Origin of the sequence: Paenibacillus maysiensis (assembly GCF_000520815.1) — a bacterium.
Classification (GTDB): Bacteria; Bacillota; Bacilli; order Paenibacillales; family Paenibacillaceae; genus Paenibacillus; species Paenibacillus maysiensis.
The window spans coordinates 1-57,671 of the sequence record NZ_ASRY01000265.1 but is presented as its reverse complement, the minus strand read 5'-3'; the positions used below and the strand labels follow the sequence as shown (position 1 = coordinate 57,671).

The 57,671-nt window shown below is 43.4% G+C and carries 42 protein-coding genes and 3 pseudogenes (1 of these 45 running past the window's edge); 35 read left to right on the top strand and 10 right to left on the bottom strand.

The annotated features are described in order from the left end of the window. The 5 genes from L696_RS0118080 to L696_RS0118065 all read left to right on the top strand — a co-directional run. Window positions 1-1,200 carry the end of a glycoside hydrolase family 2 TIM barrel-domain containing protein gene (locus L696_RS0118080; RefSeq protein WP_025684888.1) on the top strand. The gene continues 1,812 nt to the left of window position 1, outside the view, so 1,200 of the gene's 3,012 nt are visible here — the last part of the coding sequence; its start codon lies beyond the left edge, outside the window; the stop codon is at window positions 1,198-1,200. Window positions 1,201-1,332: 132 nt separating this feature from the next. After that, entirely contained in the window at window positions 1,333-3,405 is a 2,073-nt protein-coding gene (locus L696_RS0118075) for a beta-galactosidase (RefSeq protein ID WP_025684887.1), read from the top strand. A gap of 130 nt (window positions 3,406-3,535) precedes the next feature. Beyond that, window positions 3,536-3,760, top strand: coding sequence for a hypothetical protein (locus L696_RS0118070; RefSeq protein ID WP_025684886.1), 225 nt, complete (start codon window positions 3,536-3,538; stop codon window positions 3,758-3,760). 313 nt (window positions 3,761-4,073) lie between these two features. Next, window positions 4,074-4,289 (top strand): transposase, encoded by a 216-nt coding sequence (locus tag L696_RS29730; protein ID WP_081750762.1) that lies wholly within the window; start codon window positions 4,074-4,076, stop codon window positions 4,287-4,289. A gap of 42 nt (window positions 4,290-4,331) precedes the next feature. After that, window positions 4,332-4,643 (top strand): transposase, encoded by a 312-nt coding sequence (locus L696_RS0118065; protein WP_155985436.1) that lies wholly within the window; start codon window positions 4,332-4,334, stop codon window positions 4,641-4,643. 44 nt (window positions 4,644-4,687) lie between these two features. Here the strand turns inward: L696_RS0118065 and L696_RS0118060 are convergent, their stop codons facing one another. After that, on the bottom strand, window positions 4,688-5,479 hold the full coding sequence (locus L696_RS0118060) for a DUF7402 domain-containing protein (protein WP_025684885.1): 792 nt from the start codon (window positions 5,477-5,479) through the stop codon (window positions 4,688-4,690). Window positions 5,480-5,781: 302 nt separating this feature from the next. On the opposite strand from L696_RS0118060, the gene L696_RS0118055 reads away from it, so the two are divergent. Next, complete coding sequence (locus L696_RS0118055; RefSeq protein WP_342447947.1) at window positions 5,782-7,068, top strand: oligosaccharide MFS transporter; 1,287 nt, start codon at window positions 5,782-5,784, stop codon at window positions 7,066-7,068. Window positions 7,069-7,201: 133 nt separating this feature from the next. Here L696_RS0118055 and L696_RS0118050 read toward each other — a convergent pair whose 3' ends face one another. Next, window positions 7,202-8,071 (bottom strand): helix-turn-helix domain-containing protein, encoded by an 870-nt coding sequence (locus L696_RS0118050; protein ID WP_025684883.1) that lies wholly within the window; start codon window positions 8,069-8,071, stop codon window positions 7,202-7,204. Between the two features lie 375 nt (window positions 8,072-8,446). Between L696_RS0118050 and L696_RS0118045 the strand changes: the two genes are divergently transcribed. From L696_RS0118045 to L696_RS31530, 17 genes are all read left to right on the top strand, one after another. Continuing rightward, window positions 8,447-9,736: an oligosaccharide MFS transporter gene (locus tag L696_RS0118045; RefSeq protein WP_025684882.1), complete on the top strand. Its 1,290-nt coding sequence runs from the start codon at window positions 8,447-8,449 to the stop codon at window positions 9,734-9,736. Next, entirely contained in the window at window positions 9,733-10,650 is a 918-nt protein-coding gene (locus tag L696_RS0118040; RefSeq protein WP_025684881.1) for an alpha/beta hydrolase, read from the top strand. Before L696_RS0118045 ends, L696_RS0118040 begins: the two co-directional genes overlap by 4 nt. 140 nt (window positions 10,651-10,790) lie before the next feature. After that, entirely contained in the window at window positions 10,791-11,948 is a 1,158-nt protein-coding gene (locus L696_RS0118035; RefSeq protein WP_025684880.1) for a glycoside hydrolase family 88 protein, read from the top strand. 75 nt (window positions 11,949-12,023) lie between these two features. Beyond that, the gene (locus L696_RS30615) at window positions 12,024-12,269 is read left to right on the top strand and encodes a hypothetical protein (protein ID WP_155985435.1); all 246 of its coding nucleotides are present in this window, start codon (window positions 12,024-12,026) and stop codon (window positions 12,267-12,269) included. A 435-nt stretch (window positions 12,270-12,704) separates the two neighbouring features. Then, the gene (locus L696_RS0118030) at window positions 12,705-13,637 is read left to right on the top strand and encodes an ABC transporter permease (RefSeq protein ID WP_162833916.1); all 933 of its coding nucleotides are present in this window, start codon (window positions 12,705-12,707) and stop codon (window positions 13,635-13,637) included. A gap of 16 nt (window positions 13,638-13,653) precedes the next feature. Next, the gene (locus L696_RS0118025; protein WP_025684878.1) at window positions 13,654-14,535 is read left to right on the top strand and encodes a carbohydrate ABC transporter permease; all 882 of its coding nucleotides are present in this window, start codon (window positions 13,654-13,656) and stop codon (window positions 14,533-14,535) included. Between the two features lie 32 nt (window positions 14,536-14,567). Beyond that, the gene (locus tag L696_RS0118020; protein ID WP_025684877.1) at window positions 14,568-16,148 is read left to right on the top strand and encodes an ABC transporter substrate-binding protein; all 1,581 of its coding nucleotides are present in this window, start codon (window positions 14,568-14,570) and stop codon (window positions 16,146-16,148) included. Between the two features lie 270 nt (window positions 16,149-16,418). Further along, window positions 16,419-18,224, top strand: a complete 1,806-nt coding sequence (locus tag L696_RS0118015) for a cache domain-containing sensor histidine kinase (RefSeq protein ID WP_025684876.1) — start codon at window positions 16,419-16,421, stop codon at window positions 18,222-18,224. Beyond that, entirely contained in the window at window positions 18,193-19,788 is a 1,596-nt protein-coding gene (locus tag L696_RS0118010; protein WP_025684875.1) for a response regulator, read from the top strand. Before L696_RS0118015 ends, L696_RS0118010 begins: the two co-directional genes overlap by 32 nt. 92 nt (window positions 19,789-19,880) lie before the next feature. Continuing rightward, entirely contained in the window at window positions 19,881-21,203 is a 1,323-nt protein-coding gene (locus L696_RS0118005; protein ID WP_025684874.1) for an ABC transporter substrate-binding protein, read from the top strand. A 154-nt stretch (window positions 21,204-21,357) separates the two neighbouring features. Continuing rightward, window positions 21,358-25,572, top strand: coding sequence for an Ig domain-containing protein (locus L696_RS0118000; protein WP_155985434.1), 4,215 nt, complete (start codon window positions 21,358-21,360; stop codon window positions 25,570-25,572). Between the two features lie 267 nt (window positions 25,573-25,839). Next, window positions 25,840-29,259, top strand: coding sequence for a COG1470 family protein (locus L696_RS0117995; RefSeq protein WP_025684872.1), 3,420 nt, complete (start codon window positions 25,840-25,842; stop codon window positions 29,257-29,259). 45 nt (window positions 29,260-29,304) lie between these two features. Continuing rightward, complete coding sequence (locus tag L696_RS0117990) at window positions 29,305-30,897, top strand: glycoside hydrolase family 43 protein (RefSeq protein WP_025684871.1); 1,593 nt, start codon at window positions 29,305-29,307, stop codon at window positions 30,895-30,897. Between the two features lie 145 nt (window positions 30,898-31,042). Further along, on the top strand, window positions 31,043-31,237 hold the full coding sequence (locus L696_RS0117985) for a helix-turn-helix domain-containing protein (RefSeq protein WP_209440986.1): 195 nt from the start codon (window positions 31,043-31,045) through the stop codon (window positions 31,235-31,237). Window positions 31,238-31,417: 180 nt separating this feature from the next. Further along, window positions 31,418-32,479: a dienelactone hydrolase family protein gene (locus L696_RS0117975; RefSeq protein WP_025684869.1), complete on the top strand. Its 1,062-nt coding sequence runs from the start codon at window positions 31,418-31,420 to the stop codon at window positions 32,477-32,479. A gap of 37 nt (window positions 32,480-32,516) precedes the next feature. After that, a complete protein-coding gene (locus tag L696_RS0117970) occupies window positions 32,517-32,780 on the top strand; it encodes a hypothetical protein (RefSeq protein ID WP_025684868.1) in 264 nt (87 codons plus the stop codon). Then, a complete protein-coding gene (locus L696_RS31530; protein WP_025684867.1) occupies window positions 32,758-33,114 on the top strand; it encodes a hypothetical protein in 357 nt (118 codons plus the stop codon). Before L696_RS0117970 ends, L696_RS31530 begins: the two co-directional genes overlap by 23 nt. A 497-nt stretch (window positions 33,115-33,611) precedes the next feature. Here the strand turns inward: L696_RS31530 and L696_RS32065 are convergent. The 3 genes and pseudogenes from L696_RS32065 to L696_RS32060 all read right to left on the bottom strand — a co-directional run. Further along, window positions 33,612-33,677 (bottom strand): annotated as a pseudogene (locus L696_RS32065) (hypothetical protein); the annotation flags it as partial. Then, window positions 33,656-34,255 (bottom strand): helix-turn-helix domain-containing protein, encoded by a 600-nt coding sequence (locus L696_RS0117960; RefSeq protein WP_245233396.1) that lies wholly within the window; start codon window positions 34,253-34,255, stop codon window positions 33,656-33,658. The gene L696_RS0117960 and the pseudogene L696_RS32065, both read right to left, overlap by 22 nt. Next, complete coding sequence (locus L696_RS32060; protein WP_245233395.1) at window positions 34,256-34,483, bottom strand: hypothetical protein; 228 nt, start codon at window positions 34,481-34,483, stop codon at window positions 34,256-34,258. On the opposite strand from L696_RS32060, the gene L696_RS0117955 reads away from it, so the two are divergent. After that, entirely contained in the window at window positions 34,466-34,987 is a 522-nt protein-coding gene (locus tag L696_RS0117955; RefSeq protein WP_025684866.1) for a hypothetical protein, read from the top strand. The genes L696_RS32060 and L696_RS0117955 overlap by 18 nt on opposite strands. A gap of 266 nt (window positions 34,988-35,253) precedes the next feature. Here the strand turns inward: L696_RS0117955 and L696_RS0117950 are convergent, their stop codons facing one another. Then, window positions 35,254-35,940, bottom strand: coding sequence for a TetR/AcrR family transcriptional regulator (locus L696_RS0117950; protein ID WP_025684865.1), 687 nt, complete (start codon window positions 35,938-35,940; stop codon window positions 35,254-35,256). 474 nt (window positions 35,941-36,414) lie between these two features. Here L696_RS0117950 and L696_RS0117945 point away from each other — a divergent pair. Further along, window positions 36,415-37,158 (top strand): annotated as a pseudogene (locus L696_RS0117945) (SDR family NAD(P)-dependent oxidoreductase); the annotation flags it as partial. Window positions 37,159-37,568: 410 nt separating this feature from the next. After that, the gene (locus L696_RS0117935; protein ID WP_025684862.1) at window positions 37,569-38,855 is read left to right on the top strand and encodes a glycosyl hydrolase 53 family protein; all 1,287 of its coding nucleotides are present in this window, start codon (window positions 37,569-37,571) and stop codon (window positions 38,853-38,855) included. A 185-nt stretch (window positions 38,856-39,040) separates the two neighbouring features. On the opposite strand, the gene L696_RS0117930 is transcribed toward L696_RS0117935, so the two are convergent. Then, complete coding sequence (locus L696_RS0117930) at window positions 39,041-40,198, bottom strand: helix-turn-helix domain-containing protein (RefSeq protein WP_162472191.1); 1,158 nt, start codon at window positions 40,196-40,198, stop codon at window positions 39,041-39,043. A 272-nt stretch (window positions 40,199-40,470) separates the two neighbouring features. Between L696_RS0117930 and L696_RS0117925 the strand changes: the two genes are divergently transcribed. The 6 genes from L696_RS0117925 (at window position 40,471) to L696_RS0117900 (ending at window position 52,088) form a co-directional block, all read left to right on the top strand. Then, a complete protein-coding gene (locus L696_RS0117925; RefSeq protein WP_025684860.1) occupies window positions 40,471-42,741 on the top strand; it encodes a glycoside hydrolase family 3 C-terminal domain-containing protein in 2,271 nt (756 codons plus the stop codon). A gap of 32 nt (window positions 42,742-42,773) precedes the next feature. After that, window positions 42,774-45,503 carry a glycoside hydrolase family 78 protein gene (locus L696_RS0117920; RefSeq protein WP_025684859.1) on the top strand — a complete coding sequence of 910 codons (2,730 nt, stop codon included), beginning with the start codon at window positions 42,774-42,776 and terminating at the stop codon, window positions 45,501-45,503. 60 nt (window positions 45,504-45,563) lie between these two features. After that, window positions 45,564-46,982 carry an MFS transporter gene (locus tag L696_RS0117915; RefSeq protein ID WP_025684858.1) on the top strand — a complete coding sequence of 473 codons (1,419 nt, stop codon included), beginning with the start codon at window positions 45,564-45,566 and terminating at the stop codon, window positions 46,980-46,982. Between the two features lie 212 nt (window positions 46,983-47,194). Then, window positions 47,195-48,157: an AraC family transcriptional regulator gene (locus L696_RS0117910; RefSeq protein WP_049827438.1), complete on the top strand. Its 963-nt coding sequence runs from the start codon at window positions 47,195-47,197 to the stop codon at window positions 48,155-48,157. 225 nt (window positions 48,158-48,382) lie between these two features. After that, window positions 48,383-49,540, top strand: coding sequence for an MFS transporter (locus L696_RS0117905; RefSeq protein WP_025684856.1), 1,158 nt, complete (start codon window positions 48,383-48,385; stop codon window positions 49,538-49,540). Window positions 49,541-49,559: 19 nt separating this feature from the next. Further along, window positions 49,560-52,088 carry a family 78 glycoside hydrolase catalytic domain gene (locus L696_RS0117900; RefSeq protein WP_049827437.1) on the top strand — a complete coding sequence of 843 codons (2,529 nt, stop codon included), beginning with the start codon at window positions 49,560-49,562 and terminating at the stop codon, window positions 52,086-52,088. A gap of 103 nt (window positions 52,089-52,191) precedes the next feature. Here the strand turns inward: L696_RS0117900 and L696_RS0117895 are convergent, their stop codons facing one another. Beyond that, the gene (locus tag L696_RS0117895; RefSeq protein ID WP_025684855.1) at window positions 52,192-53,550 is read right to left on the bottom strand and encodes a glycosyl hydrolase 53 family protein; all 1,359 of its coding nucleotides are present in this window, start codon (window positions 53,548-53,550) and stop codon (window positions 52,192-52,194) included. A 222-nt stretch (window positions 53,551-53,772) separates the two neighbouring features. On the opposite strand from L696_RS0117895, the gene L696_RS0117890 reads away from it, so the two are divergent. Both L696_RS0117890 and L696_RS0117885 read left to right on the top strand, forming a co-directional pair. Next, window positions 53,773-54,522 (top strand): response regulator transcription factor, encoded by a 750-nt coding sequence (locus L696_RS0117890; RefSeq protein WP_280740284.1) that lies wholly within the window; start codon window positions 53,773-53,775, stop codon window positions 54,520-54,522. Then, window positions 54,500-55,555: a sensor histidine kinase gene (locus L696_RS0117885; RefSeq protein ID WP_049827436.1), complete on the top strand. Its 1,056-nt coding sequence runs from the start codon at window positions 54,500-54,502 to the stop codon at window positions 55,553-55,555. The genes L696_RS0117890 and L696_RS0117885 overlap by 23 nt, the downstream gene beginning before the upstream one ends. Window positions 55,556-55,694: 139 nt before the next feature. Here L696_RS0117885 and L696_RS32525 read toward each other — a convergent pair. Together L696_RS32525 and L696_RS0117875 are read right to left on the bottom strand one after the other, a co-directional pair. After that, window positions 55,695-55,853: pseudogene (locus L696_RS32525) on the bottom strand (ROK family protein); the annotation flags it as partial. Window positions 55,854-56,057: 204 nt separating this feature from the next. Further along, the gene (locus tag L696_RS0117875; protein ID WP_025684852.1) at window positions 56,058-57,362 is read right to left on the bottom strand and encodes a pectate lyase family protein; all 1,305 of its coding nucleotides are present in this window, start codon (window positions 57,360-57,362) and stop codon (window positions 56,058-56,060) included. 178 nt (window positions 57,363-57,540) lie between these two features. Here L696_RS0117875 and L696_RS32785 point away from each other — a divergent pair. Continuing rightward, window positions 57,541-57,671: S-layer homology domain-containing protein (locus L696_RS32785; protein ID WP_162472193.1), on the top strand; the 131-nt coding region annotated here is incomplete at its 3' end.

Genomic DNA, 57,671 nt, shown 5'->3' with positions numbered 1-57,671 from the left:
GCAAAGGCGCTTGCGGAAGGAAAGCTCGATGTCACGAATCTCTACGACTTCATCGACTTGTCCCACGTCATCTTTCATTGGAAGGTCGAGAAGGACGGTCAAGTCGCGGGGCAAGGCCTGCTCGAAGGGCTGTCGACGAAGCCGCACGCAACGGAAACGATATCGATCCCGGTATGCTGGCCTAAGGAATCGGAGAGCCGTTATTTCCTGACGATCTCATACCGATTGAACCGCGATACGTCATGGGGCGGCTTGGGGCACGAAATTGCGTTCGAGCAATTCGAGCTTCCCGTCATCCAGAAGAAAGTAGACGTCGTTTCCGTTGACCGGACCAGCATCTCGGCGCGAGAAGAGGATGGGATACTGACGATCGAAGGCTTCGATTTCGTTCATCGCTTCGATTTATGCAAGGGAGCATTCACGGCGATTTCTCGGCACGGCGTGCCGCTTATCCAAGGTCCGGTCGGCTTCACCGTATGGCGCGCACCGACCGATAACGACCGCTTTGTGAAAGCAGAGTGGCTTGAGGCCGGATTTGATCGGGTGGTCACAAAGGTGTATCGCGCGGATTGGAAGCAGGAGGACGGTTCGGTCACCATTCAAGTCTCCTTCTCATTGGGCGGCCATAGCGTACCGACCATTCTCTCAGGAAACGCTGAATGGACGGTGTTGGCGACAGGGGAAATTGCGCTGTGCGTAAAAGTGAACGTGAAGGAGGACCTGGTGTATTTGCCTCGCTTCGGGCTTCAGCTCACGATGCCTGCCGGCATGGAGGAAGTGGAATACTTCGGACTCGGCCCGCAAGAGAGCTATATGGACAAACGTCGAAGCGTAAAGAAAGGGTATTATCTGACGACAGTCGATGAGATGTTCGTTCCTTACATTAAACCGCAAGAAAACGGCTCGCGGTTCGGAACGGAGTGGGTCACGGTATCCAATGCACTAGGCATGGGCCTTCGTTTCGAAGGGAATGAGGTATTCTCGTTCAATACGGGGCATTATGGCATGGACGATCTTGCGGCTGCGGTGCACCTCCATGAGCTTGCCAAGCGCAAGGAAACGTTTGTCCATCTCGATTACAAGATGAGCGGGATTGGATCGAACTCTTGCGGTCCGGAGCTGCTCCAGCCATATCGCCTGGATGAAAAAGAAATTGAATTCGGTTTGCGCATCATTCCGGTGTTTAAAGCAGACGAATAACTATGCCAGCCTAGCAGCACAAATACGATAAGTTCAAACGGATTCGTTCGATTCCAGGATCTAGCTGCATTTTTGTAGGTAGATGCCCGATTTTGTCCATAATTCACCATTACACGAGGAGAGATAGACGCTATGAAGAACACGCAAGTATTTCCGCCCGTCAGCGACAAGCTCCCCGTCATGATGCACGGCGCCGATTACAATCCAGATCAATGGCTTCGTTATCCGGAGGTGCTCGAGGAAGATATCCGTCTGATGAAGCTTTCCGGCTGCAACGTTATGTCGATTGGCATATTCGCATGGGCCGCGCTCGAACCGACGGAAGGCACGTTTACCTTCGATTGGCTGGACCAGATGCTCGAGCGCTTCGAAGCGAACGGTATTTATGCTTGGCTGGCGACGCCGAGCGGCGCACGTCCGGCTTGGATGTCGGAGAAGTATCCTGAGGTTCGGCGGGTCGAAGCGAATCGCATCCGCAACCTGCACGGCATGCGTCACAATCACTGCTACACATCACCGGTTTACCGCGAGAAGACTTCCATCATCAACCGGAAGCTGGCGGAGCGTTACGGCGACCATCCGGCGGTCGTAGGCTGGCATATTTCCAACGAATTCGGCGGCGATTGTCATTGCGACTATTGCCAAGACGCCTTCCGGGAGTGGTTGAAAAATAAATACAGTACGCTTGAGGCGTTAAACCATGCGTGGTGGTCGACGTTCTGGGCGCATACGTACCTTGATTGGGGGCAGATTGAATCCCCTGCTCCGCACGGCGAATCCGCAGTACACGGCCAGAATCTCGACTGGCGCCGCTTCGTGACGGACCAAACGATCGATTTCTGCCGGTACGAGATCGAAGCGATACGGAAAGCAGGGTCAGCGTTGCCGGTCACGACAAACATGCATATGTTCGAGGGTTTGGACTACCGTAAATTCGGAGATTTGCTCGACATCATTTCCTGGGACGCTTACCCGACGTGGCATGAGCATCAAGACAACGCCAAACTGGGAGCATTCGTCGCGTTCTATCACGACCTGTTTCGTTCTATCAAGGGGCGGCCGTTCCTGCTGATGGAAAGCACGCCGAGCCTGACCAACTGGCAGCCGGTCAGCAAGCTAAAGCAGCCGGGTATGCACAAACTGTCTTCGTTGCAAGCCGTGTCGCACGGCTCGGATTCCGTCCAATACTTCCAATGGCGCAAAAGCCGCGGCTCCAGCGAGAAATTCCACGGCGCGGTCGTGGACCATGTCGGTCACGAGCATACGCGCGTCTTCCGCGATGTCACGGAGCTTAGCCAGACGCTGGCGAGATTGAGCGAGGTCGTTGGGACTTCGACGCCCGCGCAAGCGGCAATCCTGTTCGATTGGGATAACCGTTGGGCAATCAAGGATGCACAAGGGCCGCGCAACATGGGTCTCCATTACGAAGAGACCGCGTACGCTCAGCACCGCGCGCTGTGGTCTCACGGCGTGCCAACCGACGTCATCGGCTCCGAGGACGACTTCACGCCGTACAAGTTGATCGTCGCGCCCATGCTATATTTGTGCCGGGAGGAAACGGGGAAGAAGCTAGAACTTTTCGTCAAGAATGGGGGGACGCTGGTCGCGACGTACTGGTCCGGCATCGTTGACGAGCATGATCTTTGCCACCTCGGGGGTTTCCCGGGACCGCTACGCAACACGCTTGGCATTTGGGCGGAGGAGATCGAGGGCTTGTACGACCATGATCGCAACGGCGTCGTATTGGCGGCGGACAATCCGCTCGGGCTGGCAGGAACATTTGAATCGCATGAACTTTGCGAGCTGATCCATACGGAGGGTGCGGAAGTGCTTGGCGTCTACACGGACAGTTTTTATGCAGGCCGTCCCGCACTGACGGTGAACCGACTGGGCAAAGGCCGCGCCTATTACATGGCGACCCGCTTCAAGGACGATTTCCTGGACGCATTCTATGGCCGATTGACTGAAGAGGCCGGCCTGGAGCGGGTAATCGATACAAAGCTTCCTCATGGCGTTACGGCGCAGGCGCGGACGAACGGAACGGCCGACTTCGTGTTTATCCAGAATTTCGGAGGCATGCCGCAGCGCGTCGAATTGGACGGCCGGTCCTACACGGATATGGAAACCGGCGAAGCGGCGGGTGATGTCGTCGAGCTTGGTGCAAACGGCATTCGTTTGTTGAAACGGCAAGCGAAGTCCTGGTAATAAACAGTTCAAGAGAGAACAGCTATGTAAATCTCACTGGTACCCCATGCCATAGCCTCTTTGCCGTATACTTCATTTAAGGATGTTAGCACGGTGAACATCAAATACGCTAGCACAGGGGCAGGCACACTTGAAATTAGAGCCGCCAGTAGCTCGGGTCCTTTTAAGAGGCAGTTTATCAGCCACCATTCCAGTTGAGAATACAGGTAGCCTCACAACTTATAAGCTTACGGAAAAAAGTCAAAATGTTATTTCTTCTGAGGGGCTAGCCGGGGGACGCGTTAATGGAAACTATATGATATATATTGTATTTAAAGGATCGAATGAGGCTTCAAGAATGGGGCTTCAAGAATGAGGCTTCAAGAATGAAGCTTGAATATTTAAACATGAAGTAACGTGGTAAGTTATTCACGTTCACCTTAGTTAAGTAAATAGAATGAAAGCCCGCCAGATCAAATCACTGATCTGGCGGGCTTTCATTCTAATAAATTTACAACAGATTTTAATTTTTACTATGTATATAATGTAATTAAACTAAATCCTATAAGGAGTGATCGAAATGTAAATATCCAATGAGCAAAGTTTAAGATTAGCCATTAGGGCGTGTCTTCAAAGTGTTTAAGTAGGGATATATTGGTTAAAACCATCTAATGAGTACATGATATGAAATTCAAGATCAACAATGGCGGCAGATTCAAGATCTTTTTCCACCTGAACGAAAATCACAAGGACGACGTCCTGCAGTGGACAATCGAATTATGTTGAATGCTATGCTATGGGTGGCTCGTTCAGGTGCCCCTTGGCGTGTTTCTTTCCCCATTGGAAATCCGTCTACACCCGCTTTCGACGCTGGCAAAAAGCGGGGATTTGGGACGAAGTGTTAAAAGACGTTTCGCTGGATTCCGATGAGGAAAGTGTGATGATAGATGCCACGATGGTGCGAGTTCACTAGTATGGGGCACAGCAAGCAAGCGGACGCTCCCGTGGTGGATGCGTTAGGAAATCCATTTCGCTTCGAATTGACCGGAGGCGAGGCCTATGATTCCGTCCATGGATTCGAAATGCTTAAAGCCATGAAACTGACCATGAAGCAAGTCTTGGCCGACCGAGCTTACGATACGAATGCGATTCGAGCCTTTTTGGAAGATAAACAAGCCATCCCCGTGATTCCAGGTAAGAAAACCGTCGAGTGCCTCCGAAATATGATCGGGATATCTACAAAGAACGTCACTTGGTAGAACGTTTCATACTAATTCCAAGCTGATAATGCCTTTTCATGTACTCATACATCGTGTCCATAGGCTTCGAACTGTGTAAGCGCTGGGAATAGAGCCGGATCATCGGATTTAATCAGTTCGCTAAGCTTTACCCATTCCACTTTCTTCGGCTCAAGCTGTATAGTCTGCGCTTTACCTGACTTAATAAGCTGCGTCACTTGTTTGCTGCCATCAGAAAAATGTAACGAAACTTTCTCCCAGTAATTGTCGTGCGGAAAATCGGCCCGCAAATACAATACAATCTTGTCAATTTCAACATGGCGTCCAAAATGGATGGTGAATTCGGCATCTTCCTGCTGGTTAATCCCCCACGACTCGAAGGGCCAGCCTCCATGTGAAAATGTCACTGTATTGCCGTTAATTGCGTTTCTGGCAGCGAAAACCGCTTCACCACGGGTTTCGACATTGGCCGAAGCATGCGGGAACAATGAGGTATTTGTATGCTGATCATACTCATTCCTCGCAAGATTTTTATAGGACGCGATTTCTTCTACGCTTGCAACCCGCGCGGTCAACAAGTGCATTTCACCTGTAAATGACTTTGGGGAGTAGGAAGTTTTTTTTTCATCAAAAGGTATAATATACTGGTATTCTTGCCCAGATAAATAGACAAAGGCCTCATTCATCGCGTCATCCAACTGGATGTACAAATAAACATGGGGTTTAGAGCTTCTTAGAACAATCGAATCGCCCAATTGATACGGATGATTATAAACCAGATTTATCTCCTCAGCGTCCGTATTTTTTGCGAGTATAGTTCCATCTTCACTTTGTACTTCAATGGATAAATTAATCATATGTACACCTCAATTTTAAGGAATTTAAGTTCATAGACCTGTTCAATATTTATTAAACCGCTTACATCATAACATGAAAAAGGCCCAAAAAAGTTCTGTTTTGTATGACAAAAATAACGTTTTATTTCACATGTAGTGATGTTCGTCCAAAAGGGAAGAGCAGGTCCCAAAAAGGAAAACTTAATTATAAAAAAACTGTGATTTTATGCTTGATAACGTTTTCAAGTTTGCTATAATAAACATAGCCAAATGAGTTTGTCAGTGTTTTCTGTTGGAAACAGTTTATTCCGTTTTTATCCGTGATGTATATTTCTATTTTTATGCGGAGGAATAATCTAATGACACCCATTAACAAGCAACTATTTTGGAAATTAAGCTCTTTTCTATTTTTCTTTCAGGCTGCATGGGCAGCGGCTTATTCGTTGTTTTCATTATGGCTCGGGGAGACAATCGGCCTCAATGGGCCCTTAATAGGTACAGTCTTTTCCATTAATGCATTATTTGCCTTAGCTTTCAAGCCCGTTTTCGGGTACTTCCTGGACAGGCTCGGTTACCGCAAAAATGTTCTGTGGTTCATTTCTGGGGCAACGCTGCTGATTGCTCCCTTTTTCATCTATGTATATCGTCCTTTGTTAAGTGGGACGCCGATCGTTGGCATGCTGGTAGGCGGTCTTTTTATCGGTTTTGCTTTCTCCGCAGGGATTGCGGCGATCGAATCTTATATTGAAAAATGTGGACGTCAGTTTGGTTTTGAATATGGGAAAGTCAGAAGCTTTGGCTCATTAGGCTTTGCTTTCGCAGCTTTTTTTGCCGGGAAACTATTCAATATAGACCCGAATTTAAATTTTTGGACCGCTTCCATTTTTGCTCTCATCACGATTTTTATGCTTTTATGGATAAAAATACCTGATCAGATCAAGGAGCAGCTTGTCATTGATAAAGACCCGGTCAAAGTAAAAGATGTGTTTTCGTTACTAAAATTAAAGAAATTCTGGTTTTTTATTATATACGTATTCGGGGTTGCCAGCATATTTTTTGTCATGGACCAGCAGTTTCCGCGTTTTTTTGTGTCTTTGTTTCCGTCTGAGAAGCAGGGAAATGAATTTTTCGGATATCTCAATTCCGTGCAAATATTCGGTGAGGCCTTCTTTATGTTTACAATCCCATTTGTTGTGAATAAGATCGGTGCCAAACGGGGCTTGTTACTGGCAGGGGCAATTATGGGCATCCGCATCTTGGGCACGGGCTTTTCCACCACTATATCCGAAGTAGTTATATGGAAACTACTGCATAGCATTGAATTGCCTATTCTTCTGATTTCTGTCTTTAAATATATTGCCGAAACCTTCTCACAGCGCTTGTCCTCCAGCATGTATTTAATCGGTTATCAATCGATAAATTACATTGGAGTAGTTATTATAGGACCGATTGCGGGACACCTGTATGAAACACTCGGATTTCCTAAAACCTACATGCTGATGGGTACTATTGTGCTGATCTCTACGGCATTAGCCATACTGACGCTTAATAAAACACCTGGAAACAAACTTGAGGCAACAATCAATTCCCCTATAGTTGTTGAAAAGTAATCCACTTCGGGTTGAAAAAGACTTGAACTACAAGCTGCTTCCGGAATTCTACCGGGGCAGCTTGTTTTTTCTATTTTGTGGGTTTGTTTTTTGCTCCGTTTTCGTCATATCACGGCAACGATCATTTTAGTGGTCAATTTTTTTTTGTGTTTAATCTGTATTGCAGAGGTGTAACCTGGTAGGTTTTTTTGAAACAGGAGATAAAATGTGAGATATTTTGAAAACCGACTTTATTACCAATCGTTTCTACGGGAAACGATGTCGTTTCAAGCAAGTGGGCTGCTACTTTGACTCGTTTCGCGGTGAGATATTCTGTCAGATTGCTGCCTGTTTCTTTCTTAAACAGACGAGATACATATGACCTTGTCAAATGGAGTTCGTTTGCCAACTTATTTAGAATGTCGGATTCCATATAATGAGTCTCAATCCAATTCATTATAATTTCTGAATATTCCTCCTTGCGCCAGGTCAGCAAAGGCTTTGTGCCGGACGAGGGAATGAACTTTTCCATAGCGCTGAGGAATCGAAGCATAAAGATGGTAATTTCCTCTTGCGAAGATCCTCTGTCTGTGTGCGCTATACGCTCATAATCATCCACGAATGTGGTAAAAAAATCTAAATCATTTCCCAAATCAAAAGCACGTTCAATAACACTTGAGTAGCACAAACGGTCAAATAATTCCCGCCGATGTGGAAAGCTGCTTAGATACTGATCAATATACAAATGGTTTAGATGAATAACGGTTCTTTTATACGGACAATGTTCAGAAATTTTAGCATAAACTTTGTGAATTTCAAATGGTTGAAACACAAAGAGCATGCCTTTCTTAATCTGATGAGTCTGATTATTCATGACGACAGTACCGTTGCCATTATAAATGACTAAAATCTCGCAGCATTGATGCCAATGATAGAATCCGCTGTTGGGCTTGCTTGAAACATGACAATCCGACCAAACAATGGGTAGTCCCTGAAAAGGGACAGGTTCAAAACCAAGTGCCATGTTAACTCTCCTACATTAAGTCGATTTTTCAACAGTGTAGCATTTTTGTTAGCTTTATCACAAGTGAAATAAAACGTTATTTCTGTTATACATAACAAAACTTCTTCGACTTTTCTCATGCTATACTGAAAACGCTTTAACGGATACGAGAACGACCCACGGTCTAGTCTTAGTATGTCAAGACTATATCCTATCTATGTGTAACTCTGATATCGATGTCACATAGATAGAAGACTGTTTTCCAACAATCATTTGGCTATGATTAAAATCCGTTAGAAAGCAATCCACGCGGATTCTGAGGATGTTTTACCGTTTTATTTCAGGACGAGGAAAGCGAACAACACAAGTGTGAGCAGACAGGAAGGATGATCATTTATGAGCAGCATTGCCAGACGTAATTACTGGTCAATCAGTGGATTTGTATTTTTATATTTTGCAGTTCAGGCTACAGCAATTGCCTTGCTGTCAATATGGTTAAGTTCCTCTTTGAAATTGACAGGAACAGAAATTGGTGTTGTATTCTCTGCAAACGCAATTATAGCTATGATTGCACAGCCTATATACGGAATTATTTCTGATAAGTTCGGATTGAAGAAAAATATATTATGGATCATCGCCTTTTTGGCGGTAGCTACCGGTCCTTTCTTTATATTTGTTTACAAACCGCTGCTGCTATTCAGTCCACTGCTTGGGGCAATTATCGGTGGCTTGTATATCGGCGCAGCTTTTCAGGCAGGTGGGGGAGCGGTAGAATCCTATGCTGACCGTGTGGCAAGAACCTACGGTTTTGAATACGGAAGAGTCCGGATGTTCGGCTCTATCGGTTTCGCGGCCATGTCCTTTTTCTTAGGGCCTTTAATGAACATGAATCCTAATTATAATTTTGTCATCGGTTCTTTACTGGGGATTATTCTCCTGCTCCTGTTGCTGGTCATGAAGATTGATCCTCAAAAAGAAGCAGAGATGGCTCATGAGAAGGCAGAGCCTTTCAGAATAAATGATATATGGGCGCTTCTGAAGTCAGGTAAGTTCTGGGCCTTTGTCGTGTATGTGGTTTCGGTTCCGACATTTTATATGGTTTGTGAGCAGCAGTTTCCGATTCATTATGCTGCCTCTTTTACGAATGCAGCCACCGGCAATCAATTTTACGGTTATCTGAATTCCGTCCAGGTGTTCATTGAAGCGGGCATGCTGTTCGTGGCTCCGTTAATCGTGGTCAGAATAGGTATCAAAAGAGGTCTGCTGTTAGCTAACTCCCTAATGATTATTCGGTTGCTGTTGGCAGGCATCGTGGTCGCTCCAGTCGGCTTGTCTTTTGTCAAGCTCATTAGCGGCATTGAACTACCGATCCTGCTTGTTTCGATATTTAAATATATTAGTGCTCACTTTAGCTCGCGTGTCTCGTCGACTCTTTATCTAATCGGGTTTCAATTCTCGCTTGCACTGGGACAAACGATATATTCACCAGTCATCGGTAACCTTTATGACACTATAGGCTTTAATGAGGCTTACGTGCTCATGGGCGGAATTGCTTTAATATTCACAATCATCGCTGTATTCACACTGCGCAAGGACGATCAAGACCCGGAATCTACGCAGGAAGGGACGCTTGGTGAGCGTTCAGAAAAGGGAAATCTAACAAAACAAGGAGAGGATGCAATATGATGGTAGTGAGCGGATTTACAGCATTGAAAGATGTTGTTTATAAAACGGTGAACGGCATGGAACTGTCGCTTGATATTTTGATACCTGATAAGCCGGTAAGCATTCCGTGTCCTGCTGTGATGTATATTCATGGCGGGGGATGGAATGGTGGGGATAAGCAGAATTACGGAGGACAGGTGTGGAATGCCTCTCTGGCGCAGCAAGGATTTGTAGCGATTAATGTGAATTACCGCTTCTCCAGCCAGGCTATTTTTCCAGCCCAGATTATAGATTTAAAGGATGCAGTTCAGTGGATTCGGGCGCATGCTGAGCGATACGGTATACATCCCGGGCGGATCGGAGTATGGGGACATTCAGCTGGTGGACATCTGGCGGCACTGCTGGGTACATCGGGTGATCATTCTCCATGGGAAAAAGGAGAAATATCCACCGCGGTTCAAGCCGCTTGCTCGGTATCGGGTGGGATGGATCTTATTGCGCTCGCCGAGTACGGAAATGACGCAGAAGCCGCCCTGATCGGCGCTACTCTAGAGAACATTCACGAGCACAAGGAACTGGCCGATTTGGCTTGTCCCATGACTCATATTCATGAGCATATGCCGCCATTCCTGATTATTCATGGTGAAGAGGATGCAATTGTACCGATCATTGAATCCGAAAAACTGTATGCGAAACTGGATAATGCGACTTTCATCAAGATTAAAAACGGGGATCATTTCTTCATTAAAGGCAATCTTGAATTTCAGGATCTCGTGATCACGGTTGCACACTTTTTCCGCAAGCAACTGATTGGCACGGCGAGACATGACATTATTGAACAGGACATTGACCGCATAATTCCAACTAATGATCGGAAACGCCTCACCCCTGAATTTTATGCAGAATGGGGAAAACTCTTTGAGCAATATACCTAAGAGTTATTTATCCAATAACAGATTGACTTCACTAGCCCAATATCAAGGCATCAGAAAATTTCCGAAACATGCTGATGCACCTGTTGAATGAAAAATGTTCACCACCAAAAAAATCTAAATGGAAAGTGGGAATTTATTTAATGTTTACACTAGACAAAGCAAATGTATGGGTACAAGATGTAATTCAAAAAATTACGGATAAAATGGACTGGGTTAGTGAAAAATCCCAAGCTAAAATACCTTATACTACGATAAACGGAGTACATGATGATCGAGCTATTGATAACCCCACCCATACAGTTACTGACGGAATTAACTGGTGGACTAACGGATTTTGGGGTGGCATGATGTGGCAGATGTATCACGAAACCGGACAGGAGAAATACAAGAAGTTTGCAAATATTCTGGAAAATAAGTTGGACGTTTGTTTTCAGGATTATTATGGATTGCATCATGACGTTGGTTTTATGTGGTTGCCAACCAGTGTCGCGAACTATAAAGTCACTCAAAATCCGGAATCCAGAAAAAGAGCACTGCATGCAGCTAATCTGCTGGCTGGGCGGTACAACCCGGTCGGAGAATTCATTCGGGCGTGGAACGATCTGAATGGAGAAGATACGCGAGGTTGGGCGATTATTGATTGTATGTTCAATATCCCATTGCTCTATTGGGCAACAGAAGAAACCGGTGATCCAAGGTTTAAGCAGATCGCTATAAAGCACGCAGATACGGTCATGAATACATTTGTAAGACCAGATGGCTCCGTGAATCATATCGTTGAATTCGATCCGTTCCATGGTGGGGTTGTGAAAACTTATGGTGGGCAGGGCTACGAAGAAGGGTCTTCTTGGACCAGAGGCCAGAGTTGGGGGCTATACGGCTTTATGATGAGCTTCAGGCATACTGGCAAAGAGGAATACTTGAATACTGCCAAGCGCATTGCGCATTATTTTATAGCTAACATTCCAGAAAGCGGAATTATTCCGGTCGACTTCAGGCAGCCAAAAGAACCCGCATATGAGGATTCTACAGCAGCCGCTATTGCAGCTTGTGGATTAATTGAGATTTCCAAGGCCGTAGGGCCTCTTGAAAAAGACCTGTATCTCGGAGCAGCACTAAAAATGCTAAAAGCATTGGATAAGACTCGTACCGACTGGTCTAGGGATTGCGACTGTATCCTGAAAAACGGATCAGCCGCTTATCATAACAAGGAGCATCATAACTCCATCATTTACGGTGATTATTATTTTATCGAAGCCGTTTTTAAACTAAAGGAAAATGATCTGTATATATGGTAATCGTCGACCCACGTGTACGGAGTATTACTGTTTCGTGAACGTTTGATTGGGTTTGGTAAGTTCATAGAGGAGCAGATGACAAAGTGGGGCGAGGTTTATAATTACGGTATTGTAGATCTGGTTCTGCCATGCTGCCACTCATGCGACCAGCTCAACTGTATTCCTGTACATCAAATTAATAAAGCGCCGGTTGTGTTCCTAAACTTGCAGCCAACCGAGCGGATTAACTACGACCATTCGACGACAGGAGAGTGGCTGGCCCATTGCGGAGCTTGTCCTGTTCCAGAGTTCGCTAACGCCTTCTATCTCTTTGACAAATGAGGTAACGTAACAGAGAAAAGAAGCTGTTCGCGCATGGAACGAGATTAGGCAGTGGGATCAAGTAGCTGCCATCCCGCGTACACTTCGCCATAACCGATTTGGTTTTCTTGGAAACACTTACAGCAATGAACCGTATCCATCCGTTTACATTCAGAAAAATCAACATATTCTTTAGTCCTGAAGCGATACGCTCTCGTATTACTTCAGGACTTTTGTATTTAAACTATAGCTTTTTTATCAAGAAATTTAAAATCTGGCAGTCAGCACTTAAAAAACTTCATGTGCGTAATCCAATCCACATGATATTGTTAATTTAAAGTATTGTAAACGTTTACTGAAATTACTTGGATGATAGCTGAAAGTTATTAAGTATTATGTGAAGGAGGTAGAGGGATGAAAGAAATTACGGTTACTAGGTCAACATCCCCGCGAGACATGAAAAAAGGGAAAAAAACTGATTCTTGGCTGGGTGAGATTCACAAAAACTTTTTTCTGTATCTCATGACCTTACCGGGTATTTTGTTGTTGCTGGTATTCTCATATCTTCCTATGGCAGGAATCGTCATTGCTTTTCAAAATTTCAATCCTGTTAAAGGTATTACAGGTAGTGAATTTGTCGGGTTAAAAAATTTCGAATTTTTCTTCCAGTCCAACGAAATGATACGGGTTATTTTTAACACACTCTTTTTGAACACTCTGTTTATTGTGTGTGGCATGCTAGCTTCAGTAGCTATCGCGGTCATGCTATCCGAGCTAGGGGGAAAATGGTTCAAACGCACGATTCAGACCATTGTTACCTTGCCGAACTTTTTATCATGGACCGTCATTGCGATGTTCGTTACTGCCCTGTTGTCTTCGGAAACAGGCATGCTGAACAAAGCACTAGCACTATTCGGGATCGCACCTATTTCTTATTTTAATGAAGCTGCCATGTGGCCAATGATTTTGGTATTAATCAAGCTGTGGCAGGGAGCCGGATTCGGTTCAATCATCTATTTGGCTACAATCTCGGGGATTAACCCAGACATTTATGAGTCGGCTTCCATTGATGGAGCCAGTCGCTGGCAGAAAATTCGTCATATTACACTCCCTTTACTGAAACCGACGATGATTTTGATGCTGCTACTTGCTATGGGAGGCATTTTCTATGGTGACTTTGGTATGATCTTTGCCATTGTTGGACGAAATGTAGCTCTGTATTCTACAACGGACGTTATTGACACGTATGTTTACCGAGCCCTCATGGACCTGGGAGATATGAGTATGGCGGCTGCAGTAGGTGTATTCCAATCGGTAATCGGGCTCATATTTGTCGTCACGGCGAATCAGGTTGCACGAAAATTCAGTCCTGATTCAGCACTCTTCTAGGAAAGCAGGCGATACCATGATAAAAGAAGGTTTTAGCGATCGAGTATTGAAAGCGTTTATCTATCTAGCATTGATCTTGTTTGCTGCCTACTGTCTTGTCCCGTTCATCACAGTCATCGGCAGTTCGTTCTCCTCAGAGAGTTCGATCTTGCGGGACGGGTATACCCTATGGCCCCGCGAATTTACACTAGATGCCTACAAACTGATTTTTGAGGACAGCACTATTTATAAAGCTTATGGTGTAACCATTTTTGTAACCGTGGTCGGTACCGTATTGGCAATGGTGATGACTTGTGCTATGGCTTATCCGTTGGGGGTCAAAACACTGAAATACCGAAACTGGATTAACTTCTATGTGTACTTTACCATGCTGTTCCATGGGGGACTGGTAGCTAACTATCTACTGATTTCCAAGTATTTGGATATGAAAGATTCTATCTGGGTGCTTATTATCCCTGCACTAATCAGTCCATGGAATATGTTTCTTATGCGGAATTTTTTCCGATCCATTGATGAATCGCTGGCAGAGTCGGCCAAAATAGATGGAGCCAATGATATTTATATTTTTTATAAAATTATGTTGCCTATTTCACTGCCTGCGCTTGCCACAGTGGGACTGTTTTATGCAATGGCTTTCTGGAACAAGTGGTTTGAAGCAATGCTCTATATTTCAGACGAAAGCTTGTTCCCGCTGCAATATTTGATTATGCGCATTATGAGCAATGCTGATTTTGCCAATCAGATTTCCTCACAAGTGACACTACCCGGATATGTGGTTCCTACATTTACCACTCGACTGGCTACAACAGTTGTCACGATTGGCCCGATTATCTTCCTGTATCCGTTCCTGCAAAAGTATTTTGTCAAAGGGTTGATGGTCGGAGCTGTAAAAGGATAACATATTGTTCAAAAATGAGAGGGGTTAAGGGAATGAAACGAGTTTACAAGGGGATATCACTGATATTAGCAATGATTCTGCTCATGAGTATGTCGCTGGTTGCCTGTTCAGGAAGCAAGGGCCAGTCCAGCGATGGAACGGGTCCCGTCACATTGAAGGTCATGCTTTTTGGTGAGAAGCCAGTCGATATGGAAAAAGTATTGACCGAATTTAACAACAGAACGAAGGATACGCTTAAGACCAAACTGAATATAGAATGGAATCCAAGCTCGGATCACAAACAAAAGGTGAAACTGAAAATGGCTGCCGGCGAATCTGTTGATGTCGTATTTGATGCCCCCTGGATGAACATGTATCAAAATATCAGCCAAGGATACTATCTTGAGCTGGACAAATATTTTAATAATGACGCTTATCCCGGTTTAAAGAAAGCATTCTCACCGGAATTTCTGGAAAGTAACAAAGTAAATGGACATTTGTACACTGTACCGTTCACTCAACTGTTTTACGATATTGAGGTTATTTATATTCGTAAGGATTTGCGAGAAAAGTATGGCTTGAAACCTATTCAAAGCTACGATGATTTGGAAGTTTATCTGGAAAAGGTACAGCAAAACGATCCGAGTATGATTCCTTTTGGTAACAAAGGAGAACGTGGGTTCTTCAAAATGTTTGCGCCAGAAGAAAAGTATACGCATGTTGTGCCCACGGTGCCAGGTGCAGGCGCTCCATTTAACATCATTTTATCCAAAGATGGGAAAAAGGTATTGGGTGCTACAACCATAGGGGACCCGGATTCCGCATTTAGCAGCTTCCCAGCCCCCTACAACGATCCCGATTACTTCTATAAGTCTTATGACCAATTTGTAAAATGGAATCGCTTTATACAGAAGGATGTTTTGTCCGAAAAAGATCCGGCTCTCTTACTTACAGCGGGCAAATTGGGGGCGATGGAGGGAACACTTAATAGTTCATCTTCCTATCAGGATCGCTTGACTTCTGCTATACCGGGAGCAGAGCTGGAGACCTTTGTCTATGACAAGCGTGTTCGTAATATGGAAAAAGGAGCGATCGGTACCGATTATAGAGCCTGGAACTTCATCGCGCTGCCAGTGACGTCGGAAAATGCAGATCGTACGATGAAATTCCTCGATTGGTTGTTCGCTTCGCAGGAAAATCACGATCTATTCGAGCTTGGGATCAAAGGTGAGCATTGGCAGGATGTGGGGGATAACAAATTCAAAACAACTGACAAGAGCGCCAATTATGTCTTTCCGATGTATGAGTTGACATGGAATCCGGTAATGTCGCGAATTAATGCGTCCAATGATCCAGAGACAACCAAGTATTTGGAATATGCGGCAAAGGACGATACGTATTATAAACTGCCTCTAGCTGGTTTTACATTCAACACGGAAAAAGTGAAAACACAAATCGCTAAAGTTCAGCCGAAGTACACGGAGCTGGAACCTGTGCTGAAAAACGGTTTGGATGCCAACTGGAGACAAAGAGCAACTGAAGCAAATAAGGAAATGCAAGCACTCGGATTGGAGGATATTCGTAAACAGGTCATAGAGCAAGCACAGAAGTTTTTGGATAATCAGGGCCAATAAATGGGTTGTTAAGAATATGCGAAACAGGGCTGTGCGGGCGATTGATCCTGCATGGCCTTGCCTATATCCAGCAAAAGGCTATCCAGATCCATCTATTTTGCAAGTCTCATGAAATGAAGGATTGACGTTTCTGTGGCTGACTGAAAGAAACGTTGTCTTGACAGTGCCTGCTTCGAAAAGCTTTTTTATTTATATGCCAAAATGCTATGATTAGGGAAAGGAAAGGAGTTCAAATATTGGGTTGGTCGTGGTCTGAACGGGGGAAAGCTCATGCGAAAACGAAGGGATTTTATACACAGTATTTTTTTTAAATTTTCGCTGGCCTTTCTAACTGTCGGCCTGATACCGCTGTTTGTTCTGGGAATGCTGGCTATTAACCAGTCCACTGAACAGGTCGAACGGCACACGGTCAATAAATTCGCCCAAACGATGCTTTTTGTTAGCAAGAACGTAGAGGATATTTTTAACGAATATAATGAAATATCCAAAACCATTTATGTCAGCTCAGACATGGTAAATTCCATGCAGCAGACAGCACCTGCCAAGCAGGATATGCACGATAACCTTTCGGTCAGGGCAAGTCTTATCGACAACTATCTCAAATCTACGCTATACACCAATCGGAATATCCAAAGTACTTTTTTCAGGCGAGCTTCGGATCGGCAATTGTTCAAACAAACCCGCAGTAGTCGGGTCTTTAATGAAAATGAGCCTTTCCCGCTTATCAGTTGGGATTATATTCTACAGACGCAGCCCAAGAAGATGGCTGTTTTTCCGCCTCATCTGGAGATGTATTATGGTTCTGATCGACAGGTACTCACCTTTGCACGTAATCTGATTGATACGTCTGGGAGGGCTGAGCAGGATCCCCAAGTGATGGGAACCCTTTATATGGATGTAAGTGTCGATGTGTTAGATAATCTGTTTCGACAGGTGGAACTGGGAGAACAAGACGAGGTGTATCTGGTCGATGGACGGGGCAATATTTTATACTCTAACCGAAGTGATCGACTGGGACAGCGTTTTGATGATTATGCGGTAAGACGAAGCGGAGAAATGCTCATTTTTACAGAGCCGGTACCTTTCGTTAATGGTAAGGTGGTTGGACTCATTTCCAAGTCAGGCATGTTTGCTCCGATACATCAGATTACCTTTAAGGTAGCTTTTACAGCGGGCATTTGTTTACTGGTATTGCTCCTCATTGGATTTTGGTTTTCACGCAGGTTTACGAACCCTATTGTTGAAATGATTCGTCATATGCAAAAGGTTGAATCTGGTAATTTAGAAACAAGCATGACTGTGGTTAGCCGGGATGAGATGGGTAGACTGGCCGAAGGCTTTAATGTGATGGTGACAAGGCTCAAGCTGTTCATCCAGAACGCCTACGTTGCTGAAATTAAACACAAGCAGGCGGAGCTAAATGCCCTCAAAAGTCAGATTCGTCCTCACTATCTATACAACACTCTTGAAGTGATTCGGATGAGTGCTGTTGCCAATGATGATGAGCAGGTTGCAGATATGATTCACGCATTATCAAACCAATTGAAATATGTCATTGACTACGGTGAGGAGTGGGTGACGGCACGGCGTGAGTTCGAGCATTTGAGACACTATTTTCATCTTATTGAAGTTCGGTTCGATTACCGGATTGAGCTGCGCATGGATATCAGGGATGAAGAGCTGCTGGACAGATTTATACTAAAAATGAGTGTACAGCCGCTGGTCGAAAACGCGGTGCAGCATGGAGTTCGTCCTAAGGGTGGCAAGGGAATCGTGATGGTCACTTTGGAAAGAACGGATGATGACGAACTGGTAATCACCATATACGATAACGGCATTGGCATGTCAGAGGAGAAATTAACTCGTCTTCGGGAGCATTTGGCGGACGGAAAGGGGTCAACTGGAAAAAGCATTGGCTTAAAAAATGTTCATGCACGGATTCGTACGGTCTGTGGGGACCACTATGGTGTGATGGTTCAGAGCAATCCGAATTTGGGTACATCGGTTACGATGGTATTCCCCTTGAAGAAGGAGGAGCAGGAAGATGAAAAACATTCGAGTATTAATAGCGGATGACGAGCCGATTATATTACGAGGATTAAAAAAGCTACTTCCTTGGGACCGGTTCGGTATAGAGTTTGTAGGAGAAGCCCACGATGGCAATGAGCTGCTGGAAAAGTACAATATTTTTCGTCCGGATCTCATTATTAGCGATATTTGTATGCCAGGTTGCTCTGGAATTGATTTCCTTAAGAAGATTTCTGTTCAAAAAACGGGTGTTAAAGTTGTCTTCATCAGTGCCTACCAAGAGTTTTCATATGCGCAGGATGCTGTAAAATACGGGGCACTGGATTATTTGTTAAAGCCAGTGGACAAAAATCAGTTGGAGCAGGTTATACAGCGCACGGCACTTCTGATCCGGGAGGAAGCCGAAGGTGCACGTCATCAGGAGATGCTGAATCAGTTGGAGAATCAGCAACGTTACCGTAACATTTCCGAGCTACTTGATCGGCTGACGGACGGTGATCAACAGGCAGCGGAGGAATTGGCTCCGCTTGGGGTAATGACAGACAGCAAATATATCACAGTATGCTTGGCCGAGCTGGATCGGCTATCGGAGGACAACGGTCGTTGGCAGGAGCAGGAGCGTAAGTTGGTGGATTTCGCCGTTACCAACATCATTCATGAAACCGTTACCAAATATGCTCAAAGCTTTGTTTTTCGCAAAGGAGATACCTATGGGATTTTTCTCCAACACGACCGAACTGAAGAGCCGCTTGCTGTTGCTCAACATGTTTATGAACAAGTCCGTTCCTGTTTAAAGCTTGAGCTGCGGGTGGGCATTGGTTTGCCGCAACCGACAATTACGAAAGCTGGAGTATCCCGTAAGCAGGCTGCCGAAGCATTAAAATCCAAATATTTTGATGCTCATAGTAATGTGCTTATATATCAGAAAGTAATATCTGATTGCAATGTCGAAGTACATTTGACGGAACTCCGTAAGCAGTTGGTGGCTGAAACAGCGACTTTATCAGCAGAGCGACTTCCTGCCTTGATGACTGAACTGTTGGACGCAGTCGAACATGCCCGTTTCAGCCCAAATACTGTTGTATCGTTCCTTTACGCCACTTATATGATGATACAACAGGAATTGAAAGGAGCGGGTTTGTCTTGCGATTCACCCGAACGTGATTCTCACCTCCTGTTTGACCGTTGGAACAGCTTTCCTTCCTATGCCCGCCTTCGACAGGAGATGGAACTGGTGATCGATCAGATCGTCAAACAGATTAAGGAAAAGAACGGTAGTAAGGAGCTGAGACAGCTCGTTCATGCCAAAGCATATATAGAAGAAAATTATATGGAAAATATCACCTTGGAGTCTATCGCAACGATTGTATTTATGAATCCTTATTATTTTAGCAGCTTTTTCAAAAAGCATACCGGGGAAAATTTCAAGCAATATGTCACACAGGTACGGATGAAACATGCTCTCCAGCTATTGATGCAGACCGATCTTTTGGTCTATGAAATTGCAGATCGAGTTGGATATAATAATGCCCGTCATTTTAGTGACATGTTCAAAAAAATATTTGGAAAATTGCCGCAGGAATATAAGCAGAGTGCCAGACAACTCTCTTGATACATCGCAAAGCGTAAAGTCCATCAGTCTGTGGTTGTCACAGACTATGACTTTGCAGATCGAACATTAGGCAGAAAAGGGGAGCGTATCCGATGAAGCATACTACCAACTTTGTTTTGTTAGTTTCTGCTCTAATCACGCTTATGCTTATCAACGGTTGCGCAGATACGACGGGTGTGAGTAACCAACTGAATGAGAATCAGAGGGAACAGCCTCTTTCCTTTACGGTGATGTATGCTGGCGGTGATAATTCACATAAGATGGGAATTTCCAGCATTATTGCTGATTTTGAACGCTCACATCCGAATATTATTATTGAAGAAATGAATGATACTTGGAGTGGTACATACGCAGAGCAACTTAAGTTAAAAGATGCGGTCGGAGAATTTCCTGATCTTGTAGAGGTTCGCGATACGCAAATGTTTGCAGATGCAGGTCTGATCGCGGAAATGCCCAGACAGCTGACGGATAAGTTCCCAAGCGTTCCTTTAATCAACGGGAAAATTTACAATACGCCGATGGCACTCCCTTTTCCTAATGGCATCATTTACAATAAAAAGATGTTCCATAAAGCGGGTATTCATCAAACTCCGAAAACGTGGGAGGCATTTTTGGAAGCATGTCAAAAATTAAAAAAGCATGGCATGGTTCCATTAGTGGTTGGGGGCAAAGATGGATGGCATATGTCCTTTTGGGTCAACAAGTTCCTGATCGACGATGTTTACATACATGATCCGAATTGGAATGCCAAGCGTAACCGTGGTGAAGTGAGCTGGACAGATCCCGGACCAACCCGAGCGATGAAAAAACTGGTACTGCTCTGGGAACAGAAAAATGTGTCACCAGGCTTTATTACAACTGCTGATAACCAGGTGACAACTGCACTCGTATCAGGAGAAGCGGCTATGCTATATTCTGGGCCGTGGATGTTTCGGCAATTGGCTATAGCCGATCCTGACTTCGAGTTTGGATTTTTCGCACTTCCTGATGAGCAGGGTCATGTGAACGTAGCCACACTTCCCCTTCCTAATGGCTGGTCTATGTCCACTCAATCTGCTCAAGATCCGGAAAAACGGAAAATTATAACTCAGTTCCTTCACTTTTTCTACAGTAATGAGGAATACCCAAAGTATTTGAATGCTGTCGGGGGAATCTCAGCAACGAATACGTCCATGGCATCGAATCATTCCGAGGCGATGCAAGAGGTGTTAAAGATTATGAAAGATCCTGATGTGGGCCAATCCCGTCAGATGAATATGTGGTGGGGAGAGAATGAGCTGCCACCACGCTTTAGGAATTGGTTCTATGATTTGACTCGGGAAATGGTAACTGGAAACATATCTGTCGAGGCAGCGATGAAGCAGGCGGATCAAAAATGGGATACAGAATTGCGGGCTGTAAAGCACCAACCTTGATATAAAAAAGATGCGGTTATTTCTAAAAAAAGTTCATATATCCATGTGAGTCCATATGATACATTAAATGTGAAAATGATGGGAGAGGAGTAATGAAGGAAGGGATCATCTTTTTTTGTTGAAAGCGTTATCAAATAAACGGGGAGGGATGTAAGTGAGGAAACGAAGAATGAGAAGAAAGGTTGTTGTTTTATCGGTAATCCTTTCGATGCTAATGACCATGGCGATACCCTACAGAAGTGAGGTATTCGCTCAAAATGATGCACAGAACAAGCTACTGAGTGAGGAAGTGATGGATACTGTATGGTTGGGTGATTCCCAGTCGGAGCAAATTCATGCTTTCAAGCATGAAAACTCGGTGGCTGGTATAGACACCAAGGCGGAGCCTGAATACAAAGGTACCGGCGGATTGCTGACTGGAGGAGGGATTGGCGATGGTCTTACATATCGTTATATCCGGCCTTCTGCTACAGAAATATCTGGTGGTTATGTACAATTCACTTTGGAAGCCGATCCATATTCACAAAACTATTTGACAATACAACTCAATGGTACGCAGCAGGATCGCGGAGATTTGTTTGTCAAAGGACCGGACGGCAGCACTTCAATTCTTAAGCCGGCGAATGGCACAGAAGTCCCCGAATTGGATAACGGATATCAGAAAGGCGCCCCTTTCTTGGGCAGGTACTATTACGCCACCTATATCATTCCTTCTGCTTTGGTTGATAACCGTACGGGTAAGGTAACCTTATCTGTTTCAAGCACAGGAGTATATGATGCCTATGGTAAAGGTGAGCAAACGAAACAGACGCAAAATAGCAAATTTCTATATTCAGCATCGACCCACACGGAGCCATACTTTGAACTCCATCGTGATATTCCTTACGGGCGTATTCCTGAAGGTCAACCAGCCAAGCCTAAAGCCTCGGCCACAGTGGTGACGGATTCTGTATACGATGTCGAAATATCGGGTGATGTGAAGGAAGCCGACCTCATCAGTCCAATCCAATCTCTTGAAGCAGTGGCTTCTTCCGCATCTGATTCCGTCACTACCTCAGCAAAATCTGATCTGGCAGTAACACCAGATACCACTCAGACAGTGAATAGTGTGACCTACGATGCCTATGGGCTGCTTTTGCATCAGACGCTTACGATATTGGATGAAGTGAAATCCTGGCAGCTATATGGTCCAACATATGAGAGGATCAAAACGCCCAACAATGCATTCCTCGAAGGAGCCATGGTAACTAGATTAAGTAAAAACGAGCCTGTGCATCCTGAATATTCAAAGGAGCAATGGGCCAAAGCTTATACAAGTCGAGCGATTAATTATCAGAATTGGAGTCCGATGATTGGTGTTGAAATATTTGCGAACGCTTACATGAATGAATGGTCCGGGGCTGACTATCATAGTGATGAAATGCTGGACCGTATTTTCAAACTAATGGATTTTTACACCCGCGCGCAAGACAGCATTGGTGGCTGGTGTGTTCCAACATCGGGTTCTATCGCTTATCAGTGGATTGGAGCGGATTTGAATGGAACTGGCATACGCGGTAAAGGAGAAAAGAAGCCACTACTGCGTAATGGCACAGATGGTATGATGTCCGGCTTTATTCGTGTGTACAATTACATCATGAACGGAAGCAATGAGCAGGCCAAGGAGCGTTTGAATGAGTATCTGGACGAAACGATTGACAATAATATGACCGGACAAAAATCAGTTACCCGTCGTATGGCTTATATTGAGATGTTCGGCAAACTGAATATCTATTATATGGATACAAATAGTGAACAGGATTTTTATGATCCGGCCAGCCGCGCAGGTACAGTAAATCAGGATAATGGGTTTTCCTACGCCACGAACCGAGCGATTACCCTACTGATCCAGTCGATGGAACGAAGTAAAGTAGATCAATCCTCCATTATGCTGACCGACAAATATAAGGCCTTTATTCCTCCAAACGATGACCGTGATTATGATATGATCAAGTATAAGTTTCAAGAAATGGTGGACGGTGAAAAATGGTTTTCCAGCGATAACAATCAGGTTTTAGAGGCAGGGGCCAGCCATGGCGGCTTTGCCGGAGATTATGGCTCACTCATGCTGACCTGGCTGGATACGTACGCTGAGTTAACAGAAGGAGACGACAAGGTCCACAATCTGATCACGAACGCGGCCTTGGGGGCGGTGAAATCGTTCGACTATTATTTAAATGATGCAGTCGCAGCGGATGGAACCATTCAGTTGGTCAATGAAAATGTGGCCTCTTCTCGCAAAAATACGTATGGGTTGTTTACACAATATCAAATATTGCCGTATTTGGCGCTGAAAGTAGGAAGTGAAGGTGCGATCCGTCGAGGGATTCGCTACGTTGAGGATAACCGGGTATTTGCATATGATGCTATTCAAGATAATTTGAAAACCAATACACCCCATGTATACACCCAGTTGGTCGAGCTACAGCAGACTATGAAAAGTTTCAATGCTTTCGCCGAACTGGCTCGCCAGCAGCGCTCAGGACAGAACGGTTATTATTTCCCAATGGAAAAGCAACATTCTGATTTCGCGTTTGCAGATATCGATTCTCAAGCTGTTGTGTTCAAGAACAAAGGGGAGCGGGGATATGTAACTTTTAACTGGAGACGTGAGAATTGGAAGTATAACGATTTTACAAGAATCCATTTAACGACCGATAAGGTGGACCGTATAGCGAACGTCAAAGCTACCCATCAGGGGGACATGTACGTATACGAGGATGATACAGCGAATTATCGGCATGACGGCGTTTTAGGGAAAAAATACAGACATATCCGTTATGACGGTCTGAATCAGGTCAGATACGGTAATTATCTGATTGGCATGAATATGTCATCCGATGATCCGGCTGTTGGACAAAAAGGAAAAGTCTACGAATTGGAAACCCATGGTGTAACAAAGGCCCGTGATTTAATGACAGGCAAGGAATACCGTGTTGCTTCAGGTGAAACTCTCCATATCAAGGTGGAGCCACGCCAAACGGTGGTTTTGGAGATACTCAAGGAAAGTTCCAAGCTTGCAACCGCAAAAGCTGTTTATAAAGCGGGCGACAATATCATCCGAATTGACCGTACCCTTGTAAAAGCGGGTGATTCTTTTACTGCAACAGCCCCCATGCTTGAAGGCTATGAGCTGACGGATGAGAAAACCAAAAAAATTAAGATATCTACCAAATCCAATAAAAATATCATCATATTCCATTACAAAGCGAATGAAGCACCTATATTCAATCCACCTGTGAAGGAAGCTAAATCCGGGTGGCAGGTTGCCAATCTGGGTGGAGCCTCCGGGGAGGCACAGCTGGACCAGGACGGAAATCCAACAGCTATTTCCACAAAAGGCGTCGCTAGTAAGCATAACGGCGTGACCTATTTGTACCGCAAAATCATTGGAGACGGAAGTGTAACAATGAAGGTCGATGGCTTTGACCGTATAGCCAATCCTGAAACGTATGCTTCCGTTATGATGATGCCACGGTTGAATTATGACGATGTGAACGTCCAATTCAGGTTGTTTTCCAATGGGGACGGAGTCCTTTTAACTCACCGCAGCAAAGAAGATGAGACGCAGAAGGGCTCTTGGACGCTGGATCAGAATTTCAAAGCTGCACCTTTGTTTATCCGTCTGGAGCGAAAAAGAGATACTTTCTATACTTCCTATTCAAAGGACGGGAAGAATTGGACCTATGCTACCAAATCGTCTTACACCGTAGCGATGGGCAAAGAGATATATGCCGGAATTGCTCTGACTTGCCTCGATGACGATAATAACACCAACCGCGTACGTGTTTCCAATGTCGATCTTGATGGTCAGTCCGTGCTGACCGATCAAAAAACAGGGATGCCACTCCAGCTCGATACGCTGGCAAAGGACCTGGAACAGGATCCAATTTCCTACCGTATCTACGGTTTACCGGAAGGAGCCTCGCTAGATGAAGCAACCCGCCAGATCACCTGGACGCCCGCTATGCCGGGTAGTTATGCTTTTACCGTCACAGCGACGGATCCATTCCATCGAATTCCAGTCGAAAATTTTATAAGTGTCGAGGTTAACCCGGCAGTAGGAGAACCCTATAAGCCGCCACAAATTAATTTGATGGATCAAAGCGTCAAAGTGGGAGATGAAGTTAGTTTTAACCTGCGTGCTGCTGACATAAATCCGACAATAGTCGATACCAATCTGGATGAAAAAAGCGGCTATGAGGTCAAAGACGGACGCTTTACCTGGAGTCCGAAAGCAGAACAAGAGGGAGTTTATTATATTGCTTTCAAATATACACTCCCTGATGGAATTGTGACGAAGGTAGTAAAAATATCCGTCAATTCATAAACAGCTAATAATGGCTACATTGACAAACAGGTCGCTTAGAGCGGCTTGTTTGTCTTTACGTGCTTAAAGTCATGATTTAAATCGAATGGCTTCTTTCAATATAGCAAATCATGATTTCTAAAAAAGATTTTTTCGAATCTGTTATACCTTAAATTTACCGCAGATGATCATTAAATAAGTTCATTTTCCAAGGGAATGTTGAATGTTAAGCTGAACATATAATTACTTTTTTGTTATGCATTTTGAGATTTAAGGGAGTGTGAAACATTGAAAACTAAAGTGAACCTATTGAATGATTGGAGTGTAAGTGGAAAAAAGAGCACGAATGGTTACAATTTGCTGGAACCACTACTCTTAACATATCGTGCACCGGAGAATGCAAGAGGGTGGTATCCTATTGGTTTTGAGAGGGGCCACGATTCTGCTCTAGATGCTATGGGGTGGTATGGTCTTAAATTAAGCATATCTACAAATATGGAGCCCACCGAAATTATGATAAAGGCTCATTTTGCAGACGAACGATCTGTCAAAACAACAATCCGCCTGGCAGGCACTAGAATTCATGAATTAAGAATCAAGTTGTCTGATTTTGAGATTGAGTCAGCCAAGGCGAACATATGGAGATTCTTGCAGAGTTTTGAACTGCATGGAAACGCCGAATTAATATCAGCTGAGTTAGTGAGAGGAGAGAAAATTTCAGTACAATCAGATATTCGCGGGAAGTCTGGCAATACAGGCGACATGATTGCCTACACGCTGAACGTATATAATTGTACAGATTACACACAATTGGTCAATGTAAGTCAAACTTTTGAAGGTTGGGAGTCTTTGATTGCTGAAATTACTCCACATGATTTTGTACTTCATGCGGATGCCGAACAAGAGGTTACTATCTCTCTCACTCTCCATGAAAACATAGTACCGGGTGGACATGAGAATACAATTGTGCGTTTTACGGCCAATGGGGACAGCGGAAGTGCTGTCGAAGTTGAATTGAAGACATTAAAAAGATTACCACATCCTTATATTTATCATAATGAGCAAAAGTGGGGTGAAACACGAGCCAAGATCGATAATTATCCAAAGTTCAAACCTGGTTTTGATAAAATAATTGCAGATGCAGAAGCATGGGAAGTAAAGCCGCCTGTACCAGTAGATGAAAGGGATTATTGCTATGATACAGCTGAAGAACATGGCATTATGTCCGCCGCATATGCATTTGCTCTTACCAAGGACATAAAGTATGCAGAAAAAGTGGCCGCGTTTTTACGTTTTTTTATAGATGAAGAAACAGGCTATCCTAAGAAGAAAAAGGGATGTAGCCAAAGTTATGTGCAAGAAGGCCATTTTTTTCAGCATTTAGCTATTCCATATGACATCATTCATGATAGCGGAGTTCTTACTCCAGCAGAACATCGACAAGTCGAAAAAACATTCCGAATCTATATGGATATTCTAGATCATCACATACAGAGTGGCCATATTTCCAATTGGTTGCTGTCTGAAATCTTGGGAGCTATGTATTGTGCGCTCTCACTTGAGGATATTGAACGAACGCTCCGGTTCGCTTTTGGTCCAGGAGGTTTGATTGAACAACTGCGTTACGGTGTATTTAATGACGGCTGGTGGCATGAATGTTCTGTAGGATACAACATATGGGTTTCCTCCATATTCATGCATACTGCTCATGCCTTGCTTCCATTTGGGATTAATATTCTACATACACATTTCCCAGTGCCCTTTAATGACGAGGTTCACAGTACCTATAAAGGTGAGGATTTTGAATTTAGATTTGGAATGTGTAACAAAAAATGGGGCGGTAACCATAAAAGCTACGTGCGAATTAAGGATTTATTCGATGCAGCTCTTCCATTTTTGGATCACCGTGGTGTTATCTTTGGTATTAGCGACTCCGATGAGAAAAAATTGGATGGAGTCCATTTTGGCTCTACTTTCGATTTGGCTTACTCCTACTATAAGAATCCTGAATATATCCCTGTCATCCATCACAACCCAATTGCTGACCCCATATTCGGACACGCTGAATTACCTGAATATACATCGCAGCTAACAGGCCAAAATGCATACGCTGACAATATAGGGATTGCCATGTTAAGGAGCCAAACGGACCATAGAAAACCTGAGGAGCAAATTCAGGCGGTCATCCGCTATGGATCACACGGGTATGCCCATGGGCATTATGACCGGACAAATCTGCTTTCCGTGATGCGTTATGGTCGCAGCTTCTATAATCCTGAACATGTTTGGTGGGGATACGGACATTTTATGTATAAGTTCTATGTGCAAACTTCAATTACAAAGAATATGGTTACGGTGGATGAAAAAATGCAGGTGCCGAGCGACTCCAGGCGATTATTGTTTTACAGCGGGCAGGCACTACAAGCAGTTGCTATAGAGACTGCCTCTCAATGGGCTTATCCTCCCTATGGGGGCATGGTTTATGATGATGATGAAACGTTGGCCCAGAGAACGGAATACAACGCCAGTTCCCTGCCGGAAATTCCAAACCCGCCTGCCTACGGAGCACTTACTGAATTTACAGAGCCGATTATTCAAAAAAGGGTAATGGCAGTTACTGATGATTATATTGTGTTATTTGACTTTCTAAAGAGTGAACAAGAACACCAGTACGACAGCCTGTTACAAATCAAAGGTTTCAAAGGTTTAGAAGCGGATTACTCCGAATATATCAAGCACACGAGTCAATATACTGAAAATCCCCTGTCAGACGGACAATTTGTGACGGATTGCCATTGGTATAATGTCAGTGGAACTAGCAAGGCGAGTTTTGAAACTATATTCGGTGAAGGAGAAGATTTACGCGGAACACGAACATTCTATAATACACCAGGGCTGTTAAAAATGGATGTTTATACCGCATGGCCACAAAAAACGGTACAAATATTGGGTCGGACAGCAGAATTTCATGGATATAACATTCCGCTTATCTACCAAGTTGAAACAGATGGGGAGATCAAGGCAGAAGGCATGTTCGGAGCCTGGATTTTGGGCGAGGGAAAATGTGATTTGGATATTACGAATGTCCACCAGCTTCGTTTGCGAGTGAGAAATCTACCCGTTTACAATGAGCAGCAGTATCCAGAACAGACCAAGCAGGGCCTTTTCTGGGGGGAGGCTTACCTTACCTTAGCCAATGGCACACATGTGAACTTAAGTGAATTAGATCTTGTTTATGAAAATGTGGACCACGGATTTGGAATTGGTAAGGATTATGAGGGGGGCCGAGTTACGATCGTAGGCATCGAGTATCCATATGCCATCCCTGCAAGTCCGATCAATCACGATTTAGACGGAATAATAACACTTGATCTAACAGGTTTAAATGCTGTGCACTTCACGGGCCTAGTGGGTGCAGATGCCTTTCCGGGGGATGAATCACAAAGACGCAAAACCTATGCCGTCAGAACGACAGGCAAAACGGCCAGATACATCACGATTATTGAACCCCATGAGTCAGCTAGCATGATTGATATGGTAAATGGCTTAGATGCAGATACTGTTGAGATTATTCTGAAAGACGGCAGAACACAAATCATCAATGTCAATTCTATCGAAGATATGAACATAACCGTTGATTTAGCAGAATACCGGGACGGCAATCTTGTCCGAAAAGAAACTGCATCGGGTGCAAAGCACAGCCAATAGAGTGAAGGGTTAAATTACAACTATTTCATATCGATGGAGGTTATCATGCAACAGTTCATTCACAACCCTGTTTTAACCGGCTTTCATCCCGATCCTTCTTTTTTAAGAGTAGGGGATGACTATTATATTGCGACGTCCACCTTTGAATGGTTTCCGGGTGTGGAAATTCATCACTCTAGAGATTTGATACATTGGCGATTGTTAAGCAGGGTATTAACTCAGTCTTCACAAGTCGATTTACGTGGAAATCCTGCCTCTGGGTCTATCTGGGCACCCGCTTTATCTTATGCTGAGGGTACGTATTATTTGATCTTTACAGATGTAAAATCACGCAGTAGCATTCATAAGGATTTGCATAACTATATCATCACGGCAAAGGATATTAATGGTCCTTGGACTCCCCCAACCAGATTAAATGGAAGTGGATTTGATCCATTTCTGTTCCATGATGATGACGGAAGAAAGTGGCTGTTGAACATGAGATGGGATTTCAGGAAGAATCGTACTCATTTTTCTGGAATCATTATGCAGGAGTATAATCCTGACGCAAGGAGATTGACGGGCCCAATCCATGAAATTTATAAGGGAACTACTGTTGGAGTGACAGAGGGGCCACAACTTTATAAACGGGGAGAATATTATTATCTGCTTACTGCAGAAGGGGGTACAGGGACAAATCATATGGTGACTCTGGCCCGATCTAGAACATTAGAAGGACCTTATGAGACAGATCCTCACTATCCTATGATGACAACAGCTCACGATGTTAATTATGTTTTTCAACAGGCAGGTCATGGTTCATTGGTTGAAACCCAAACCGGGGAGTGGTATATGGCTCACCTCTGTACCCGTCCCATTCCCGGTACACGTACTGACAATCCGCTCGGACGAGAGACAGCTATTCAGCGTTGTGAATGGACGGATGATGGTTGGCTCCAGCTAGCGCATGGAGGAAAACTTCCCGCTGTTGAAGTTAAGGCACCCGTGCTAGCTCCTTGCTCGTTTCCACCATTGATAGAGCGGGATGAGTTTGATGCAAGTCAACTGAATATTATTTATCAAAGTTTACGGGTTCCTTTTGATTCATCCTGGGTTTCCTTGGACGAGAGAAAAGGATATTTACGTTTGACAGGAAGAGAGTCATTATCGTCACTTCATGATCAAAGCCTGATTGCACGTTCGGTCCAACATTTTTGTTTCTCAGCTTCTACTTGTGTAGAATTTGAGCCCGATAACTATATGCAAATGGCCGGGCTGGTATGTTATTACGATGACAAAGACTACTATTATTTACGGATAAGTCACGATGAAATCAGAGGTGTTTGTGTCGGAGTAGTGTGTTCAAGACAAGGCGTATACGATGAGATTTCTTCCATGGAGATTTCTTCAAATACATGGGAACGTTACTTTTTAAAAGTTGAAGTATCTTATAGAGACCTTGTTTTCTATGCTTCTCCTGATGGGAACAATTGGACTGCTGTAACTACACCGCTTAACTTTGGAACACTTTCTGATGAATACGGGGGTAAACTGGGGTTTACTGGAGCTTATGTAGGGATATGTGCCCAAGATTTGGATACAAGATCTAAAAAAGCATATTTTGATTTTTTTGAATATAAATCAAATACTGGATGCTAGAGTAAATATGAAACCTACGAAGGCACTCCTAACTGTAACGAGAAAAACTGGGAGGTCCTAAAGTTTGGGGAGAAGGCGCTACAGGTTTCGTCCCTGCTTATAATGGTCAATGGTTAAAGGCAGTGGGATACAATGCGCCACAGGCATGTATTTTAACGATTATCTGGTCGGCTACCGAATGGAGAAGGCAACGGAGCTACTCCTCGCGGGTGCTGACAAGGTTACGAAAATCGGGAAAACGGTTGGTAAACCGAATACATCTTATTTCAGTTCGCTGTTCAAGAAAACATTCGGTGTGACGCCCAAGGAGTATTGGAGAAATACGCTGAAGCACGGATGAGCATAGCTTGTAAATGGATAACAAATGGGAGAGGTGCAGCCGGTTGTGCTATCCCTGGAGAAATACGGCTGGGAGACAATGGATGTCTGCGTGGAGCCGGAGATAAGGGTGCTGCAACCTCGGGCCTCCGAGGAAATCAGGCCTGTCATCAGGAACTGGTGCATGAAGGGGAGTTTTTGAATGGATCGGAGGCAGAAGACAGTGGACTGGACCACAGATGCATGGCTGAAGCAGTTATATGAGGAACAGGATTTGCGAAGAAAAAGAGAGAGACAACAGGTGCATTGCACTCCGGCTGATCGTCAGTTGCAGCTGCGTACCACGTTGAAGCAAGCCTTAGGCGCATTCCCTGACAGAGACCATCCACTTGATCCTGTCGTGCTGGCTCGGGTAGATTATGGTGATTTTATACTCGAACGAATCGCCTATACGACGATGGAGGCGGTGCATGTACCCGTGATTGTGCTTGTTCCGAAGGTGGGAAATGGCCTTTGGCCTGCCGTTCTTGCTTGTCATGGTCATGGGAACGGATATCTTGATGCGGTCGGTTTGGAGCCTGATGGTACTGAATTGGCTGACCCGGGAATCCACAATCGATTCGCCGTGCAATTGGTACGGAAGGGAATGCTTGTTGTGGTTCCAGAGATCATGGGCTTCGGCGTCCGGCGAATGGCGGAGGAATTGAAATCGGCACCTAATTACAGTTCATGTGGCACGCTATCCTCTCAGCTGCTGATGTACGGCAGGACGCTGGCGGGCATGAGAGTGTATGAAGCAATACGTGCCATGGACTATATCTTCGGACGTGACGATGTGGACGCGAAGCGGGTTGGCACCTTTGGATTCTCGGGAGGAAGTCTGGTCGCTGCATATGCTTCTGCGCTCGATGAACGCGTTAAGGCTACAGTATTGTGCGGCTGGACGAATACGTTCCAGGGCAGCATTCTAGCGATGCATCACTGCATCGATAACTACCTGCCGGGCATTTTGCTGGATGCAGAGCAGCCGGAGTTAACTGGGATCATAGCCCCGCGTGCGCTCTTCGTGGAGTCGGGAGAACAGGACCCGATCTTTCCAGTCAAGCAAGTGCGGCAGGCTGTAACGTTTCTGGAATATACTTACAGAATGTGGGGAGCCAAAGATAATTTCGACTACCACATTCATTCCGGCTCACACGAGATATCTGGAGAAAAGTCGATACCATGGCTGTATGGCCAACTGACACATTTTCCAGATGTTTGAGGCTTTCGATACAAATAGAGAAAGGCGGAATGTCAAGATGACATCGAATTCCAGCAATCGCGATGAGCTCTGCGAGCTGGCCAGGCGAGCGGAGAAGATGCTTGAGAGCCGGGGAGAATTCTTCACCGACGGAGCCAAGCTGGCACTGGAGGATACGCTGCGCCAGGCGAAGTTGGCATTGGAAGACAGGGCCGAATTACCTTTTGAACGGAATCGGGAATTTATTGTTCCACGTTCGGAAGAAGCAATCCGGTTTGCTATACAAAGGTATACGTCGAGTGAATTCGGAAGGGGCATATGATGCAGATCTGGAAACGGTGTTTCTGAGTCCGCTTGAATCGATCACTCTGGAGCACGGGCGCTCCACCCGTTTTTATGATCGGGGCGACGAGAAGGCTGGCATGATGGATTACGTGCGTGCGGTTGCAGATGCCCGAGACGGATTCCTGACGGTGCTCTATCCCAAGGAAAAAGGCGCAAACAAGCTTGACATAATCCATGAGGCAGGTGGAAGCGTAAGCCTAGTGACAGATGGCTGTCACGTCCGTCTAAACGTACCCACTAAGTCTGAGAAAGAAGAGAGAACGATCAGCCATCCTTTACCATTATCCGTGCGTCTGAAAAAAATGTCGTAAATTCCATAATGTGCAGAAAGGTTGACAAGTCGGTGCATTGCAGTCGCTATTTTCAACTGTAGTAAAAAGAGCCTTGACCGAAACTGTGGTCCAAGGCTCTTTTTACTATGATATGATCCCACCTTTAGGGCACGGAAATTCCTGAATCCCTCTTTTCATCAGTAAACATTAACACACTTCAAGTTGCGCCCCTCAAAGAGATATGCCATGATTAGAGAAAGCTATTTCATTTCCAATCAAGGAGAATATAGATATGTTCATTTCCTTGACTTGGAATGACATGTTGAATTAAACCTTTGAAGCAATACACGTTTAATATAAAACAAAAAGATCAAGCATGGAATGTTACGATTGACAGGAATTCGCGGTGTATCTGCAATTTAAAAGTCACTGGTTGGGCAAATTTTCGATTGACTTCGCTTAAAAATAACAGGGGTCTAAAATTCAACGAAGCCGATCAAGACAATGTTTTTTCCTTGCAACTTCTTCAATGTCCGCTATGGTTTATAGAGATGATACATGAAGGAAGATGGGGACTCTCCTATAACCTTCTTAAAAACTCTACTGTAATAAAAAGGATTATGATAACCGAGGGAGCACTAATCTCAGAGATATTAAGCGTACTATTACGCATCCATTCAATGGCCTTGTTCATGCGCAGCCTAGTGTGGGTATCCACGATGGTCTGACCTGTCTGCTCTTTGAACGCAGCCGATAAATAGCTGTAATTAAGGTTCATATGGGAGGCGATTTTTTTTGAATCAAAATTTTCCTCGGTATGATGCGGTAAATAAATTATGACACGACCGGCAACCGTATCTGTCTTGCTAATTCGTCCGATTTTGCTCCGCTCGCTCATCGCCTGTTGCAGCTCGAGAAACAGTTGACACACACTCAAGCTGACATGAGTCAAACTGTATGATCCAGGCGTACGGTAATCAGCAACCAGTGCTTCTATTCTAGCTGCGAGACGAACATGCAGGCTAGAGGTTCTATTTTTCGGCAATGGAATACAGTAATTATAGTGTTCCGGACCATAGTACTCCAATTCGGGAATAGGCGAATGTTCCCTGTAGTTGTCACAAGCCTCGTCAGGGAGGTTAAAGTGAATCCGGTACCAGCTGGTACCGGGTTCTGTCATCTATAGTCCCCAGTGATGGCGGCCTTTTTTCAGAAACAAATGATGATTTTCTCCAATAATATATTCTACTCCATCTTCGATTACTTGCATGGAGCCCTTGGCAACGAATAGAAAAACATCATAACCCAATATCCGATCCGGATGCGTGTACAACTTATCAGTTTTATTCCATCCGATGTCCCGAACGAGTGGGAAAGGGTCTGCAGACAGATGAAGATCGTTATTCATGTTGTGTCCTCCAATAGACAAAAAAAGGAGGATGATTATGAAAAACACGATTTTCTCCGAATTACCGAACGGCAGCGTCCGGTTGCGGTTCCCGACCGTCAGGGGAGATTCCATATTATGGGATTATCACAGCTTTCAGAATGGGTCATGTCCTCGCTGGCTGCTGCCGACCCGGAGAAGGCAAAGGTCATGGAGCAGTTCTTGCACTTCTTTTACAGCAAGGAGGAATATCCGAAGTACCTGCAAGCGGTGAGCGGCGCTCCAGTCACCAAGGAGCCGATGCCACATCAGTCCTCTGAGCTGAAGCAAGAGGTGGAGCAACTGCTTCATGATCCGAAGATGATCAAACTTTATGGTATGGAGTATTATTGGGGACAGGACGGGATTCCCCTTGGCTTTTGCAATGCCTTCTATGAACTTGTGCAGGATGCGATCGCTGGCAATATATCCATAGATGAAGCGCTGATTCGTGCAGACCGGATATGGGATGAACACCGGAAATAAGATGAGTATAAGGAACAGGGATCTGCATTGAACATGCAGCATCCTTTTTCGTGTGGAAAACGAGATTCCAAAAAAATACGCAAATGAAGAAAGTGCCTTGCCAGCCTTTACTGGCGTTAGGTACTTTCTTCTCTACAAAATACGTAGTCCAGTACATAAACAACAAAAATAGTGTAGGATGTCCTGTTCAATATGTGCTTCACATCGGTCTCATAGTTTGAGAATCCGCGATAACCTAAAGCCAATCTAAAGCCCAAAGGCGATGTTTAAGCTCTTAATTGGTCCAGGAATAATTTCTTCAGGATCTTGAACTGTTCTGCCTCTTCTACCTGTGTATGAAATGCGGCAATGCCATTCAGCATAGCCATTTTCTTGGAAAAATTCCCAAAAACGTTCATCATGGTAATGATGGTATCGGCAGTCATATGGTCCGTCCTTACAGAGCCGTCTTGCTCTCCAAGTAGAGCAAGCTCACTGAAAAGCGCGATCAGTTTGTTGTATTGTGCCTGGTAGATTTCTATATCTTCCAGAGGTTCTTTTGACATCGCAACGTAACATTCAAATGCTTCAATAAGTTTAGAGTTTCGTTGATGCTCTGTATTCTGAAAAAAGATGAGTGCACCAAAGATTCTGTCCAGCTTGTCGTAACAGTTGCCTTTACCCCTGACAATTTCTGATAACACCTCAAACTCGGATTGGACAATCCTGGAAGCAACGGACACGATCAATTGCTCCTTTTTAGGGAAATAGCGGAAGATGGTAGCTACACCCAAACCCGCTTCCTTGGCGATCTCCTGCATCGTGGCTTGTTCAAACCCTTTATTGGTAAAAACGATCTGGGCTGCTTCAATAATATTTATGCGCCGCTTTATTCTCAGATTGCTGCGCTCATGTTCAAGTCTTTGACTAGGTTGAATGAGGAAGACCTCCTTACAGGATTCAGCTTCAATCATGCTAGCAAAGGTGCCTGTTGCTTGTCAATGAACAGGTCCGTATTAAACATAGCGAAGCATATGGATTAACTTTTACTTGGTTCACGAAGTAAAGTTGCATCCTCACTCTCAAAAATGATAGTATTACTATCATGATGATATATATAATATCATTTTTTAGAAGTATATTAACTTTACTGGAGGATGAGCCCAATGGCCTACAATGAAAATATTAAAATTGGTGATCTATTAAACCATGAAGAAGCGTTCGCTGTACTGCAAAAACATTTACCTCAATTTGTAAGTGAACCAACATTTAAGATGGCCTCCAATTTCACTTTGGATCAGCTGGTCGCCCTTCCTCAAGTGAACATTCCCCTTTCTACACTAGAAGCAATTAAGAATGATTTGGCTCCAATTGGGTTTGTAGCAGAAAAGACTCCACAAACCCACGCTGCTCCTTCTTCCAGAAAAAACGATGCTTCGCTTGAGGGTAAAGTTATCATCGTCACAGGTGCAGGAAGCGGAATTGGCCGAGCAAGCGCAGTGCTGATGTCAGCAAGAAGAGCCAAGCTAGTGCTGGTTGACTTCAATGCTGTTACAGGAGAAGAAACGCTGGAGCTTGTTCGTAAAAATGGTGGGGAGGCCGTTTTTGTTCAAGCTGATGTATCTCGAGGTGAGGATGTTCAGAATTATATACAGAAAGCAATTGAAACTTATGGAAAAATTGATGTGGCATTTAACAATGCTGGTATTTTGCAAAAATTCCAACCCTTTCATGAGATCTCGGAAGAAGAATTTTCGCGGGTGATTGATGTTAACCTGAAAGGGATCTTCTTCGGAATGAAATATGCCCTTCAAGTGATGGAGAAACAAGGCTACGGTCATATCATTAATACCGCATCTACGACCGCAATTCGTGCCGAGCACAGTTTAGCTGCCTACACTGCAAGCAAGCACGGAGTTGCAGGTTTAACAAAAGCGGCTGCAATTGAGTATGTGAGAAAAGGAATTCGCATTAATGCCATCTGTCCTGGGGGAGTGGCTACAACCTTAACAGCGGCTGTTCCTCAATCACTGCAAGAAAGCGGTTATGTACCAGAAGAATTCCCAAATATGCGGATCGGACGTTATGCAGAGCCAGAAGAGCTGGCTGAACTGGTTGCTTTCATGGCCTCGGATGGTTCGAGTTATATGACGGGGTCTATCATTGTGGCCGACGGCGGTCTTACGCTCTGATTCGAGATTGCAACAAAAGAAAATAGATGTCGCATGGTTTCACACTTGAGTGAATTTATGTCGGTTATAAGGTTTCAGCAGAGGCACATCGCAGCAAACGATGTGCCTCTGCTTTTTTTTATGTTTTTGACAGTCAACATCTATTTTTTTGACATGGTGAAAGTTGAATAAATGAGTTAAAAATAATAATGTAAGCGCTAACAAACCATTGGTATACATTGGTAGCAAGGTGGAAATTAAAGAACAGAACTTTTAGTAAGAAAAACTGGAAGGGGGAAGCATTAAAAAAATACAATAATTTAGTATTCACCTCGTTAATGTTCATTTCATGGTATCGGTCATTGGTCACATACATTATTTTATTTTTCCTTTCAGTATTGAGCCTTTTCATTAATTAGGAGGGATATGACATGAAAAAAATGTTGATTTTCACTTTGGTGACCGTGTTATTAATAATGGGATTTGACTCCACAATATATGCTCAGCCTGCTAAATCAAAGTCACAAGAGATAGAAAGTAATAATTTTAGAATGGCGCTTTCTCTTGGTCAAGGCGTATCGGATACCTTGAAGCAAGGCTATAAATTCAAGTATGGGAACAACATTGCTAGAACTCCTAAAGAGCTGCAGCGATTATATAGGCGGATAGGTTCTAATGAAATGTTTGTTCGTATTAATACCAAGAGATATAACGATGGAGACGTTTCAAATGATCCAGAGCACGCTGAGCTGCTGTCTTTGGAATCTGGACTTAAGGTTTGTAAAATTGCAAAAGAACTGGGTCTAAAAGTGAATCCAGAAATAATGGTAGCTTACACTTATATGGATTCATTTTCCCAGCAGGCACCTAACTTCAAAGACTATCCTGAAATTACTCAACCCAACAAGCCCTGGAGTGAATATAACCTAGAAGAAATGAAAGATGTGTTGTATCAATACGGAGAGTTAGTGGCTAAAGAAGTAGTAAAGTCAGGGTGTGAGGTTGAATTCTGGAACATAGGTAATGAGGCCAACTTTGGTTTTGGTGGTGTGAGTGTGGGTCTTAAGACAGCTGTAAACCCTATATTAGAAAATAAAACACTACAGGATATGTATACATCACCCTCTTTTGGTGCTCAGTGGTTAAAAGAAAATGTCTGGAATTATAACGGGGAAATGATGGCTGCACTAGCCAATGGAATTAAGAAAGTAGACCCGGATGCGAAATTTTCCACACACATTACAACAGCTATGGCCGACACAAATTTTATGACCTCTTACTTTAAAACGTTAGCAGAAAACGGATACAACGTAGATCAAGTTGGTATTAGTTTTTACCCCACTTCAATGAGTCACTTTACAGATCCAGTGAATTACACAAAAAATATGATCACTGAAACTTACAATGAATTGAAGCTTCCAATTTTTGTGGCTGAATATGCATATCCTTCCGAAGCAATAACTAGCGGTCCTTTTGCTGATTGGGATACTCCTATACCTGGATATGAGATTTCTGAAAAAGATCAGGCACGTTTCACTATAGATTTTATTAAGTGGGGTAGAGAAAATGGCGTTAGTGGGATACGTCCGTGGGCTCCAGATTTAAGTATTATTAATCATTGGGCACCTATGTCTTTATTCAAAATGGACTCAGATGGATCAACATTATCCGCAAAGCCAATTTTATATGAATTAAAAAAGTATTTAAAAAATAGCTAAAAAATAAATTTTTCATTTCAAAAAGGCATCAAATAAACCGGAAAAAGTGATCGTACTTTTGCTGACCCAGGCGACGGCGGGTATTCAGCGAATAACAGCACACGACTTGCGCCAAACAAAGAACTCATTTGAGATAATGGGTTCTTTGTTTGGGGTTATGATACACTTTAGACTTCTTATTGTTTCTAACTTGTTTCCAGTGTATGTGGGTTTTCACGATATTTTCTTGGCGTCACACCAGTCATTTTTTTGAATATTTTCGTGAAATAGCTTTGATCTGTGAAACTGAGCAATGCGCCGATTTCCGTGATCGGCTTATCCGTGAAGGCTAGCAAATTTTTGGCTTCATCGATCCGGGCTTGTTGAATATATTCGTTTACAGAAACGCCAACTTCTTTTTTAAACAAAACGGAAAGATAACCTGGGCTTAATTTAACGTAATTTGCAATTTGTTCATGGTTGATTTTACCGTATAGGTGGTTGTGGATAAAATTTTGGCACGTGGTAATCGTCTTTGAATATCGACGTTCCTTTGCTTGCCGAACCTTTTGCGTAAACGTTAACAGGGCTTCCACAAGAAATTGGTCAATCTCCTCCGATTTATTCATTTCCTCGAGCCGCTGGATGAAAAGGTCGCTGAGGCTAAACGCCTGTTCGGACAAAACGCCCCCTTCGATGGAGGAACGGGTAGCCAGTGTAATGGAGGTGATTGCAAGATTTTTTTTTGATCGGATAAAGCTGGATTTGGATAGTACCCCGACCTTGTCGCCAAAATCATTGCCGAAGTTTTTCAAATCCTCAATACGACCTTCTCTAATAATATTGAATAGCTTTTTCTCCAGTAACGGGTCATGATGAAAATCACTGGTTTGGCGCGTTTTGGCTGTTTCGGCTTCCATATTAAACTTTAAATCAGAGCTCAAAGACGTATTTATTTCATTAATGATCTCTCTCGGCGAAATCATTTTTTGCGTAACCATGTGAAAAACTAGGGTGCAAATCTCCAACAGTGTATCACGTGGAATTACAGGGACGGTATGGTAATAGTTTAGAATCTGCTCTCGTTGAGCGCCCAGATGTAGATCGTTGATTATTCCCAAAATTTTCGAGTCTGCAAGCGCAGATGAAATAGAAGGTCCGAGCAATATTGTGCCTTGAAAGTGGCCTCCTTGATTTAAACTAATCAGAATGTAGTTTTCCAGATAGAAGCTTTTCTGAAGGATGGGGAACTCACAAGGCTTCGCGGGATCAAAGTTTAATACCTCAAATAAGTTTTTTCTCTTGTTTTGGTAGAAAGGGTTCAAGCTACGATTCGGGGTATATTCCCATAAAATATCACCCATTGGATTCACAAAAAAAGTTGATAATCGGAAGATCAAGGATAGTCGTTTGCTGATAAAGGAAAGAGAACCCTGGGAAAAATCCATTTGCCAATCCCCTTTCTACAAAATTCGAACTGGAATCAATTTTAAAACTAAATTTTATATTGTAAGCGCTTTATTTAATTCGATAATTAAAATACCATATACAAAATTAAAATACCATAATGTTTTCAAGAAACCCCTTACAATTTAACTTGCTTATACTATGCAAGTGAAGGGAGTCGTAAGAAGCAATGCATAACAAAATTGATGAATTGATACGCGAGCTGACGCTAGAGGAGAAAGCAAGCTTATGCTCAGGTAAAGATTTTTGGAATACACAGGATATCAAGCGATTAGGTATACCCTCTATTATGATGACGGATGGGCCACATGGAGTCAGAAAGCAGGAAGGGAATTTTGACCATCTCGGTTTAAACAAAAGCGTTCCCTCTACCTGTTTCCCTACAGCCGCCGGCGTGGCTTGCTCATGGAATGAGGATCTAATTGCAGAAATGGGAGCGGCGATTGGCGAGGAATGCCAGGCAGAAGAAGTATCCATTTTGCTTGGACCTGGGGCAAATATCAAACGTTCTCCTTTGTGTGGAAGAAATTTTGAATACTTTTCGGAGGACCCATATTTGTCGGGAAAAATGGCTTCAAGCTTCATCAAGGGGGTTCAGAGCCAAGGTGTTGGTACATCGCTGAAGCATTTTGCCGCCAACAATCAGGAATCCCGGAGAATGTCTATTAATGCGATTGTAGATGAAAGAACTTTAAGGGAGATTTATTTGGCCAGCTTCGAGGAAGCTGTCATAGAGGCGGAACCTTGGACAGTTATGTCTGCCTATAACAGATTGAACGGCGAATTTTGCGCCCAAAACAAAACCTTGTTGACTGATATCTTGAAGGAAGAATGGGGATTTGAGGGAGCAGTTATCTCCGACTGGGGGGGAGCGATTGAAAGAGACGCAGATCTAGAAGCTGGCCTGGAGATCGAAATGCCTTCCAGTGGGGGACGTGGAGTCGCCAAAATCATTGAAGCAGTGAAGTCAGGCTGGCTCCCGGAAGAGATGCTTGATCAGGCGGTAAGACGCATACTCAAATTGGTATTCAAAGCAGCGGAGAACAAGAAAGCCGGAGTCGTCTATGATCCAGAGAAACACCATGAGCTGGCTAGGAAGATAGCAAAAGAATCCATGGTGCTCCTGAAAAATGAAGATCACATGCTTCCGCTTAAACCAGGAACAATTTTGGCGGTGATTGGGGGCTTTGCGAAGCAGGCAAGATATCAAGGGGCGGGCAGTTCTTTTATTCAAACAACCAAGCTGGATGTCATCTATGATGAACTGAAAAAGCTGGCGGGAAATGACGCCAACCTGCTTTATGCTGACGGATATGCTATGAACCATGATGAAATCGATGAGGCAATGATCCACGAAGCAGTGGAACAGGCCAAACAAGCTGAAATAGCTGTAATTTTTGCAGGGCTTCCGGCGAGACACGAATCCGAAGGCTTTGATCGGAAGCATCTCAAGCTGCCGGCAAATCATCAAGCCGTGATCGAAGCTGTGTCTAAAGTGCAGGCGAATACCATTGTAGTGTTAAGCAATGGATCTCCAGTTGAGATGCCGTGGCTAAACCAGGTGAAAGCGGTATTGGAAGGGTATCTCGGTGGTCAGGCAACTGGAGGAGCTGTTGCCGATTTGCTGTTTGGTGTCGTCAGTCCTAGCGGTAAACTAGCAGAGACCTTCCCGCAGAAGCTAGCACATAATCCTTCCTATTTGAATTTCCCTGGAGATGAACATGAAGTTCATTATAAAGAAGGAATTTTCGTCGGTTACAGGCATTATGATACAAGGGATGTGAAACCTTTGTTCCCGTTTGGATATGGACTTAGCTATACTACTTTTGAGTACAGTCAATTGCAAGTTGACCAAAGGCACATTAAGGATCATGAGATGCTAAGCGTAAGTGTATCGGTGAAAAATACAGGTCCCGCAGCTGGAAAAGAAATCGTCCAGCTTTATGTAAGAGATACGGAGAGTACGGTCATTCGACCAGAGAAGGAGCTTAAGGGCTTTAGAAAGCTGTTTCTTCTTCCGGGAGAGACGCAAACGGTTACCTTCCAGTTGAATAAAAGATCGTTTGCTTATTATAACGTCCAATTAAAGGATTGGCATGTAGAGACAGGCACCTTTGAAATTCTGATAGGCAAATCCTCCAGAGAGATTGTGCTTCGAGAAAGTATAGAGGTGGAATCAACTGTTCCACTCCCAAAAATTATCACGAGAGATTCAACGTTTGGCGATTTGATGGAGCATCCTGCCGGGGCAGAGGTTGTTAAATCCATGCTGGCTGCATCAGCTCCTTCAGAGGAGGGGGATGGCACCAAAATGCTGGGTATGAATGTGAATGAGGTGATGAAAGCTACACATCTTCGCACCGCCGTAGCGATGAGTAACGGAGTCTTTACGGAAGAGGCACTAGAAAGTATTTTGCAGGCAGTTAACGGCGCAAACTGATGTAAATCCAAACGAAAAGGAGTACTGCATTAATGAAGATTGTTGATTTGCGGACGGAATATCGTGAAAATCCGGTTGGCCTGGATGTAAGGAAGCCGCGTTTTTCCTGGAAGCTGGTCTCTGAGGAACAAAATGTCCGACAAAAGGTCTATCGGATTCAAGTTACCACGGATGGGAATAGCATTTGGGATACAGGTAAGCTGGAAAGCGATACATCAATCCATGTAAAATATGCCGGGCCGGACCTTGCTACTTCCACCAGATATGGAGTTCAGGTAGAGGTATGGGATAACAAAGAGAACCATGCGACTGTGCAAGGAAGCTTTGAGACAGGATTATTGAACGGAACGAATTTTAAGGCAGAATGGATTACCCATCGTTTTCCCGCGGAAGAAACCGCTTGTCCTGTCTTCTTAAAAGAGTTTTCTGTGAGCAAAACCGTACGCACTGCGCGTATTTACGCAACGGCCCTTGGTGTCTACGAAATTAGGCTGAACGGGGTAAAGGTGGGCGACACGTATTTTGCGCCTGGTTGGACCAATTATAGAAAAAGACTGCAGTATCAAACTTATGACACTGACGGGATGCTGCATGAACAAAATTGTTTGGAAATCATCGTGGGAAACGGTTGGTATAAAGGCATCTTTGGTTTTACTTGTACGCCTAATCATTATGGAGACCGTGTAGCCGCATTGGCGGAATTGCATATCACTTATACGGATGGGACCTCTGAAATCATCTCAACGGATACAAGCTGGAAGGTAGCGACGGGGAGTATTCGTAGCAGCGAAATTTATATGGGTGAAACCATTGATTCCTGTTATCCAAAGCAGGAGCCGGAGCAGGTGGACTCCTTTTCATTTGACAACAACCGCATCATCGCCCAGGAGAGTGAGCCGGTTCGGATCACCGAAAGACTTGCCGCCAAAACGCTGATTACGACACCAGCAGGAGAGCAAGTGCTGGACTTTGAGCAAATCCTAACCGGGTTTGTGCAAATAAAGGTAAAAGGGAAGGTTGGGCAAAAAATTACGATCAGGCATGCAGAGGTGTTGGATAAGGAAGGGAACTTTTACCCGGACACGCTTCGTCAAGCTATTTCGGTCGATCATTTTATTTGCAACGGTGAGGAACAAGTCTTCATGCCGCACTTTACTTTCCACGGATTCCGGTATATCTGTGTGGAAGGGCTGGAAGATATTCGTCTGGAAAACTTCACAGCATGCGTGCTTCATACAAATATGGCTATGACGGGAAGCTTCACTACATCCAACGCTTTGGTAAACCAGCTTCAAAGCAATATTCAATGGAGCCAAAGAGGTAATTTTCTTGATATTCCAACTGATTGTCCGCAAAGAGATGAACGGCTGGGCTGGACGGGCGATGCTCAGGTTTTTGCCCGAACCGCCGCTTACAACATGGATGTTGCACTATTTTTCAGCAAATGGCTGCATGACCTTGCTTCAGAGCAAACGCCGGAATATGGGGTTCCTCATGTCGTTCCGAATATTTTAGGGGATCAGGATGGAGCGGCTGCCTGGAGTGACGCGGCAGTTATTATCCCTTGGGTACTTTATGAAACCTATGGTGACGTTCGAGTCCTGAAGGAGCAATACGAGAGCATGAAGGGGTGGGTCGATTATATTACTTTACGCTGCGGACGCAACGGATTATGGCAGTCGGGTTATCAATATGGCGACTGGCTTGCGCTAGATAAGGAGGAAAGCGCCGATCGGACAGGGGCAACAGATCAGTATCTGATAGCCAATGCGTATTATGCATATTCCACCCGTCTTTTATGCCAAGCAGCAGAGGTTCTGGGCAAGAAGGAAGACGCTCAGACTTACGATCAACTTTATAACCATATTAAGAAGACTTTCAACCGGGAATATATTACGGCGACTGGCAGAATGGTCAGTGAAACACAGACAGCTTGCGTTCTGGCTTTATATTTTGATTTGGCGGATGAGCAATACCGCGAGCGTATTCTGGAAGCGCTTAAAACCAACATCGCCAATCACAAAAATCATTTGTCCACCGGTTTCGTAGGAACTCCTTATTTGTGCCATGCCTTGACGGAAAATCAACTTCATGATCTGGCAGGCATACTGCTTCTAAAAGAAGATTATCCATCCTGGTTATATGCCGTAAAGAAAGGGGCCACCACCATTTGGGAGCGTTGGAACTCCATTTTGCCTAATGGCGAATTTGATGTCTCAGGCATGAACTCCTTAAACCATTACGCTTACGGTTCAATAGGGGAATGGTTGTACCGCAGGCTGGCGGGCATCAATCCACTGGAGCCGGGATACAAAAAGATTCTGATCAAGCCACAATTTATTGCAGGAATTACTGCTGTTGAAGCAGAGCTTCATTCCGTTTACGGACGGATTGTGAGCAAATGGTCCTGTCAAAATAATATGATTCGTATTGAAGTGGAGATACCGGCCAATACCACTGCTATTTTGGAGCTTCCTGAGCGGGAGCAGCCAATTGAAGTGGGCTCCGGAAGCTATACCTACGAATATGAGACCGAGACTTCTCTGGAGCAAGATCGCTTCTCTACGGATTCCACGTTGGGTGAGATTATGGATGAGCCGGTCGCATTGGAAATGCTAAATCAATATGCACCGGAAATGCTGAATCATCCGATGATTCAGTTTGCCCGACAGCTTTCGGTTAGCGAGGTGTTAGGTAAAGCACCTGAAGAAATGAAGAATTTATTCATTACGGTTATTCAGACTCTTAACCGGAGTTGCTAGATTCGGTTGGAAGGAGCGGGTGGCATTTCCCCGCTCCTCAGAATAATAGGGGGAATCAGAATGAGTAGAGCAGAAATCGCCTACAATGAAAGCGTTATCAATGAAACTAAACATGAGGAACCTAAGCTTAGACTCCGGGAAAAGATAGCTTGTTCTATCGGTGGCTTGACGGGCACCCTGCATTTCCAAATGATCTCCATGTTTTTGCTCTTCTTTTATACGGATGTCATGAAAATTTCCCCTGCTTATGTCGCAGGGTTATTTCTGGTCGCTCGTATCATTGATGCAGTACTGGCACCCATGTTTGGTATATTTGTAGATAAAGTGACTACGCCTTGGGGAAAGTATAAGCCGTGGATGCTCATTCTAGGTATTCCGACCGCCATTTTTGGTTGGTTGACTTTTACCAGCTTTGATCTTTCCCACACGGGAAAAATTATCTATGCTACGGTAACTTACCTTGCATACAGTATCATGATTGCGATTACACCGGCGCCAAGCTCAGCTATTATGCCTGCTGTCACGAAACGGGTTGATGAACGGGTATCTATTGGCACTTACAGCTACATGCTTGTTATGGTTGGAGCCATGTTTGTTACAATCGCTGCTCAGCCGCTTTATAAAGCTCTGGGGGGCGGAAGCGATGCCAGAGGATTTTCTTTATTGATGCTTGTGGTCGGTATCATTACGATTCTGGTCTCTCTGTTTCAAGTACTGAACTTGAAAGAGAGATATATCGTTACGTCGAGTAAAGATGAGGCGAGACCTTCATTAAAAGAGATGCTTGTTGCAGTTTTTACCAATAAAAATGCCATTATCGTTTATATTTACGTATTAGCTTTGAATTTGGCTAATGGGATCAGATCAGCCGTTATGGTACACTACTTTAAATATTTTTTTGGCAATGAAGGTTTGGTGGTTACCGTAGGTATTGTATCCATTTTACCAGTTATGATTGGAGCCGTCTTAAGTCCGATGGTGACAAAAAAAATTGGCGTCAAGGCTAACGTACTCCTTGGAACATTTGTGACTGTATTGTCAATGCTGGCCATTCTGGTAATTCCAAGCACCCCAGCGGGTATTATCGCTTTTCTGGTGATCGGGGTAATCTCCGGCGTGTTCACCGGGTTCTCTAGTCCTGCTCAAGGAACAATGCTGCCTGCGGCTATGGATTACACGGAATGGAAGACAGGGATCAACGTCAATGCGTTTATGGGTTCATTTATGGGATTTCTACAAACCTTTGCCACAGCTTTATCTGGTGCTATTGCTGCCGGGGTGTTAGTTATGATCGGCTATGAGCCTGGCGTGGAGCAAAGCAGCACAACCTTGACAGGCCTCAAAATTTTAATGGGAGTTATACCTGCAATTGTAATCGTTTTCACAGCGAGTGTTGCTTGGTTTGATCTGACGGAAGAGAAGCAAACACAGATTGCAAAAGACTTGGAGGAACGGAGAAATCAGAGGAAAAATGATTGATCTTAATACCTACTTGACGAGATGAACAAGAGTGGAGACAGATAGACCCGAAACACGGCTGCAAAAGTGTTCCGGGTTTTTGCGTGCTTGAAAATGATCTTTCGGTCTAGGGAGATAAATGTGTCATATGTGCAACGAATAAAAAATAGGCATGGGGCAATGAGGTACAGTAAATTATCGGAACCAATTTTTTTTTGTTTTGGGAGGTAAAAATGAATATTAAAGAGTTAGATGCCTTGTTGCAAAAAGAAGAGGATGTCGAAACATTACAAAAACGAACAGGTGTGAGTGTCAATGACTTAAAAGTTCCCTTTGATGATAAACTGATTCCTAAAGTATCGAGAGAACTACTATTTCAAGAAGGGAATATAATCATTCGTAAACATCGGCGCTACGCTCCGGTAAGAATGCATACGCATGATTTTGTCGAAATGAACTATGTCTATTCAGGTAAGTGTATACAGATAATTAACGATGAAAGAATCGAATTATCAGCAGGAGATATTCTGTTAATTGACCGTGATGCACCACACAGCATTGAGGATACAGAAAAAGATGACATTATTCTAAATGTGTTGCTGAAAGAGGAGACAATTATGACAGACATCATCTCCAATCTTGCCAATAGCAATAATTTAGTGACACAATTTATGCTTTCAGCATCAAAAAAAAATGAGAAGCATGACCGCTTTCTTATTTTCGTTAATCCCAGCAGCGATGTGTTGACTGGGCTAATGAATCATTTATTCTGTGTGTATTTCTCCGAGTATTCCTTCAAAAAGAAGGCACTTAATCTGTATCTATCACTGATACTGATCGAATTAACCAACATTCTTGAAAAAAATAACCTACAGTCTATAGATAAAGATGTGAATCAGGAAGTGCTCTCTATGTTGGCGTACATTGATCGCCACTATAATTCGGTTTCGCTAGATGATCTATCTAAAACCTTTGGATATAACAAAAGTTATCTAAGCTTGAAGCTGAAAAGGGAAACCGGAAGCAGTTTCAAAGACCTATTAAACAGAAAAAAAATAAATGTAGCTAAAGAATTGTTGAAAGAAACGAATATGTCGGTTGAAGAAATTGCGTTGAGTGTCGGTTATAACGAATCATCGTCATTCTTTAAATTATTTAAGAAATACACACATATGACACCTAGCGAATATCGCTAATGTATGACTGGGAATTAACTTCATATAAGGATTCTAAAGCAGGGGTACACTAAATAAAACGGTGTGACTCTGCTTTTTTAATGCTTTTGACAGTCAACATCTAATTTTTTGACATGGTGAAAGTTCAGTAAATGAGTTAAAACTTATGTAAGCGCTAACAGGAGGTAGCATAGGAGATTAAAAAAACAGAATTTGTAAAAAAACAACTGGCAAGGGGAAAAGCACATGAAAAAAGACACCAATTTAATGAAATTTTCTCTACTATCTGTTTCATTAATATTAACTTCGTCAACGGCGATAAGTGCAGCAATACCACAATTGAGCCAATCGTTTAGTGGTTATTCGTTATCATCCATTGAGTTGTTAACCACGATACCTTCTTTTATGGTTATGATTTTTGTTTTGTTAAGTAGTTTTATTGCTCGTAAAATTGGTCAAAAACAAACAATTATCATTGGATTAATTATTACAGGAGTTTGTGGTATAATTCCAGTTTTTGTCGATAATTACATGTTATTGTTAATTTCAAGAGCAGGTTTAGGAATTGGGTTTGGACTGATGAATTCACTTGCCGTCAGTATGATTTCATCATTTTATACTGGAAATGAGCGTGCGACACTGATTGGATTCCAGAGTGCATTCCAAGGTTTAGGCGCAGCTCTACTAACGTTCTTAGCAGGGTATTTATTATCTTTTGGTTGGCATTATTCGTTTCTTGTCTATGCACTAGCTTTCCCGATTTTGGTGCTATTTATGATGTTTGTTCCCAAACCTGAATCTTATGGTTCGACAGTTGAGGAGGAAGCGCCACAAGCGTTTAAAACCAATAAAGCTATTATCGGCTATGCTTTTTTCCTGATCATCGCATGCATTCTTTATAATGCTGTTTTTGTCAAGCTTGCAACACTTTTAACGACTTATCATCTTGGATCAGAAACAAGTGCAAGCAGTATTTTTAGTATTATGCAACTCGCAAGTATGGTAACCGGCTTCTTGTTCGGTATTGTTCAGTCTAGACTACACAAATATACTTTGCACACTTCCTTGTTTTTAATGGGATTAGGTTTCTTCTTAATTTCTAGTATTTCGAATCTCTATGTCGTTGCCTTTGGTTCTATTTTAGTGGGAGTTTCTTTCTCATTGTTCATCCCATTCCTGTTTAACCAAGTGAGCATTTTATCGCCCAAGAAATCTGAAACATTTAATACGTCAATTTTATTAGTCGGTGCAAATATCGGCTCATTCTTAGCGCCATATGGACTATTGGCCTTATCAAGCATTAAAACAGCTGAGCCTATGATCGCTGTGTTTATCAATGGTGGAACATTGCTAATTACCCTAGCTATTTTAGGACTTTTCTTGGTAAGAAAAATTAAAGCATAGATGAAAAGGGGACGAAGACATGTTTACGATTAATGATTTTAAGATTGAGTATCGCCAAGCTCCCATCGGCTTAGATGTTGAAAAACCACGTTTTAGTTGGACAATGACTTCGCCAAAGCAAGAAGTGAAACAGCAAGAATATCGAATGGTTGTCAAAGCTAATGAGGTATTAGTTTGGGATTCAGGCGCTTGCCAGTCGGACGCTTCTCATTTAGTTGAATATGCTGGAGATGAATTACGACCGTTAACGACTTATCAGGTAATGCTTGAAGTCTTGAATAATTATGGTGAAAAAGCATCAATTACAAGCAACTTTGAAACAGGCTTGATGGATTACAAAAATATGAAGGCCGATTGGATTACCGTGCACAACGAGGGAAGAGAAGAAGTACCAATCTTTAGGAAATATTTCAAAGTACAAGGCGAGGTTGCCAAGGCACGCATCTACGCTTCTGCTTTAGGTGTATATGAGCTATCCTTGAATGGAAACAAGGTAGGTGACTACTATTTTACACCAGGTTGGACCAGTTATCATCATCGCATTCAATACCAAGCCTATGATATTACGGAATTGTTAAAACAGACTAAAGAAGATAACAAATTGGATATGACGGTTGCTAACGGTTGGTTTAAAGGGATTTTTGGCTTAGAATCTTCGCCAAACAACTATGGAGATAAGATCGCAGCCATTGCATATGTAAGGGTAGAATATGAAGATGGTTCAATTGAAGAGTTTGGAACGGACAACAGCTGGTCCTGCTTTACTGGTGAAACCATAACAAGCGAAATGTATCTTGGCGAATGCATTGATAAAACAATCAGTGAAACTGAATTTGGCGAAGTTGAGTTGTACAGTTTTCCAAAAACAGTTCTAGTCGCTCAAGAAAATGAGCAAGTCAAAATAACTAAGAAAATCAAACCGATAAAAAGCCTTGTGACCCCTAAAGGTGAGACCGTCATAGACTTTGGCCAAAATATGGCTGGCTTTGTTTGCTGCAAATTAAAGCAACCAAAAGGTACAAAGATAACCATCAAGCATGCTGAAGTACTTGACAAAGAGGGCAACTTTTATACTGAAAACTTACGTGCAGCTGCACCGGATGATATGTTTATTTGTAGTGGTTCAGAGGATGTGTTTATGCCTAGATTTACTTTTCATGGTTTTAGGTACATTGCTATTGATGGCTTGGTGAATACTTGGGATATACAAGACTTTACTGCCTGTGCGTTGCATACTGACATGGAAGAAACGGGAACGTTTACTTGCTCCAATGCTAAAGTAAATCGCCTTCAAAAAAATATTGAATGGGGTCAAAGAAGTAACTTCTTAGATATTCCAACAGATTGTCCTCAACGTGATGAACGCTTAGGTTGGACTGGTGATGCCCAAGTTTTTGCTAGAACAGCAGCTTTTAACTTTAACACAGCATTGTTTTTTACGAAATGGTTAAAAGACTTGTCTACAGAACAAACTCGTAAATACGGGGTTCCTTACATTGTGCCCAATATTTTAGGTGAAACAGATGCAGCGACTGGCTGGGGGGATGCAGCGACGATTATTCCGTGGACTATGTATCTTGTCTATGGGGATAGACGCATCTTAGAAAATCAATATGAAAGCATGAAGGATTGGGTAGAGTATATCCATAGCAAAACAGAAGGCCCAGAATTATGGCAACAAGGATTTCAGTTTGGCGACTGGGTGGCACTGGATAAAGAGGAAGGTAGCGACCGTGTAGGTGCGACCGATGTATACTTCATCGCTTCCGCGTTCTATGCGTATTCGACCTCTCTCTTGATAGAAACCGCAAAAATATTAGGTAAAAATGAAGATGCTGAAAAGTATCAGCAATTATATGAACGAATTATCACAGATTTTAGAGCAGAGTATATTACGCAGAAGGGTCGTCTAGTCAGTGAGACGCAAACCGGTTGTATTTTGGCGCTTCACTTTGATTTAGCGGAAGAAAAGGATCGCCCAAGAATTTTGAAATCGCTGGTAGAAAATCTTAAACGACACGATAATCACTTAGTGACAGGTTTTTTAGGAACACCATACTTATGCCAAACGCTATCAGAAAATGGATACCATCAATTGGCTGGTGAAGTTTTCTTGAAAGAAGATTTTCCTTCATGGCTTTACACAGTTAACATGGGCGCAACTACGATGTGGGAAAGATGGAATTCGATCAATCCGGATGGAAACTTTGATGAATCTGGCATGAATTCCTTTAACCACTATGCATATGGATCTATTGGAGACTGGATGTATCAAAATTTAGCAGGGATTCGTTTGATTGAACCAGCATACAAACGCTTTATGATAAAACCAGAATTAATTGGTGGCATTTCTTGGGTGGAAGCTTCATTTAAGTCAGCTTATGGAAGAATCAAGTCAAAATGGTCGTTTGAAAAAAATATATTTTCAATGGATGTTGAAGTTCCTGTTAATACTGAAGCGGAAATATGGTTGATTCATTCTGACAAACCGATTTTAGTTGGATCTGGTAGTTATCACTTTGAGTTTGTTACAGGACAATCTATTTGAATTATTAGATACGTTGAATTGTAAAGGAGGGGCTACTTTACAAGCAGCACCTCCGATTTTTTTATCTGGAAATCAAGTTCATTGGGTAGATCGCTCAAGAAGCTTACTTTTTCTCTGGTGTTTTGCTTTGAAGAGCTTCCACTAAAATACTCTTTGCTTTGGCGCCTTTTTCGGTGTAATCAAACATAGACATGCTCCCCCATCCTCTGTAATCAGGAGCCCAGTACCGGATGCCTGCTAAGCCATGTGTTTTACCCCATGCGATAACATCATGATAGATAGCAGCTTGCCCTTCTTCATTATGAGGATACCCTTTGACCGTTTTTGACCATCCAGCGAATGGACCTTCCACCTTACCTGAAGGATAAGAAAACTCAGCAATAAACACGGGGAGGCCGACCTGCTCATTGATAGCGGTAACGATTTTCTTATACATGACCATCTTATCGATGTAAACCCCTGGTGCGCTGGGATAAAAGCTGATTCCCGCAACATCAATTGGAAATCCGTTTTCCTTCAATGTATTGAAATACGCGACTGCATTATGCACTGTCGAGACGACGGTTGCGATATGCGTGGAGAACTTGATGTTGCTGGAATCTAAGCCTAAATCCGTATACGCGCTTTTGATGCCATTGGCCACTGCAGTCATTTGTACTGCGTTATACTTCCAGACGTTATTTTTAAGCCAGTTGGTCCCAACTATAGGAAGCATATATTTCATAAAGCTAGGCACTTTTTGCAGTTTCTCGTTAACAGCTGTTTTCAGTCCAATATTTACTCCCGCAAAACCAAAGTTGGCTTCGTTGCCAATATTCCAATTCTCAACTGTGGCCCCTGTTTTCAGAATTTCTGTCGCTACAAATTTTCCGTAGGCTTTCAACACAACGTCCATTTCATCCAAGCTCAGTTCTTCCCAGGGTTTTCCCTTTTGCAGCGCATAGATCTCCGGGTATTCTTCGAAATTCGGAGCTTGCTGCCGCTCCATGTCCATATAGGTATAGGCACCCATGATTTCAGGATTAAGCGGTATTTTCAATTTTGCTGCCAGTCGGGCCAGCTCCAACCCTTGCTCCAAAGTATGATAGTTTGCATTGGAATCCTCCTCACCATTGACAAGGTTGTCCTTTGTAGGATAACGTTTTGTTGCGATTCTTGCGTACATTTCCGTTGCCCCAGCGGCAATATACATTTTTTCCAATTCCTCACGGTTGGTGGCTGTTAATTCTCCTGCAGAATAGGTGTATCCATTATTAAAAGCACTGCCTGAAAAAGGGCTTACGGAAAGGGCCAGCCGAAAATTTTCGGAATTGGCAGCTGGTACATAATTCTTGTCTTCTATATAAATCAACTGGTTTCCTAAAACGAATCCGCCAGAGATCGCGATGATAATAAGTATTGAAAGTATTATTTTGGTCCTTTTTTTCATGCGCCGTATAAATGATTTCATTTTGATGATCATATTATTAAACCTCCATTTATGCTCTTCTTGTTGTTACAATATAACTAAATTATAAACTTTTTATTAACTTCGGCGCATTTCAAACTGACGTGGAGGTATGACGGTTTCAAATATGAAGTGCGGTAACCCTTCCATAACGGCTGAATGTGCCGTTTCAAGTGTCCTATGACCGAAGGTCGTCCGCAAGCATACTCCTTTATAAAAAGTTAATATTTAAGCGTTATGATAAAAACAAATTTTTTTGAAATAACACTATGTGCAAAAAAAGAAGAGAGGTTGTTTATGTTTAATATTCTGATTGTTGAAGACGATATAAAGTTACAGCATTTATTTTGTACAATTCTTAAGAAAAATAATTATAATCCTATATCTGCGGCGGACGGAGAGCATGCGCTTAAAATCATGAGCCACAAACATATTGATTTGATCATTTCCGACATAATGATGCCGAATATGGACGGCTACGAGTTTACTAAGCTGGTACGTGAGTACAGCCTGACCATTCCCATTCTGATGATAACGGCTAAAGATACCTTTGATGATAAAAAACAAGGATTTCTGGTCGGTACCGATGACTATATGGTCAAGCCAGTTGACGTTAATGAAATGCTGTTACGAATTCACGCCCTTTTACGACGCTCAAAAATTGCAGCGGAGCACAAAATTATATGCGGAAATACCAGTCTAATCTATGACAGCCTGGCGGTAGCTTATGATGGAAAAGAGCTTCAACTGCCTCAAAAGGAGTTTTACATGCTTTATAAATTAATGTCCTATCCTAACAAAACATTTACCCGGCAAAATTTGATGGATGAAATATGGGGGATGGATACCGAATCGGAGGAGCGGACGGTGGATGTGCACGTTAATCGGATCAGGGAGAAGCTAAAGGATAATCGAGACTTTAGAATTGTGACCGTACACGGCTTAGGATACAAGGTGGTAAAAAATGAAGAAAACCATAAAAAATAAACAAGTCGGTTTAAGGAACCGCCTTGTATTCATTGTATTTGGTATATTTGTCGTCGTCGGAATTATAACCTATTCCATTGTCTTCTTGGTATCGAATACGGACTTATTCTATTACATAGAGTTTAACCTTTCCTTCTCCTTTGTGCTAGCGCTAACACTTAGTCTCGTTATTGGTACCGCCATTACATCCCTGGTGGGAAAGCAAATTCTTACACCCATGATGAAGCTTAATTATGCCTCCAAGGAAATTGCAAATGGAAATTTTCATGTGAAGATGAATGCTGACACTCAAATTAAAGAAATTGAGGAGATTTTCACGAGCTTCAATCAAATGGTGGCCGAGCTGAAAAACATTGAAATGATGAGAAATGATTTCGTTGCCAATATCTCTCACGAGTTTAAAACACCCTTAACCGCAATTGAAGGGTATGCGACTTTATTACAGGATAATGAGTTAGAAGATGATGAACGACTGCAATATATTCAGACGATACTCGATAGCACCAAGCAACTTAGCACGTTGTCGTCCAATATTTTGAGGCTTTCCAAGCTGGAGAATCAAGACAAAGTCACTGATAAAACGCTTTATCGCCTAGACGAGCAAATACGACAAGTGTTGCTTTATTTCGAAAAGACGTGGTTGGATAAGGAACTTGAATTAATATTGGACCTTCCCAAAACGATGTTTTATCAAAATGAAAATTTGCTGATGCAGGTTTGGATCAATTTGTTATCAAACGCTATTAAATTTACTCCCCCGCTCGGCAGCATTCAAGTAATTTTAATAAAGAGGGAAACAGAGATCATTGTTTCGATCAAGGATAGCGGTATTGGCATGACTCAACAAGTAAAAAAACATATTTTTGAAAAGTTTTACCAAGGGGATCGATCCAGATCAAAAGAAGGAAATGGTTTGGGTCTTGCGTTGGTTTATCGTATCGTTTGTTTATGTAATGGGAAAATCCAGGTAAACAGTGAGCCAGACAAAGGCAGTGAATTTATAGTGACGTTTTCCACGGATAAGTCCAGCTGATCGGAATAACATCAATGGACGTTTTTCGCTTCCAACAGAAGTTGTGAGCAAAACCGCCTGAACACCGTACGTCATATAATTCTATTTAAAAAAGAATAAGGTAAGACAAGAGACCTGACTTACCTTATTCTTTCGATAATTAGGCCTGAGACTCGCGGAGCTTTTTCTCCTTTTCAATAAAAAAGTTATAGAGCGCGCCATACAGGTTTGCGTCGCTTTGAAAAGTACATTGAGCAATCTTCGGATTCGCCATGTGCAGTGGATTTACTCTCTTGATCTCTCCAAGAGCCCACTTCAGAAAGCGACCGAACTATCTTCATAAAATCGGACGCATTTCATGCTGGAGGATGCAATTGAACAGCAAACTTAAAATTTGCTGCAATATTTTATGTGACTATATGCTGAAATAGCGCTGTTATTACAAACAAAGCGGATGATCTCCACCCGATAGGGAATAGTTATCGTCCGCTTTCTAGTAACTCTTATTGAAGAGCATTAAGGACTACTCCAACTCAACTGAAAATTGATACAACCATTCGTCAATGCTGTGGTCAGGTACATTTAAAGCACGGTAGGTCGCTGGAACATCCGGGTATCCCCCTACATCTTCCTGACTATCAATTATCTTTCCTTGACCAGTCAGAAAATCGGAGACAATTCGTTGATCTGTTGCATCCCGGTCCTTCGGCCTTGCTCCTGCATGCTCAGTGACCTCCTTTACTACTGCCGAGGCAGCTAGTGCTTCAAGTCCTTCAACCCAAACAGGTGGATTGTCAAGCTCCTTGATTCCGCCAAAAGTCAGCGGGACTGACTTGCCATTACGGTCATAAGCAAGATTATCTTTGAGATAAGCCCAGCCGCTTTTACTGTTCGTTCCGACAATACCTAACTCTTTAATCGTATCTACTCCATGCCGCATGTAATTCCCGACGATACTGACTCTAGGGCCTTCCGGTTTGATCCCCGTATCCGCCCATTCATTCTCCACGAATCCGAGTCGAATAGCCCATTTTCCCGGATTATAAATGACATTGTTAACAATTACGCCCGTCGAAAATGCTTTGAACCACGGATTACGTTCCATGTTATGGGCATAAAGGTTTCCGATGATTGCCACGTCCTGGACGTAATCATGAACGAGCGTGCCCATGGAATGGGGACCCTTCTCATGAACGGAATTATACAGACCCTCGGCGATAATACTATTGCTGAGGGTTACACGGTGGGTAGTCGCCTTGGTTCCGCTGGTACGAGGACCTGAGAAGGACATGTTCTCATCCACTCCCCAAGAAAAGGAGCAATGGTCAATGACAATGTTATAAGCGGAGGCTCCGTAAGTGGACACATCTGGCTCAAAGCCTGCACCTTGAGTGCTGTCACCGTCGCCCATCCGAAACCGGACATGCTGCATCAACACATCATGCGTTCTGATCTGCAAACCTCCCTTGATGAATGTAATGCCAGGGGAGGGGGCCGTCTGACCTGCGATGGTCACGTAGGGTTCTCTCAGCTCAAGACGCTCCTTTTCTAGATTTATGACACCGCCGACTTCAAATACAATAATCCGCGGTCCCTTGGTTTCTAATGCCGCACGAAATGAGCCTGGGCCGTCATTGTTCAGGTTGGTCACTTTGATTACCTTTCCGCCCCGGCCTGCCGGAGTGTCAGTCCCGTATCCCACGGCTCCCGGGAAAACCGGTTGGGCTCCGGCTTCACCAGCTGTTACAGCCCCCATCATCCATACCCACAATAACAACAAACATAAGCCAACCTTCCATCCTTGTTGCAAACTGCTTCGTACATCCATCTAGGTATTCCTCCTTTTTTTCTTATACTAAGGATAATATATATATCCTAATATAACTTTTTTTGAGATTAGTTCCAACTATTTTAGTGCAAAAAGATTGTGAATCTGCAACTATTGTCGATTTTGAGTTTTCTATAAAACTAAAAATACCCTATCAACTTAATGCTGCTGGTAGGATATTTACTGTGATGTAGAATCAAACTACTGGGCATCCGGGGTTATCAAGTACCTGTCAGCCAAACATGTAATTGAAGGCATTGCTCAGGATAAATTTGCACCAGAGGCGGGGATTACCCGTCAGGAGATGGC

Excerpts from the sequence above, each read along its gene's own strand:
- L696_RS0118075 (WP_025684887.1), top strand. The coding sequence starts at position 1,333 with ATGAAGAACACGCAAGTATTTCCGCCCGTCAGCGACAAGCTCCCCGTC.
- L696_RS0118065 (WP_155985436.1), top strand. The coding sequence starts at position 4,332 with ATGCCACGATGGTGCGAGTTCACTAGTATGGGGCACAGCAAGCAAGCG.
- L696_RS0118060 (WP_025684885.1), bottom strand. The coding sequence starts at position 5,479 with ATGATTAATTTATCCATTGAAGTACAAAGTGAAGATGGAACTATACTC.
- L696_RS0118055 (WP_342447947.1), top strand. The coding sequence starts at position 5,782 with ATGTATATTTCTATTTTTATGCGGAGGAATAATCTAATGACACCCATT.
- L696_RS0118050 (WP_025684883.1), bottom strand. The coding sequence starts at position 8,071 with ATGGCACTTGGTTTTGAACCTGTCCCTTTTCAGGGACTACCCATTGTT.
- L696_RS0118045 (WP_025684882.1), top strand. The coding sequence starts at position 8,447 with ATGAGCAGCATTGCCAGACGTAATTACTGGTCAATCAGTGGATTTGTA.
- L696_RS0118040 (WP_025684881.1), top strand. The coding sequence starts at position 9,733 with ATGATGGTAGTGAGCGGATTTACAGCATTGAAAGATGTTGTTTATAAA.
- L696_RS0118035 (WP_025684880.1), top strand. The coding sequence starts at position 10,791 with ATGTTTACACTAGACAAAGCAAATGTATGGGTACAAGATGTAATTCAA.
- L696_RS30615 (WP_155985435.1), top strand. The coding sequence starts at position 12,024 with ATGACAAAGTGGGGCGAGGTTTATAATTACGGTATTGTAGATCTGGTT.
- L696_RS0118030 (WP_162833916.1), top strand. The coding sequence starts at position 12,705 with ATGAAAAAAGGGAAAAAAACTGATTCTTGGCTGGGTGAGATTCACAAA.
- L696_RS0118025 (WP_025684878.1), top strand. The coding sequence starts at position 13,654 with ATGATAAAAGAAGGTTTTAGCGATCGAGTATTGAAAGCGTTTATCTAT.
- L696_RS0118020 (WP_025684877.1), top strand. The coding sequence starts at position 14,568 with ATGAAACGAGTTTACAAGGGGATATCACTGATATTAGCAATGATTCTG.
- L696_RS0118015 (WP_025684876.1), top strand. The coding sequence starts at position 16,419 with ATGCGAAAACGAAGGGATTTTATACACAGTATTTTTTTTAAATTTTCG.
- L696_RS0118010 (WP_025684875.1), top strand. The coding sequence starts at position 18,193 with ATGAAAAACATTCGAGTATTAATAGCGGATGACGAGCCGATTATATTA.
- L696_RS0118005 (WP_025684874.1), top strand. The coding sequence starts at position 19,881 with ATGAAGCATACTACCAACTTTGTTTTGTTAGTTTCTGCTCTAATCACG.
- L696_RS0117990 (WP_025684871.1), top strand. The coding sequence starts at position 29,305 with ATGCAACAGTTCATTCACAACCCTGTTTTAACCGGCTTTCATCCCGAT.
- L696_RS0117985 (WP_209440986.1), top strand. The coding sequence starts at position 31,043 with ATGTATTTTAACGATTATCTGGTCGGCTACCGAATGGAGAAGGCAACG.
- L696_RS0117975 (WP_025684869.1), top strand. The coding sequence starts at position 31,418 with ATGGATCGGAGGCAGAAGACAGTGGACTGGACCACAGATGCATGGCTG.
- L696_RS0117970 (WP_025684868.1), top strand. The coding sequence starts at position 32,517 with ATGACATCGAATTCCAGCAATCGCGATGAGCTCTGCGAGCTGGCCAGG.
- L696_RS0117960 (WP_245233396.1), bottom strand. The coding sequence starts at position 34,255 with ATGACAGAACCCGGTACCAGCTGGTACCGGATTCACTTTAACCTCCCT.
- L696_RS0117955 (WP_025684866.1), top strand. The coding sequence starts at position 34,466 with ATGAAGATCGTTATTCATGTTGTGTCCTCCAATAGACAAAAAAAGGAG.
- L696_RS32060 (WP_245233395.1), bottom strand. The coding sequence starts at position 34,483 with ATGAATAACGATCTTCATCTGTCTGCAGACCCTTTCCCACTCGTTCGG.
- L696_RS0117950 (WP_025684865.1), bottom strand. The coding sequence starts at position 35,940 with ATGATTGAAGCTGAATCCTGTAAGGAGGTCTTCCTCATTCAACCTAGT.
- L696_RS0117935 (WP_025684862.1), top strand. The coding sequence starts at position 37,569 with ATGAAAAAAATGTTGATTTTCACTTTGGTGACCGTGTTATTAATAATG.
- L696_RS0117930 (WP_162472191.1), bottom strand. The coding sequence starts at position 40,198 with ATGGGTGATATTTTATGGGAATATACCCCGAATCGTAGCTTGAACCCT.
- L696_RS0117925 (WP_025684860.1), top strand. The coding sequence starts at position 40,471 with ATGCATAACAAAATTGATGAATTGATACGCGAGCTGACGCTAGAGGAG.
- L696_RS0117920 (WP_025684859.1), top strand. The coding sequence starts at position 42,774 with ATGAAGATTGTTGATTTGCGGACGGAATATCGTGAAAATCCGGTTGGC.
- L696_RS0117915 (WP_025684858.1), top strand. The coding sequence starts at position 45,564 with ATGAGTAGAGCAGAAATCGCCTACAATGAAAGCGTTATCAATGAAACT.
- L696_RS0117910 (WP_049827438.1), top strand. The coding sequence starts at position 47,195 with ATGAATATTAAAGAGTTAGATGCCTTGTTGCAAAAAGAAGAGGATGTC.
- L696_RS0117905 (WP_025684856.1), top strand. The coding sequence starts at position 48,383 with ATGAAAAAAGACACCAATTTAATGAAATTTTCTCTACTATCTGTTTCA.
- L696_RS0117900 (WP_049827437.1), top strand. The coding sequence starts at position 49,560 with ATGTTTACGATTAATGATTTTAAGATTGAGTATCGCCAAGCTCCCATC.
- L696_RS0117895 (WP_025684855.1), bottom strand. The coding sequence starts at position 53,550 with ATGATCATCAAAATGAAATCATTTATACGGCGCATGAAAAAAAGGACC.
- L696_RS0117890 (WP_280740284.1), top strand. The coding sequence starts at position 53,773 with ATGATAAAAACAAATTTTTTTGAAATAACACTATGTGCAAAAAAAGAA.
- L696_RS0117885 (WP_049827436.1), top strand. The coding sequence starts at position 54,500 with ATGAAGAAAACCATAAAAAATAAACAAGTCGGTTTAAGGAACCGCCTT.
- L696_RS0117875 (WP_025684852.1), bottom strand. The coding sequence starts at position 57,362 with ATGGATGTACGAAGCAGTTTGCAACAAGGATGGAAGGTTGGCTTATGT.